The sequence below is a fragment of the Thiomicrorhabdus marina genome (assembly GCF_017571465.1).
Classification (GTDB): Bacteria; Pseudomonadota; Gammaproteobacteria; order Thiomicrospirales; family Thiomicrospiraceae; genus Thiomicrorhabdus; species Thiomicrorhabdus marina.
Genome location: NZ_JAGETV010000008.1, coordinates 57,672 through 113,709, shown reverse-complemented (window position 1 = coordinate 113,709; position 56,038 = coordinate 57,672). Strand labels below are relative to the sequence as shown.

The following is a 56,038-nucleotide window of genomic DNA, read 5'->3' as shown; positions in this document are numbered from 1 at the left end:
ACCATAGCTAAGGCTATGCTTATCAAACGCTGCCTAGAATTTATCTCTTCAAACTCCTCGCTGAAGTCAATGGGGACTTATTCTGTGTTTCCTTAGGTTGGTCTATTCCGTAACCAACTCGTTTTATATTTCTTTTACCCTACTCTTACGAGGGTGAGCAAAGTACACATTCGTACTTATACGCAATAGGATACAGATTGAAATTTACAGCAAATTATCTGAGGTTAATTTATGGATAAAACCATTTGTAAAACTTTATTTACATGCCGTGCATAAATTTACTCTTTTAGCTATTCCTGATAGCAATCACACTACAAAAATAGGACAGCCTTATCACCAATAAAACCAGCCACTTGCCTAAGAAAACGAAGAATAAGCTCATTGACTTCAAGTAGTTACGACTGACTAAGAGTAAAAGTTTTTAGCGGTTACCAATTAACATCTAGGGTCACTGAACACTCTTGAGTAAATCCGCTAATCCGGATATAGTAATAAAAATAGAATTCTTGACGAAGTGAGTCAGCATGTTTGAGCAAACCGGTAATTGGATCGCTTTTGAGTTATTGCACCTAAGCCCAGCAAACGCGCTAGGCACCGCTGTGCAGTTTTTCATCATGGACACTTTGAAGATTTTCTTCTTGTTGGTGCTGATTATCTATTTAATGGGATTGCTTAGAGCCTTTGTTTCAACCGAAAAAGTTCGCCAACTTGTCGCTCAACGGCCTAAATGGCAAGCGCGCTCTCTTGCCGTTATTTTGGGTAGTGTCACCCCTTTCTGCTCCTGCTCTTCCGTGCCACTGTTTATCGGTTTTGTTGAAGCCCGAATTCCGGTCGGCGTCACCTTTGCTTTTTTGATTGCTAGCCCAATGATTAATGAAGTTGCCGTTGTGCTTCTATTCACGATATTAGGGTGGCAAGTAGCGTTGTTGTATGTTCTAGCCGGCATCACCGTTGCTTATCTCGGATCAGTCATTATCGAATGGTTCAAACCGGATCGCTGGGTAGAGTCTTATGTTTGGGATATCAAAATTCGACAGCAACAAGAACAGGCCGCTTTTAAAGGGCATTTTAAAGAACGTCACAACTTTGCTTGGAACGAAGTCAAAGTCATCGTTACACGAATTTGGCACTGGATATTTATCGGCATTGCTCTCGGCGCGGGTTTTCATGGTTATGTGCCGGAAGCTTGGGTCAGCACTTACCTCAGCGGCACGGAAAACTGGTGGAGCGTGCCCGCGGCAGTGTTAGTCGGAGTTCCTTTGTATTCAAATGCTACCGGCGTTATCCCGTTGATTGAAGCCATGCTCAATAAAGGCGTGCCGATTGGTACCAGCTTGGCGCTAATGATGAGTATCGCCGCCTTGTCACTGCCGGAACTATTGATTCTTCGCAAGGTAATCCGTTGGCCGGCGCTAGCCATATTCATAGCGGTATTAGTGGTCGCCTTTATTCTGGTCGGCTATGGTTTTAACTTTTTATTCGTTTAATCGCACAAAGGAGTGGTTATGAAAGGCAATTTAATGATTCGATTAATGACACTGCTAATTCTGATTGGCATTACACTGGCGCATTTTAGCGGGCAGACCGATTTATGGTCGGCCAACTGGCTATGGTTAGCCATCCTGCCGGCTTTTATGGGCTTGCAAGCAACCTTTACCGGCTGGTGCCCGGCAGAGTTAGTCGGCAAACTTTCCAAAACCGGCGAATGCTGTCCCGGCGGGAGCTGTGCAAGTCGACCTGCTCCGGCAAAACCGGTAAAAGAATCATCTTGCTGTTCGGAAGCCGAAAAAACCAGTTGTTGCGGCTCTCAACCAGAAGAGAAAAAAACCAACTGCTGTGGCAACGAGCTCGAAATCAAAGTTCTCGGCACCGGCTGTGCAAGTTGCAACAACACCGTCAAATTAATTCAAACCACCGCGGATGAGCTAGGCGTTAAGATCACAATCAGCAAAGTTGAAGATGTCGCCGAAATTGCCGCTTATGGTGTGATGAGCACGCCAGCGGTGGTGATTAACGAACAAGTACTTCATTCCGGTGGCATTCCAAGTAAAGACATGATTCAAAGCTGGTTATAAAACGAAGACCTTAGTTATTAAAGTCCTATATCCCCTTGTTTTTTATCCGATTTTTTATTGTTCAAGTTCTTTAATCACTTCTCGCACTGGATCATAGAGGCGATTATTGAAAGGATAAAATGTGCCTTCTGGGGCAAACAAAGTAATGGCCTCTTGCCCTTCAAAGTCTGGATTTAATAGCATTTGTTTTAAATGCTGTACCGTTGCGGCATCCATTTTAGGTGAAGCAGCGATAACAATCGGGGGCAACTCTTCAGTCGTGAAGATAGTTTTTATCGGGTAGTTAAGGTTTTCAACTCGACGAGCAATTCCCGCTGAAGACGCAGCAGCGTCAAATTCACCATAAGCGACCGACATAACAGCCCTCTCATGGCGTCCCATAAAGCGATAGAGCTTTAAGTCAAACAAACTCACATTTTGTTTTTTTAGCTCTTCGCGAATTTTAAAATGACCGGCATAAGATTGATAGGCGCCAAACGCAAAGGTATGGTTTTTTAACTCTTTAATTTGGGTAATTTGGCTGTCTTTATGCACGACTACGGCCCCTTCATACGGAGCTTCTGTAGCAATCGGCTGTATTTTTAAACCGTTTTCGTCCGCAAAACGATCGTAGGTCCTTACAAAACTACTGGGGCCTAAGTACGCTAAATCGACTTTATTCTGTGCAATTTTCAAAATTTGATCTTCGTAGCTACTAGCAACATAGAGTGTGACTGGGCGTTGTAATTCACGGCTGAGATACGTTAGGAGCGGAGTAAAATGTTGTTGTAACTTTGTCGGTACATCATAAGGGAGCACAGTTAGAACAAACGGCGGTTCTGAAGGTGTGGCACTCTTAGAGGTGATCTGTTCGGACTCTGAGATATCACAAGCACTTAAATAAACAGTGCTGCTGAACAGTAAAAAAATCAAAAATTGCTTCAAATTTTATCTCCGATTGAATTTTTAAGGTTTGTGCTGCACTAGAGATGCCCACGCCCCCAATTTCATTCTCTATTTCTCAGTTAAACACAAGAAACACTTTCAGCTTTTTTTCGTCTCCTTTTTTCAGAGGCTTCTTGTATTGACTAACTCTTAAGTATTAAAACAGAAGCTTAATTCGAGAACAAAGTCATTATTTCATTGACTGGTATTAAGCACATTATGACCTCCTTATTTATCTTGCATAATGCAAGAGTAGTTGCAGTTCGCAAATACGACACCTGAACAATAACCATATTTTTCAACAAGTTACGGTTGGCACATTTTTTCCTCTATGGTGACGGCTATTTATAAAAAATTACAAATAATTTAGCTCTAATCTAATTTGAGGAAAAAATATGAATTCAAAGTTTACTTATCCATTTTTAGTGGCCGCAATGTCAAGCGCTTTATGTTCAACACCGGTTATGGCCGAGGATGTGATGAAGTTTTATGGTCAGGCAAATATTTCTTTGGATAATTCCGATGCGAAAGGACCTGGAAGAACAGAAGGCACTGAGCTTAAAAGTAATGCCTCTCGATTTGGCTTGAAGGGTAGTTTAGATACGACTTTAGCGAATACATCACTAATTTATCAACTTGAAGCAGAGTATAAAACCGTTGGTGAAAATGGCGATGCCGCGACTGACCCTAATCAGATTTATGTCCGAGAAGCTTATACCGGTTTAAATAATAAACAGTTTGGTAAATTCCGTATGGGGCGTTTAACAACTGGTTATAAATCGAGCTACACCAAAATTGATCCTTGGACTGACCACGTTTTACAAGCACGTCAAAGTGGTCAGCAAGGAGCTTCTAATCTAAACTCAAATTACTTCAACTACGCGGTTGAGTATGTCACACCTAAATTCAACGGTATCCAGTTAAATGCTCACTATTCTTTCTTAAGTGATGCTAATACTTCAGCATTACATAACTCCGGTAAGCTGGCTGCAATGGAAGGTGGTTCTGCCTCGGGGTTTGGAGTTAAATACTCAAAAGACGGGTTAAGATTAACCGCAGATTATATGAACCTTGAAAGTGATAATAATCCTGGAGCCACCTCAGCAACAGCGGCTAGAAACGGAAGCTCTATGCAATTCACTGTCCAATACAAATTGGGTTCGGGAACGACTCTTGCCGGTTTATATGAAGACGCAACTGATATTAATCTCGGCGAAAACATTTTTGCAATTGTTTCGCAAAAAATCGGTAAAAACGGTCTTTTAACAGCAAGTTATGGTGTTAACAAAGCGAGTTCTGACAATGCTTACAGCCAAACAGAGGATGCCTCCACGATTGGCCTAGGCGGTAAGTATATGTTGACTAAAAAGTCTGCGTTTGTTCTTGGATGGTCTCGTTATGAACGAGGGGTTGAAGAAGTCAGTACATTCACTGTAGGGATTGATGCTAAATTTGGTTATTAAGCCCGAATCCCATGGTAAAAGATGCCATTTTTGCCATTGAGGCTGATTACTCCTTTCTCACTGTTGTTTTTTTGTAAAGAGCAATCGTTGCCGGCTATATGCCGGCCTTTTTGCTTTTATTTTCTCTGCCTTGATTTGTGTGATAATTAGATCCTACAACCAAAAAGATATAGATGGGTTTTTATGAATAGCTGGCAACCAAAAACGCTGACCGGCCTGCTAAATTTTTATTTGGGAATTGGGTTAATTGGTATTATCTTTTTGCTAGGTGCCGCTGGATATTACTTAATCTCCCATATTTTAGAAAATAGTTTGGAGCGCAAGGCACAGGCGTTAGGTAAACAAGTCGCCACGATCTCATTGGATGCAGTCATGTTGCAGGAATACACTGTCATTGAGCGCATGGCCAGTGATCTTATTGAGAATGACCGCGATCTGGTGGCACTTCGTATCGAAAATGCCCGAAACCAAGTGTTAACAGAAGTGAATAACGGCTCTCATTCAGCAGAGAAAACCCTACAAGTCCAACACCCTCTGTCTTTTTTCAATCACTCAGTCGGAATGATTACCCTGACATTTACAAAAGACTCCATAGAAAAAACACTCTCTCAGCTATTTCTACTATTGGTGGTCGGTTTGATTGTAATTTTGGTGAGTTTACTCTATGCCGTCAAAAAACTGCTTTTGCGGCATTTGGTTAACCCAATTAAACAATTATCTGAAGATTTGAACTCCACACAAAAAATATTTTATGAGACTCTTGAGTTTAAATCCGATCTGCCTGCGGAGCTAGGGGTGTTGAATCATGCAATACGCGAACTGCAAAAAGCGTTACGGCACCATATAAAATCGTTAGAACAAGCGCATCAATTTGCCACTCAAGCGACTCAGAATTTATGCCAAAGTCAGCGTTTAGCCACAGTGGGACAAATGGCTGCCGGATTAGCGCATAATTTAAATACACCCTTGGCAAATATTATCGGCTATACCCAAATGGCATTATTGCAGACCGAAGATTCCGGACTGCAACAGCGTTTACATACGATAGAAAGACAAGCAAAAAGCTGCGCCGATTCTGTCAAAAGTCTACTGACGGCTGCAAAACCACCTATCCTAGAGCCCACAAAATTGGAATTGGTGGAGTTTTGCCAAAACATCATCGACCTAATGCGTCCGGTAACAAAGCGTAAGTCTAATATCGAATTACAACTTTCCGCGCCCCAAAAAGCGTTTGCTATCGTTGATCAGAGCGCTTTGGAGCAAATTTTATTCAACCTTATTAGCAATAGTATGGAAGCCGAGGCGAAAAATATCTGGCTGTCGATTACGCCATCAAATTCAGAAGAAACCTATTGGAAAATTCATGTCTGTGATGATGGTCATGGCATTCCAAAAGAAAAACAACAGCAAATTTTCGAACCTTTTTTCACCACAAAATTAATACAAGAGCAAGACAGTAATGGCGGCTCCGGTTTAGGACTGTATTTGACGAGAAACATGATGCAGCAGATGAATGGTTCGGTTGAATTGGTGAAAAGTGACCATCTCGGTAGTGAATTCATTTTAAAGGTACCTAAGTTATGACCCAGTTTTCCCTTCTCGTTATTGAAGATGATGCAGATATGGCGCAGCTACTGTGTGAACTTGCTTCAAGTCAGGGGTTTCAAGCCAGTTACTGTTTGAGTATCCAAGAAGGGTTTCATGCAATCAAACAATCTCCACCCGATGTTTTGTTTACCGATTTGCGCCTGCCGGACGGGAGTGGCCTGCAAATGGTTGAGTCCGTTAAAGCAATCAATCAAGACACTGAGGTCGTTATGGTGACCGGTTACGCGAGTTTACAAGATGCGATTGAAGGGTTTAAGTTCGGATTATTTGATCTGGTAACCAAGCCGTTTGAAACTCAACTAGTGAAAAATTTGTTGACCCGTCTGCAAGAGCTCATCTCTCAGCGCCTGCGCATGCAGCAGATGCAAACGCGAATTGAGCAGCTAGAAAGCAAAACTCAAATCCCGGTCGCTAGGTCTGCGGCAATGCAGCAGGTTTTGCAACAAGTTGAACAAGTTGCGCCACTTGATGTTTCTGTACTTATCTATGGAGAAACCGGGGTAGGAAAAGGAGTGATGGCACGTTCAATTCACACTCTTGGTACCAATCCGACAGGTCCTTACTTTGAACTTAATTGCGCAGCAGTACCGGAAAATCTGGTTGAATCGGAACTTTTCGGCTATGAGAAAGGGGCTTTTACAGGCGCAGCTACACGCAAAATAGGACTTTTAGAGCTGGCTAACGGAGGAACCCTCTTGCTTGATGAAATTAATAGTACAAGGTTGGATGTGCAGGCCAAATTACTGCATTTTTTGCAAAATCAAACCCTGGTCCGTGTTGGCGGAAATAAGACGATAAAGGTCAATGTCAGATTACTCTTTGCAACGAATCAGCCGTTAAAATCGTTGGTTGAGCAAGGTCTGTTCCGTGAAGATTTGTACTATCGAATTAATGTTTTTCCAATTCAGCTGCCACCTCTGCGGGAGCGTTTAGAAGATATATCGGCATTAGCTGAATATTTCGTCTCGAATTATGCCCGCCGGTTTAATAAACGCATTTATAGTATTTCCCCAAAAGTCATCGAAGCACTCAAAAATTATCTCTGGCCTGGAAATATTCGAGAGTTGGAGAACATCATTCAACGAGCAGTCGTACTAGCAGGCGGCGACACGATTGAAATTTCTCACCTACCCAGTGAATTACATGGAAGTAAAATTCCGGGATTGCAAACTTCACAAGCTAAATTACCGGAAGATGCGACTTTAGCAGAGGTGGAAATGCTTTGGATTAAACACGCCCTAGATGCTTGCCGCGGAAATAAAAGTTTAGCCGCCAAAAAACTAGGGATTGACCCATCGACACTTTACCGAAAATTACAAAAAGACGCATAATATTACCCACAAAAGTTATTAATTGTTTTGCCGTTTACGAGCACTTCAAGCGATTGGTGCCGACAAAAACTTGCGATTAGGAAGCGTGCCAAACAGCCCTCCCCTGTATTATTAGCCAATTCCAATTTGCCTTGCAATTTGCACGACTGTTTGCAAAACCACGCATTATAAAAACACACCCACCCCATTATTCCCTAAAAATATCAATAAGTTATCGCCCATCGCATTTGGCATGATATTTTCTCTATATTTTCCATATCTGATTTAAAGATTAGATATGCAGATAGAAAAATAAAAGATAGAGGTATTCAAATGAAGCAACTAACAAAGCTCTTATTAATGGGAGTGATCGGTACAGGTTTGAGTTTTTCTGCGCTGGCTGAAGAGGCGAGTGTAAAAGATTACCGTGCTATGCTGGAAGATAGTCCAGGAGACTTCTGGGTGGATGACGGTAAAGATTTATTTTATGCCAAAGCCGGCCCTAAAAACGTCAGTTTAGAAAAATGTGATCTTGGAAAAGGCTCAGGGGTCGTCGAAGGAGTGTATGCAGAATTACCTAAATATTTTGCCGACATCAATCAGGTAATGGATCTAGAAGCCCGATTAATGCATTGCATGATTACTTTGCAAGGTAAGAATAAAGATAGCATTATCAAAAATGCTTTCTCAAATCCCAAAAAAGGCAAAGATTCCGAAATGGAAAAAATCGTTGCTTTTGTTGCGGCGCAATCAAACGGTCAAAAATTTCAATTAAGCTTGGCTCATCCTAAAGAAATGGAGTCTTATAAAACTGGTGAAGCGCTTTTCTGGCGTCGTTCGGGTACGATGGATTTTTCTTGTGCAACCTGCCATGCTGCTGACGGCAAACGGATTCGTTTGCAGACGCTTTACAACGCATACAACGATAAAGAAACAATTCCTTCTTGGCCAACATACCGCGTATCCAAATCTACGGTAAGAACCATGCAGAATCGTATGTGGGACTGCCACTGGCAGATGAGGTTACCTGATGTGGATTTCGGTTCTAAAGCTACGGTGGACTTGATTACGTTTATGACCAAACAGTCCGAGGGCGGAGTCATTCAAGTGCCTTCTATCAAACGCTAATTTCTCATTGTGATTAACTGAGTAAGGAATACGAGATGAAAAAATCAATTATTAATTTTATTAGATACAGTACCTTGTCACTTGCAGGGGTGGGAGCCTTAACGAGTGTAAATGCACATGCTGGAGAATTTAAAGGCGCAAATTTTGACTCGCAAACATTACAATCAGCAGAACAAGCGGTCAAAGAAAGTTGGACCCGCTCAACACCAGAAGAACGGAAACGCTTGGTGCAAGACTATAGCATGAAAGTTTGCACAGCCTATAAAGACAAGCCTACAGAAGCGTTAGCAAAACGAATTAAAGAGCTAAACAGAGCGCTCATTGAATACCCGAAAGAAGGCATTAAACTTGGTGATTGGAAACAAGGTGAAGACCTTGCCAAAAGCGGCTACGGTATGCGAATAGGGACAATTAAACCGGATAACCCAAAAAAGAAACCAAACGGCGGCAACTGCTATGCATGCCATGCACTGTCACCATCTGAACCGGCTGCGGGCAATTTAGGCCCGAAACTCACTGGTTACGGCAAACGCGGTACAAATGATGCCATGATGAAATACACCTACGAAAAAATATATAACGCACATGCTTTTTATGCATGTTCTGGCATGCCTAGATTTGGCGTACATAATGTATTAAGCAGTAAACAAATTGCCGATATCATGGCTTTTTTAATGGATCCGAAATCTCCTGTTAATCAAAAATAAACAGGGGTTTCAGATAATGGGGCACGTTTCATTGCCCCATTTTATTTTTACTCCTCCTAAAGCTTTGCCGGTAAACCTCCGGCATTTTTCATTTTCAGTATTTCAAGTAGCAAAAATGATCTAATTTTTCGGAATTGCAAAATGCAATGGTTTTGCATTTTGCATGACCTAGCATTATTTGAATATAATTTTTTCACTTAAAATCAATAACTTAGAATTTATGTTTTTTGGCATGTTATTTGGTTTAATTGATCATAGGTAAAATGAATTTTAAAGCCTATTTAAACTTTTCTGAATTTAGGAGAACTTTATGAACAAACTATATCGCTACCTGTTGGTAGCAGGATTGGCGGTTATCTCTTTTGCTAGTCAAGCAATGGAATTCAGCGCTCAGAAAGTAGCAGATGGTGTTTACGCCTATGTCGGACCAATCACCGACCGCACACCAGAGAATTTGGGCTTAAACAATAATATCGGTTTTATCGATACGGCCGACGGTTGGGTTTTAGTTGACTCTGGAGCAGGCGACGCGGCGGCAAAAAAACTGGAGGCGATTGCCAAAGGCATTAAAAATCAACCGATTGTTGCGGTTATCAATATCGGCAGCCAAGATCACCGTTGGTTGGGGAATGATTATTTCTCTAAACAAGGCGCGAAAATTTATGCCTTTAAAAAGAGCGTAAAAACCCAAGCGAAGATGTTTAACCAGCAGCTTGACCGTTTATTACCTAAAGTACCTGCTTTGAAAGGCGTGCAGATGAAAACGGCTGATGTGGTACTGGAAGAAGCTTCAAACAGCTTAACCATTGGTGGGGTTGAAATGCAGTTAAATTATTACGGTGATGCTCATTTTCCCGGCGATTCAGTCTTGTGGTTGCCACAACAAAAGGTGTTATTTACCGGAGATATTGTCTATCTTGACCGCATGCTTGGCGTGCATCCTTGGTCTAATCCTGTGACTTGGAACGAAGCTTACCAACAGATGCGTCAACTTCCTTCCGAATATATTGTTCCGGGGCATGGCAAGGTGTCTGACTGGAAACAAGCCGATGCAGAAACCGGTGATTATCTGAAAAAGTTAGTTGAAAAAATGACTGCTCAAGCAGAAGATTTTGCTGGCGTTAATTCAGCGGTTTCAGAAAACTCAGACTGGCCGGAGTTCAAGCACCTAGAACACTACGATTCATGGCACAAACAAAACCTGAATCGTACTTACCTGAAGCTGGAAGCTTCAATGTAAATTTAGAGATTACACTGCCTTGGCGATTGTTGATATTTCTCCAAGGCGCTCAAATCTTCTTTGATTAAATCTAACTGGCTCAGCCCCCGCATCGATTCCGCCACCACCGCTTGAAACGGATGCTCATTCAACAGCGCATAGTGCATCCAGTTCCCTTCTCGCCATGACTCGACAATTCCATGATTCTTTAAATATGAAAGATGCCGAGAAACGGTACTCTGCGACAACTGAAGTACCGACACCAAATCACAAACACAAAGCGATTTCTGTTGGCTTAACAGTGCCAAGATTCTTAAACGCACCGGTTCCGCCATCGCTTTATGAAAATGCGCATATTGCTCAAGTTGTTGGGAATTTGTCATAAAAGTTTCTATTTTAATAAAGGGCTTTTTGCTATATTACATCAATCCGCATAAACGGATATAGATTCAATTCGTTTAGATGAAATTATTATATAGAAGATTTTTAGGAGCCTTTATGATTCGTGTCGCAATTAACGGTTTTGGACGCATGGGACGTCTTGGCTTACGCCAAGCATTTGACTGGGAAGGCATCGAATTCGTGCATATTAATGAAATCGCGACCGATGCAATCGGCTCCGCACATCTACTGAACTTCGATTCGGCACATGGTCGTTGGAAGCACCGTGCCGAAGCAGATGGCAATAATATCGTAATCGGTGATAAGACCATTAGTTACTCTTCGCACAAGAATCTTGAAGACTTTGATTGGGGAGCGTTAGACGTCGATATCGTTTTGGAATGTACCGGTGTTTTCCGTAACTGCCAACAAGTACAACCCTACTTCGACCAAGGCGTTAAACAAGTCATCGTTGCCGCACCGTTTAAAGAAGGTATCAAGAATATCGTTATGGGCATTAATGACGATATTTTCGTTGCCGGCGAAGACAAACTGATTACCGCGGCCTCTTGCACCACCAACTGTATCGCGCCGGTGATTAAAGTTTTGCATGAAAAAATTGGCATCAAACACGGTACTATCACCACCATGCACGACCGCACCAATACCCAAAAAGTGGTCGACCACGGTCATAAAGATTTGCGTCGCGCGCGTTCCAGTTTTGAATCATTAATTCCAACCTCAACCGGTTCTGCTTCTGCAATCGGTACGATTTTCTCTGAATTGAATGGCTGCTTAGATGGTTTGGCTGTGCGTGTTCCGTTTATGAACGCTTCTCTTACCGATCTGGTGATGGAGATGCAAAAACCAACTTCAGTCGAAGAAGTGAATAGCCTATTTAAAGAAGCTTCAGAGAGCTATCTTAAAGACATTCTTGGTTATGAAGAACTGCCACTGGTTTCGGTCGACTACGAAGGCGAAACCTGCTCGTCTGTGATTGATGCGCCATCGACTCGTGTGGTCAACGGCACGCACGTTAAAGTGCTGGCTTGGTATGACAATGAAATCGGTTATATGCAGCGTATGATGGAACTGGCAATGAAAGTCGGTAAGGCAAATCAATCACTATAGAATAGGAAATAGCCATGAACCAAACCCAACAATACGCTCTGGTAACAGGCAACTACTGGGCGTTTACCTTAACTGATGGCGCTTTACGCATGTTGGTCTTGCTTTATTTCTATCAGCTCGGTTATAGCCCTTTAGAGTTGGCGTTATTGTTCCTGTTTTACGAGTTCTTCGGCATTGTCACCAACCTTTTCGGTGGTTGGCTTGGCGCGCGTGCCGGCTTGAATGTCACCATGAATATCGGTTTGTCGATTCAGATTCTCGCCCTAGTGATGCTCACGGTGCCGACCGAATGGCTCAGCGTTTTGTATGTCATGGTCGCGCAAGCCCTGTCCGGCATCGCCAAAGACCTTAATAAAATGAGCGCCAAAAGTTCGGTCAAAGCCTTAGCCAGTGACGGTGAAGGCAAGCTGTATCGTTGGGTTGCAGCATTGACCGGCTCTAAAAATGCGCTGAAAGGCGTCGGCTTCTTTATGGGTGCTCTGCTTTTAGAACTATTCGGGTTTGCCAATGCAATGTGGATTATGGCCGGCATGCTTGCTATCGCTCTGGCTATTTCCTTATTCAAACTCGATGGTTCACTTGGTAAGTCGAAAAACAAACCGAAATTCGCTCAGATGTTCTCGCATTCGGAAGCAATTAACTGGTTATCCGCGGCACGCTTCTTCCTGTTTGGTGCGCGTGATGTCTGGTTTGTGGTGGCGCTGCCGGTCTTCGCCGCCAGCGTTCTCGGCTGGTCACATCTACAAATCGGCACCTTTATGGCAATCTGGATTATCGGTTACGGTTTTGTGCAAGCCGCTTCGCCAAAGCTGGTTGGTAAAAAGACCAATCCAACTGCGCGCACTGCTTTCTGGTTGGCACTGGTTTTAGCCGCCGTACCACTGTTGATGGCTTATTCATTAAATATGAATCCAGAAACCATTTTGGTTATCGGTCTGCTGATTTTCGGAGTACTGTTCGCATTGAATTCAGCGGTTCATTCTTATTTGATTGTCGCCTATGCCGATGAAGACGGTACTTCAAAACAGGTCGGTTTTTACTATATGGCGAATGCCGGCGGACGTTTAGCTGGCACGGTTCTTTCCGGCTATATCTACCAAAGTGCCGGTATGGAAGCGTGTTTAATGGCTTCGGCAATTATGATTATTATAGCCAGTGCTTTAACACTGAGAATCCGACATCCGCAAAGCATCTAATGTGCAAACAACATGCATCTCACTTGGTTTTACAGCGAATTTGCCAACAATATGGTAAAACTGCTGCAAAACTTTTTGAGATTGTTCGCAATGCATCACTTCAAACTTTTTGCCCTTTTCATCGCATTTTCCATCGCCACCTTTCTCGGCTGTGCGCAGGCGGAAAGCTTCAACCTTGAAACCGAAAGCGGCGAAGAAGTCACCGTTCATGACTATCCTGCGACCTTTGCCGATGCTAAAAAACCTTTGCTAATCTGGTTTACCGAAGGCTATGCGGAACGCAAATCCTTTAAACACCTAGTTAGCCGCTTTAACGACGAAGGCTATGACATCTGGCAAATCGACCTGCTGGAATCCTACTTTATCGAACGCTCCCCGACCAATATCCGCAAGTTAAACGGCAACGGTATTGCCGCTGTTCTAGCGCATGCGCAAACCCAAGCAAAAACTTTTATCCCCATCAGCACAGGCCGTATGAGTTTGGTGTTATTGCGCGGTTTACGCCTTTGGCAACTGGCTGAACAGCCAACAAACGGCTACGGCAAAATGCAACAAAGCGTGTTGTTCTTTCCAAACCTTTATAACGCCCCAGAAAAAGCCGGTGATGCGCCGCAACTCTTCCCGATTGTTGCCGCCAGCAGTCTACCGATCACCATTGTGCAACCAACTGAAGGAACTTTTAAATGGAAACTCGCAGAGTTGGTTACGGCATTGGAAAACAACAATAGCCAAGTAACCTTAGCGTCAGTACCGAATGTCCGTGACTGGTATTTTTTGCGCCGTAGCGCCAATGAAGTGGAAAAGCAGGCTAGTGAAAAACTGGTGACTGATTTAGGTCGCTGGCTAAGTATTTCCAAACCGACAAATGAAACCGCATTCATCGCAACAGCAGAACTAAATCCAGTCGAAGTGACCAAACGCAAAAAAGGTCTGGTACCGATTGAAGCTCGGCCAGCAGTTGATTTTGAGTTATCTGATACTTTCGGGGAATCGCTCAATTTCTCTGACAAACGTGGCAAAGTGGTGTTACTGAATTTCTGGGCCAGTTGGTGCCCACCTTGCGTCAAAGAAATCCCATCGATGAACCGCTTAGCGGAATCATATGATAGCAATCAGTTTGAAATCGTCTCGGTTAATTTCAAAGAATCGCCACAAACCATCCGCGACTTCCTTAAACAAGTTCAGGTCGATTTTCCTGTGCTGATAGACCAAGACGGCAAGGTTTCCGCCGATTACGAAATTTTCTCCTTCCCGAGTTCATTCCTAATCGACACCAACGGGCAAATCCGCTACTCAGTCAATGCCGCCATCGAATGGGACGACTCCGAAATCAAACAACAGATTCAGAGACTTATTAATCTTAAAACCAACGAAATAAAGGAACACTAAGCCTGTTTTCGGTAAGCATAAAAGTCATCATGGCTTAACTCATATAAAGAACGAATTTTTTCATCCTTCAATACGTCCAGAGGACAGCCATCACTAAGCAGATGTCCATCTTTCATGGTAATAGCCCTCGACGAACATTGCAGGGCATGCTCGGGATGATGGGTCGTCATCAGGACTGTTTTTCCCGTTTCCATTAATGCGTTAATTTTTTGTAGCAGTTTGATTTGATTCCCATAATCTAATCCATTAGTTGGTTCATCCATCATAATCAAAGGTGTATTTTGAGCGTATGCACGCGCAATTAGAACCATCTGCCTTTGTCCACCTGAAAGTTCAGTATAAGGACGATGCGCCAACTCGGCGATCCCCATCCATTCTAATGCACTCATGGCGTGAGCAATTTCATCTTGACTAGCATGTAACCACGGTGCTTTATCTCCATAGATTGCCATCAAAACCATCTCTAATACAGGATAGGCAAATGCCATCTTATGATACTGCGGTACATAACTAACCATCCGAGCACGCTGTTTTACCGATAAGTCATCAATCGATTTTCCAGCGAACCATATTTCTCCCTCGGTTTTTGGATGCAAAGCCAGTAAAGTTCGCAACAGAGTGGTTTTACCACATCCATTAGGCCCTAGAAGCGCAACGACTTCCCCTTTTTGCAAGCGGAAGTTGATTCCACTGAAAACGTGTTTTCTTCCATAAGCCGCACATAAATTAGAAACTTTAAACTCAGTCATTGGAGCTAATTTGTTATTCACTTTATCTCTTCTTTTAAACTAAGGAAACGCAGAATAAGTCCCCATTGACTTCATCGTGGAGTTTGAAGAGATATTCTAGGCGGCGTTTGAGAAGCATAGCCTGAGCTATGGTTGAGAACGCCAACAACGAAGTGACTCTTCAAGGCCTCGCTAGAGGCGAGCTTTGCAAAATTTGTCTAAGCGGTGTTGTCTGTTTTTGCCAGGTCGAGACATGACGGCAAACAGACGCCTTGCTTAACCTAAATTTGACTTTGCCTGAAGCCATTGGGATTTATTCTGCGTTTCCTTAAACATTGAACTTTTTAATTTTGCCAACCTTTTTTAGCATTCTTTAACGCCCAAGCAAAAACCGGTAAGCCGATTAACGCAGTCAAAATACCAAGCGGAATTTCAATGCTTATTGCCATTCGTGCGAGGTTATCAACCCAAAGTAAATAGATAGCGCCTAGCAAAGCTGAAACAGGTAAAAGAATACGATTATCGGCACCTAACACTAAACGAACAATGTGCGGAATAACTAATCCAACCCAACCAATCATACCGCCAAGCGTAACGGTTAAAGCGCTTAACAAAGTGGCAATAACGATAATCAACATTCTTTTCTGTTCAACAGCAATCCCCAAAGTTCGAGCCTCATCATCACCAAGGCTAAGTACATTCAAAACATGGCCGTGTAGCAGCAAAATCAAAATACCAACCAATACAATCGGTAACAGCCAAAATAACAAGTCACCATTTACATTCGCTAAGGATCCCATTAGCCAATAAGTGATTGCCGGCAATTTACTGTATGGGTCTGCAACGTATTTAATAATCGACAGAAAAGCGCTAAACAAGGCACCGGTAATCATTCCACCGAGAACCAAAATAATCATATTTTGCTTGAGCTCACCCTTTGCCAGTAGCAAAGCAATCCCCACAGCAAGGAGACCAAACAGAAAAGTAAGCAGCTGCATGACCCAAATTTCTTCGGAAATCAAAATCCCCAAAGAAGCCCCAAAAGCCGCGCCGGATAGAACACCTAAAATACCTGGCGAAACTAAAGGGTTCATAAACAAAGCCTGAAAGGCAGCGCCGCTAATTGCTAAAGCAGCCCCAATCGTCATGGCGGCCAATACTCTGGGAAGACGAACATCCATCAGAATACTGACAATCATCGGATCTTCCTTACCAGAAAGCCAGCCGAAATGCCTCAACAATTCCGCTAAACTGCCAAGCGGTGCGAAATCATAGCGCCCCATACTTAATGAAATGAAACCACTCGCCACCAACACTAAAATAAGTAGGATCACAATTCGCCACCGCGCGGCTTCTTTTACAAAAGTCCTTATCAATTGCACACTGCGCACCTAGCCAGCTGCCGACTTCGCTGGCAAACAACCGGAAAGCCCTTGCCAAATTTCATTGTAGAACCAATGCAACTGCTCAGTTCTCACTCGATGATTTTGAGTCAATGGATTAAGAACCAAATCAGTAACACCATTTTGTAAGAGATCTGCAACCTTATCCAAAACCTCATCCGGAGAGCCATATAACATTCGGTTCAGAATTTCTTCTGGTTGCAATTTTGCCATTGGCCCGGGAGCTTTACCCCAATGCTTGGCTTTCTGCTCACGAAACATACGGATATGCTCCAAAGCGCGTTGCTTTGCCACGGCCGAGTTTTGGTCGATAAACAAACCTCTAGCCGCCATCATGCGCGGCTTAACCGTTTCTCTAAAATAGTGATTTGCATGGTGTTTGTAGAGTGCAATTTGCTGCTGAATCTTGTCCACTCCCCAGAATTGCGCAGCCATTAAACCTAAACCGTTTTCCACCGCCATAGCAATGGTTTGAGCATCACCGGTAGCGACAAATAACTGCTTAGGAACAATACCTGCATTTGGCTGTAGATTAAGTTGCTGCCATTGAAAATGTTCGCCATGATGGGAGCACTCTCCTTGTTCTTGCCATAATTCAAGCAGCGCCGGTAACGCCTCAATCATTCGCGCACGGCTCAAATCTTTATCGGCTTTAAAAGCACTGTTTTGTGATTCGAACGGTCCACCTTTGGCGAAACCACACAATAGCCGATTCGGATAAAGAGTCTCTAAAACGGCCAACTGTTCCGCAACCGCAATCGGGTTATGAAAGCCAATCAATAAGGCCGCTGCGCCTATTTGAATCTGTTCAGTTTTTGCCAACAAATGCCCCATTATTTGGGTTGGTGCTGGTGTCAGACTCATGTCGTTAAAATGGTGTTCAGTGACCCAAGCGTGATCAAAGCCAAGCTGATCAAGATCCTGAACTAGATCGGTAAAGCTCTGATAAGTCTCCGTTGGCGACTGTCCAAGTTCAGGAGTCACGTGCAACATCGCACCTAATTGAATCGGTTTGTTTCTCATGATAGCTGTCCTCCTTCAAGTAGGATTTGCGCTTGTTCGCGGCTTAATTCAACTCGAAAAAATAATGAAAAAAAATCTTGCGCGGTTTTAATGATGTCTATTTCGGCAATTTCAGAGACATGTGGATACAGTTTCTGCATCAACCACTGCGCTGCTAAAATCCGCATAAATGATGGTGGACGATCCAACCAACGAAATGGCGCTTGCGGTGCAAAAAACACCTGCCCGTTCTGTACCGCTTGCAAACTCTGCCAATTCGGCAATTGATACACTTGCTCATAAAAAGCGCGTTCTTGAGTCACAATTGCATCTGGGTTGTAACGCAGAAGCTGTTCAATATTGACCGCAACCTTTCCATAACGGGAATTTTTACCTTGATCGGCAGGACATAGATGGGGATTGAGACCGCCCGCCCATGGAATAACTTCCGCATGAATCGAGCCTCTACATTCAGATGCCAATCCATTTGGATCTTGCGCATAATAAACCGTCTTTATTGGAAGGTTCCGTTCTGCGAGCAAGCCTTTTAAATGACTTTGTTGCTGGAGTAGATTCTCCATTGCCAAGGCCAGTTTTTCGCCTCTAGTAGGATTCTGTAACCATTTTCCAAGCTTGCGGAAGCTATCCGGAAAATCGCTCAGGCGATCAAGATTGAGATGACAAACTGGCACCCCCATTTTCTGTAAGACTTGCTGACGCTTCGGATTAACCATCGCTCCAGACATCACAATGAGCTCAGGACGGCTACCTAATAATTCTTCCATATTCGGCGTACGTCCCTGTCCGAACCAGCCGCCAATAACGGGTTTTTCAAAGACTTGATCAGGAAAAATACCACGCGCTTGCTGCGAAACGGGAAAGTTCCAGCCAACCAGTTTTCTTGGAGCCATCGCAACTAACATATAAGTGACAATCGGATTCGCACCATAGACCTTTTCAACAACACCATCTATCTTGCAAGACGAAGTACTCGCCTTGGCAAACGTAGAGACAGAAAGCAAAAAAACAACAGACAAGACAACAGTCAGCCAAAACAAAACCGGCATTTTTACGACCGTTAAATAGGACAACTTGGACAGCGTAAAACGTTTAGAAACGAACATAGTAGTCAACTCCTAAATTCAGACCTTCACTTGGAAAGCCGTACACAGTTTCATACTTCTGATCGGTTAAATTCTTTGCTGAAAAAACCAAATGATGTGATAGCCCGGAGCGTTTAAAACGATAACCAAGCGAAGCGTCGTAACTAGTAAAACCGCCTGCCGAGCCCATTCCAGCTTTATTTGCAGAGATGAATTCATCCATATTGCGTGCGCCTAAATTAAACTGCCATGGTTCAGTTTGATAACCGATTCGAGCACGAACCAGAGATTCTGGAACATTAACCACACCGGTCGGCGTATCGCCTGGCGATACGCGACTATAAGCCACGCCGTAACTAAACTGTCCCCACCCGCCTTCAACTTCTATTTCAAAGCCTCTGTTCGTCCAGCTGGCATTATCATAAACATTGATCTTGCTCTCTGTATCTTGCGGGTCATCAACCTGACCAGCCACATAAGCGCCGTTTTTTAGACGCTCATGAAAACCAGTCAGCGTGGTTTTTAGGCTGTAATACGGCGAAACAAGCCATTTACGACTCCACCCCAGCTCTGTGCGTAAACGGTTCTCTTGCTCAAGTTGATCGTTATTTAATGTATAAACACTGACCGGTTGCTGTTCGGTATACAAAATGCGCAGTGTCAATAGATCCTGTTGAGTTAACTGATAACTTGCACCAAGCGCTCCAGTTAACAAAGTGTCCAACTCAACATCTTCAATCAATCGGCGTTGACTGCCAATTTGCTCATAACCTTTATCGATGGTGCGTTTATCAGCACGCAGCCCCATATCGATCGACCATCTTTGTTGACGAAATTCATTTTGTAAATACAGCGCTTGAATCTGTTCTTTTCGCTCCCAACCCGGGTAATACAACATTCCGGTTGGATTGTGATACCACATAGAATTGTAACCAAAGCGAAGTGAATTCTGACCGCCAGCCAATTCCTGGTTAAGGGCATGGCTTAGGTCAAAATTAATAAACTCTTCTTCGGTTTTTTCTTCTGCATAGGCATCTGGATTAGAATGGCTGTATTTCTGTAACAGCGCATCACTTTGGGTATGCGACAGACGAACTGCAGTCGTACTATGCTGATTCCAGTAATAACCCGCCTGGGCATTAATCATGCGCATTTTCAATGGATCATAACGCCACTTAGCGTCGCTAACTCCTGACGTATCTAGCCCTTGTTGCAAGCCTTTCTCGCCATCCGCATGGAAAAAATTGACCTGCCAATCATAATTTTCACCCAAACCCTCTAACTTCCATAAGCCTACGTCTCGGCGATAATCATTGTAATAATCGCTTGGTCCCTGCTTTTGCTGATGGGCAAAAACAACTCTTCCAGCCACTTCATCAGAGAATTTTCCAGACAGACTCGTATCGACTTCAAACTGCCGATAAGAACCAACCTTGGCATGCAACTCACGATTCGGTTTTTTGAAACCGCTCTGAGTTTTAATGACAATAAAACCTTCCGTACGTGAACTGGTCATCGGGCCGATAATCGATGTAAGCGGACCAAGATTCAAAGCACTGGCATCACGCACAATGGTCATTGAATCAATTGCCGTCACCGGTAATTGCATCAGCACCTTCGAAGCGGCCGGTGGCGGTAAATAAGCGCCATCGATAATAATGCCGAGATTCGAGCCGGCACGAATACTGGCAAAATACGGGGATTTTCGTCCTTGAGTCTGAATAAAAGCACCGGTTGCGTAATCCAGCATTTCATACGCATTTGCAACCGGTAAATCACGCATCGACTCTTGAGTAAAAGTCTGCGTATTATGCGTAAAACTTTTCGGTTCCGAATACACATCATCGGTCTGAATGCCTTTGGCCGGATTGACTTGTACCACATCAAGTTGTTCCGCCGCAGACACTTCGGCCATAGCAAGTAGCACCGAAACAGATAAAATTGATCTGTTTAATTTAAACCCATTCAACCTCATGCCTATCTCCTAAAAACGGTATTGAAGATTGGCATAAAGGGTTCTGCCCGGCATAGGATCGCCTTCAGCAATTTGGTAATCTTTGTCAAAAAGATTCTTTAAGACAATATTACTTTTCCACTGTGAATTAATTCGGTAGTGTGCACGCAAATTCCATAAGCTAAAACGGTCGGTAGGACGGGTTCCATCAAATCGGGTTTCGCTGTCCGACTGGTAGTGCCCGTCCAAGCCGAAATGCCATGCCTGGTTTGGATACCAATCCAATTTCAAATTAAGCGTATTTTTAGGTGAATAGGTCGCAACGATATTTTTGTCCGCCAAATCACGAATCACATGACTGTAGCTCACAGCAATATCGAGAGTATCAGACAGTGCCGTCATACTCTGTAACTCAATCCCTTTAGAACTTGCTGAGCCGACATTCTGGTTTTGGTCGCAAGTATCGCCACCGCAAACATCATTAATATCTGCTACAGCTATAGTTTCAATCGCATCACGAATGTCTGCGTAGAACAGATTGGCCTGATAACGTGTATTGCCTAATTGGCCGGCCATACCCACTTCATAGTGCAATGCCGTCTCGGCTTGCAAATCTAGGTTAGGAATTGCCTGACCCAGACGATAGGAAACTTGATCTTTCATCCCCGGAAAACGCGATTTGAGCGAAACGCCAGCCAATAATTCATGATTACCTAAACGATGATGTAACTTTGCCTGCCAATTACCTTGATTTTGAGCGCCTTTAGGGTCGGTATCCGAATTACCGTCATCGGTTTTGGTTAATTCATAATGATCGTAACGGTAGCCTAAAGTCAGACGTGTCTCTTGGCTCAGCTGAATTTGATCCTCTAAACCGAGAGCATAAGTTTCTGCCTGAAAAGTTCGCCAACGATTATCCAAGTCGGCATTATCACTATCGTTGTCGCGCTCTTTGTGCTCGTCATGTTTAACAAACAGCGCCGCCTTTAATAAATGATTGGCAATCGGCAAACCACCTTCTAATGAGCCGCCAATACTCTGATCGTTATATTGCGAACGGAAAGCATACCCCTTAGTTACCGTCGAATAACCTGAGTCATCATAAGAGTTCAACGCATTGTCAAATTGATCATAGAACAGCCGTGATTTTATATAGGCAGCTTGCTGACCACTTCCGAACTGAGTATAACCAACATAATAAAGACTCTGCTTATCCCATTGCGGCCAATCCCAATAACGCACCGTATCCGCAGTCCCTGCATAAGGGCTAGATTCTTTTGAGCCTTCGGTACGATAGAAACTCAACGAGTATTCATCAGTTGAATTAGGCGTATAGCCAAGTTTTAAATTGGCACTTAAATTTTCCGAGCCGGATCGCAAGCGCTCTCCTTCCCCTTGATAAACCGTCCCATTATTGGACTGCGGCTGATAGTCAGCCGACAATGGAAAATCATCTGCATCAAATGCACTAATCCCAGCCTGCAAATAGAAGAATTCATTCAAAACTGAGCCGACTTGAAAGTTTTGCGAATGTTTAAATAAACCTTCTTCACCAGCCTCCATCGAAAAATCGAGAGTGCCTTCAAATGCTTGAACCGGCTTACGAGTAACCAAGTTTATGGAACCACCCAGTGCGTTAGGCCCTTCCAATAAAGACCCTAACCCTTTAGACACTTCTACCTGACTCAGGTCTGCTAATTGAAAGCGGCTTAGGTCGATATTTCCGTCATAAGGGACATGAATCGGAATACCATCCAGATACAGCATGACCTGTCTCGAATCAAAGCCGCGGATATTGGCACGTGTCTCTGCACGACGGCCACCAACTTGCAAGGTGACTCCAGGAACTTCTGCAATAACCTCTCCGACATTGCTTGCTCCCTGCTCGGAGCTCTGTTCAACATCAATTCTTTCAGCGTCAATGCTTTGCGTCTCGGCTTGGACTTGAATTTTGCCTAAAGTAAAAACCTGCGAGTTAGCGAACGACGAAGAAGCCGTAAACGCGGATAACCAAAATAACCTCTGAACATATACCGCTAGGCGCTTTTGATTGAAATGAGCCAGGAACATAATACCCCCTTTAAAACTATATTTACTTTAGTAAATAACGATAAATAAAAAATAGCTCGCAACAGCGAGCACTTCAAAAATAGAAAGATCAGCCTAAATCACAATTTTCCCATCCTGCAAATGCCAGTTTTCGTAATCGAAGCTACGCCAATCATTTGGGTCATGACTGGCAACCACTAGACTGAATTGGCGCTCTTGCTGTTCTTGATATAGCCACTGTAAAAGTCGCTGCCGCGTATTCATATCCAGCGCGCTCAGCGGTTCGTCAAGGAACAGAATCGGTGGCGAACGCATTAAAGTGCGCGCTAAAGCCACACGTTGTTGCTGGCCACCGGAAAGTTGATGCGGATAACGATTCTGCAAACCATCTAAACCGAACACTTCAAGCAGTGTCTTAGCACGTTTGCCGCAGTTGAAGGCAAAACGCAGTTGCTTTTCTACCGTTTGATGCGGAAACAGCGAGTAGTGTTGCCACATAATTCCGACCGGTCGTTTATAGACCGGATGGTAGTGTTTTTTGGAATCCTGCCACAATGTCTTACCCCAGTGCACCGAACCGGAAATATGCTCACTTAACCCGCAAAGCGCGCGCATTAAGGTGGTTTTTCCACTGCCGGATTCACCGGTCAGTAGGATCATCTTGTTTGCTGGAATTTGTCCTTGCCAACGCACCGCTTTCAACCCCAGACCGGTATGCAGATTGCCTTGCAGGTCAAATGTCAGTGCATGCGCCGAAGCATCTCGCATCTTATTCACTCAATAGCTCAATGGTGACGCCAATATCCGCGGGCTTGGCATGATAGACCGAACTCAGCACAATGCCGTCCACACCAGATTGCGCGTAGTCGCGAACATTTTGCAGATTCACGCCACCGGCAATCACGATTTGCAGCGCCGGAAATTGGCTTTTTAACTGCTTGACCCACTCCTGCAAAATGTCAACCGGCACCTTATCAAACTGAATCAAATCACTGCCGGCTTGCGCAGCCTGAAGCGCTTGTTCCAGCGTGTCACACTCAACCGAGATTTTCTTCTCGCAAGCGGCGGACTGAATCGATGGAATTTTCTCAGCCAATGCTTTGCGTCCACCAATCAGATTCAAATGATTTTCAAATACCAGAATTGTTTCCGACAGACCTAGACGATGCGGATGCGCACCGCCGTTTAAAATCGCTTTGGTCATCGGCTTTTTCATTCCCGGAATATGTTTGCGCGTTACCAAGAGCGGAATATCGCTGACCGCTTTCACCTCGGCAACCATTTGTGCCGTGTGTGTCGCCACGCCACACAGATATTCCAACAAATTCATCGCCACTTTCCAACCACGATGCAATGCATCGGCTCGACCAACCGCCTGCAAAATCACGGCGCCTTTTTCAACATCGCAGCCGGACTCAGCTTGAAACACCACTTCCGCCCCCAAAATCTGGAAAATACGTGCCGCTTCTTCAATCATCGTCAAACGCGTCGTGTGGCGAGTGCGCACGGTCAATTCAGCAATTTGTCCTTCAACACCAAGCAAGTGACCGGTTAAATCAACCAGTGGCGCGTCTTCGTTAATCCATGCTTCGATTTCATGGGTTTGGAAAAAAATCATGGTTTATCCTATTGTGGTTATTATTTTGTAAAGTTAAAAACGGCGTTGCCCAAGTCGTCGTAACACGACAAACAGGGTCAGGGCGATGCCTGCCAAAATCCAAGTAAATTGCATGGCGCAGTCAAAATCGCCATCCAAAACCGAGTTATAAATCGCCAAGGATAAAGTATCGGTCTGACCGACTAAATTGCCGCCCAGCATCAAACTCATACCAACCTCTCCCATACCGCGCCCAACACCAAGCGTTAATCCAGCCGCCACCGCAGGCGCGATACTCGGTAAAGTGATATGCCAAAAAGTCAGCCAAGGTGTTTTACCCAAACCGTAAGACGCTTCGACTAATTGCGAAGTTTCACTCTGCCAAGCAGCCTGAATCGGTTTAATCATCAACGGCAAACCGGCAATCACACTTGCCAACACCAACGCGGTAAAAGAGAAAATCAATTCCAACTGAAAGCCCTCCGGCAGGAGATTATTAACCCAGCCGTCACGCCCCAGTATCAGCAATAGAAAAAAGCCGATGGCAATCGGCGGAAACACCAGTGGCAAAGTCACCACAACTTCAAGTAATCCTTGTCCCCACCATCTACGTCGACTCAGAAGCCATGCCAGCGGCAAGCCGATAACAATCAATAGCAGACTGCTCCAAAGCATGACTTGCAAACTAATCCATATCGGCGTTAGCCCGCACTGCACTGGCGCCCTCCTCGTCGGTGATGACTAGAGCCCATAACGCTGGAAAATCTTCTGCGCTTGCTCAGTTTTCAAAAAGTCACGGAAGGCCACTAGCTCGACATCCTGCTGATGACCATCAACGGTCGCGGCAACGATTTTGATAGGCGTATACCCCTTATCCAACACTTTGTAACCGCCGATGCGGTCGCCCAAACCAATCGCATCGGTCAAATTGATGAAACCGGCATCAATTTCACGCGCCACCAAATACGAAGAGACTTGTGGTACCGTTGACGCCTGCATCACCGTATCCATCACCTTGTCTTGCAGGTTATTGGCGGCTAACCACTCGATTGCAGCACGCCCGTAGATCGCTTTTTTAGCGTGCGGATGGGCAATACGGGTAATTTGTAAATTGGTTAAATCATTGTCTTGCTTAATTGCCGGACTGCCTGTTGCCCAAGCAATCACCAACTTGCCTTCGCCGATTGACTGATAGCCAGCGAACAACTTGTCAGTTTGGCTAAAGAACTTTTGATCACCAATTGCCAAAGCAATTTTGCTCGACGCTTGAGCTTGCGCAGTGATTTGGCGCATATTGCCGTAGCTCGCATCGACCTTTTTACCGGTCTCAGCTTGATAAGCGTTAATCACTTCCTGCATCGGTTTTTTATAACCGCCGCCGGAAACGATTACTAATTCTGCGGCATAGCTCCAAGAAGCATGGCTTAGCGCAAATAGGCTAACCGCGATAATAAAGAGTTGTTTTATCGATTTCATAGACTCTGCTTAAATTTATATTGGATTTGGAAAAAGCCGGAATAAGCGTTATCGTCAGTCAAATTAGTCTGTCCATTGGCAACCGCTTGTTTAATGCCGTCACCCGGCATAAAAACACCTAAGCCCAATTTAAAATCCAACTGCTTGCTGTAACGATAAGATGCAATCAAATCCAGCTCATCACCGTAATGATCACTTTGCGCTGACAAACCGGTTTTATAAGCCTTCCACGCATCATCCATTTCATCTGCATAAAACTGATGATATTCGGCTTGAATGTCCCAGTCGCGCAGCGGACGATAATTGGCAATCACCCCGTAATCCGCCAAGTTAGACCAAGCCATTACATTCATATGCCCGTAGTATTTGGCCGCCGCGCCGTAAGCGCCATCAAAACGCTCATTCTGAGCAGTGGATTTATCGTCACCACTGGCAAACGAGTGCGTAACCCCAAACATCCACTGTGGCGATAAGCGGTAATTGGCATCAAAGTTGTAACCGTAGGCATCGATATCGACAACTTGTCCGGCATTATTGAGCACATCACCGACCTGCTTAATTACCGTGGCATCGACTTTAAAACCGTAGTCTTGATACAGCACACGCGCCCCATAGTTCAACTGATCCTTTTCCTGATAACTCTGGCTGTAGTCATTGAACTTGGTGAACAACATCGGTTCCACTAACCACTGGCGGGATAATTGAAAATGGCCGTACAGACCGGAACCGGTAAAACCGTGACGATGTTCTAGACTGAACTGATCAGGATCGTGAGTCATGGTCTTACCGTAGAAAGCATCAAGCCAGTTTTTACCCTGTTTAACGCGTAGCTTGGCCGCATCCCAAATCCATTTGCCGGAGTTTTTCCAAGCGCCCGGTCCGAAAACACGCTGGTTACCGTAAGAGAGACTCTGCCGCCCAACTTTGGCAAGCACATGATCGTCTTTATATTGCAACCACGCCTGTCCAAGCTCCAGCGGATCGCTCTGCGGGTTATTTTCAATCCCATCAAATTCACCGTTGACCCAGTTTTCGTCTTCAAAACCCCAACCGAAAACACGGCTATCTTGCAAACTGACACGCCCACTCCAGTTCTCATCAAACTGATGATTTAAGCCGATTCGAACACGACTCAATAGATAACTATCACTCGACTCACCCACTTTTGGATGAATGCCGTAGAACTTATCGTTGAGGTTTTCTTGGTGCTCGGCGCGCTCGCGGATTTCAAAAAACAGTTCGGTATTGGCAGCTGCGCTACTTGGAAGCAATAACAATTGCCCCGAACTCAAAACGGCGAGCATAGTATAGCGATTAAATAGTGACATAATTTTACTTTATTTATTTTAATACATATCGCTTTTCAATAAAAAACGGTGTTGTTTACGCACCGTTTTTAGAAAATAGAAGCAGCGTTAACTTAATCGACGGCAATCATGACATTAGAGGCCTTGATTACCGCATATGCCTGTTGACCTACTTTTAATCCCAAAGATTTAACCGAGCTATTGGTGATAATCGAGACCATTTCGACACCTTCGGCAACTTCAAGCACGACTTCGCTATTGACGGCTCCGACATTAATCGCCTTAATCGTGCCAATGACTTGATTACGTGCACTAAATTTCATAAGTATTCTCCTTAACTCTGACTAACAAAAATCATTATTTACTTTTGTACATATAGTTTTTTGTAAAAAAACCGGGTTAACCGGCTACAACAAACTCGTTATTTCTTTTAGTATATAATGAAATTCGCGAATAATTTAACGCCGTTTTAATACCGAGTCAATCAAAATTAGGAATTAAAAGAAAACTTTTTGCAATACTCCGCCAACAAAGGCCTTACCAAAAAGTGGGAAAATACCGAATATTTTTCTGAAAAATCAAAGTATTAGAAGGAATCAATAAAAGACACCGCAAGGCCTAAATAGAAGCAAGACCTTGGGCGATAAGAAATGATTGAGAGGACTTCTACAGCCTTTCTAAAACCACAAAATCAAACGCATAAGCATGGCGTTCATCCGCAGGATGATGTTCACGAGACACTTCAAACCACTCGCCCTCTTTCGTCCAATCTGGAAAATAAGTATCGCCTTCCAGCTCAGTATCAATCAGCGTTAAATACAGGCGATCCACTTCGCTAACCATCTGCTTATACAACTGACCACCGCCCATAATCACCACTTCCTGCGGATTATCTTGTTTAAGATCTTTTAAGGCCGCTTTTACAGAAGCAAAAACCGGCACTGGGTAATCTAAATCGGTCTGGCGGCTAATCACCAAATTCGGACGCTTTGGCAGCGGACGACAACCCAAGGACTCAAAGGTTTTACGTCCCATAATCACCGGCTTGCCAAGGGTATTCTTTTTAAAGAACTGCAAGTCATCCGGCAGATGCCACGGCATATCGTTGTCTTTGCCGATAACACGGTTCTTAGTCATTGCCGCAATCATCGACAGCTTAATTTGGTTTTCGTTCATTATTTTCTCTAATACAAAACTTAATCAAAATAGTTCGCTATGACTTCCAATTCTAGCCAACTGCAAGGTTTGATTATGAATACGGTAAATTAATACTAAATCAGGTTTTACGTGACAATCTCGAAACTCATGCCAATTCCCGACTAGGGCATGATCACGATAAACCTCTGCAAGCGCTTCCTGTCTTTGCAATTGACCAACTAGATTACCAACCGCCAAAACATCTTGAACACTCTTTTTTTGAAGTTTCTTAAAATCCTTTTTGAATTGCGATGAAATCTCTATCTCTAACAAACCTAGACCCCAAGTTCATCAAGAGATTTAATTTTCTGACCTTGCCCTTGATTCAATTCATTGATCGCTGCTTGAGTATTCAAATTCGGTTGGGAAGCTTTAATTTCAAAAGGTATCCCACCATGATTAATCACAGCCTTTGCAAACAACTTAATCGCTTGCGAAGCTGTTAACCCCATATCCTGACAGACTTGATTAAACGCGATCTTGGTATCGTGATCAATTCGAGTTGTTAACACATCTACTTTCATTTCAATACCCAATTAATATCAAACGTAAAACATTGATTATACTTTTGCTAAACAAAAACGCCATAACAATTCATTCTTTGGCAGGCCTGCATTATCGGATTATCAATCAGATCCTAAGCTACTTTAAAGACGCTTCCCAATACGGATGATTAAAGTCGTTCATCATCGCATCAATGCGTTTCGAGACAATGTCATGCGCCTTATCTCGTTCAGCAAGTAAGTCCATTAAGAAATCACTATCATTGAATTTTGTTAAGTCATAACCTTTTGGCTCAAACAGCGCTTCAATTTCAGGTGGCGCATCGGACGAACCTTCTTTGCCCGTCAGTTCACTTAAACGCGGATATTGGTTAAAACGTGGGTCATTTTTTAACTGTTCAATCGCCGCTTTCATCTCTTCCGATGGAACGCCCATTGGATCACCATACTTCTCAACTAAGTATTTTTGTTGTAAATAAATGCTGTCTGTCATAGCAATCATGCGTTTATCCAAATCGGATTCGCTGTTAAAGATTTCACTCTTACCGGCACCGCGCAGGAGATTGATTTTATTAAAAACGCCCATACGCTCTTCATGATCAGACGTATTGCGCATTTTCTCTTTTAATTTATCCAATAACGCTTGGTTCTCTGGCAAAAGATCAACCTCATCCGATTCATCGCCTTGCGGAAGGCTAAAAGTGACCATCGTACTGCCACTGGCTAACCAGTCATTAAACATATCCACCGCATTTTTCGGCTTAAATTGCTCTTGACGTAAAGCTTGATGAGCTTCGGCACTTACAGAAACCTTATCCACTACACTGATTACTTTGGGCGAAGTTAACACTTGAATTTGTAAACTCGCATTTGTTTCATTAACGGATGTTGTCAGCGCCGGTGCCATTACAGAATTAATCATCCATACTCCTCAATTAACTCTTTTAGCAGATCGATTTTTATTCCAAAAAAAGATCTATCTGACTACCGTTATCATCATAAAGAAAGGTTTTGGCATAGACTTCCTCAATGGCTTGACGAATTTTTTCAATCGCTAAATCTTTACTTCCCTGATGGTTTTGCAGAACCTCGACCCGAGCCTCTTCAGCTGAATTGAGCATGTATGAATTATGACCAAATTCAGCAATCCGCTCAAAGAGTCCATGTTGTTGCAAAGCACTTTTTATTTCATCGGCTCTAGGGTGGTCGATCTGATATTCAGGCTGACCAAAACCGTTATATTGCAAATCAACTGCAATATCGTTCGGCAGTCCTAGACTTGTTAAAGTCTCATCAATAATGTCCGACATTTTATCGGCGATATCCTGATAACTTTTCGGTTCGAACAATTCAAAATTTTCGTTTTCCTCGGCATGCTTTCGAATTGCATCCATAGAAATCGTGACCGGATTTTCCAAGTCAATTTTCATTAAGTTCTGTTCAGGATTTTCAATTTGATCGATAGGTTTTTTAAGATAGCCAAATGAAGCCGAAAACCATGGCATACCGTTATGAACGTTGTGAATACTCATCACTTACCTCCCAAAATGGAAATAAGCATGGCGGTAACATTTGCCGAAGAAGTGACAGAAAGAATTGCCGATACGGCAAGAATTGAGTTAATTGACATACAGATTTGCCTCTAATTGCAGAAAGTGCAGATTAGTAATGCAAACTCTATGCCAATTTATTGCATAAACAGTAATCTAACCTATGTTAAACCGATACCGTTGCTTTAATATGAGGATGCGATTCATAGCCTACAATTTCAAAATCATCAAACTGATAATCGAAAATCGAATCAGGTTTACGTTTAATGACTAACTTAGGCAGTGGCATTGGTTCACGGGTTAGTTGTAATTGAGCCTGTTCAAGGGTGTTGTTGTATAGATGCACATCACCGCCGGTCCAGACAAATTCGCCAACATCTAGATCACACTGTTGCGCAATCATATGCACTAAAAACGCATAGCTGGCGATATTAAACGGCACGCCAAGAAAAGTATCGGCACTACGCTGATAAAGTTGGCAAGACAGTTTGCCGTCGGCAACATAGAATTGGAAGAAAGCGTGACAGGTCGCCAGAGCCATACGCCCTTGCTCAACATTGGCTTGCGGCGAAATTGACTCGTCCGGTAAATCCGCTGGATTCCATGCACTAACAATCATACGACGGCTATTTGGATTGTTTTTAATTGTGTCGATGACTTCAGCAATCTGGTTAATAGTTTCGCCATTCGGCTTTTCCCATGCCGTCCACTGCTTTCCGTATAAAGGACCAATTTGACCGTCTTCTGTCGCCCATTCATCCCAAATACGCACACTATGTTCTTTCAGGTAGCTAATATCGGTATCGCCTTTCAAGAACCATAGCAGTTCATGCAGAATTGATTTGGTATGCAGTTTTTTGGTGGTCATTAACGGAAAACCGTCTTGCAGGTTAAAACGCATTTGATACCCAAAAACCGACTTAGTTCCTGTACCGGTGCGGTCACCCTTTTCAAAACCGTTATCCAAAATGTGTTGCAATAAATCCAAATATTGGCGCATAAAAAAATCCCCAAGCGTAAAGTTGGAAACATTTTAACCGATTCACCACAGAGACAAAGCAGTGCTGAGAATTTTATAAGGAAAGTCATCCTTTAAAAGGGGACGCTACCCTTTTTTCGGACGACCAACCGGCTTAAAGGTCAAGGCTCTATCTGTGGCCTTCTCTAACTTTGAAATAAAGTCTTCATTACCACAAGGTAGTCCTTTCTCAATATTACGGCGAATAACAGCAATCAACTCAGCGTCTTCATTTTCATTAAGATAAGACAACCAATCCGGCTGCTGACTAGGTTGATATTGCGTTGGTAGCCTAGCCAGCAATTCACTCTCTTCTAAACCCGAGTGTGCTCGCGCACTAGACCACTCATAATCGACCGCACTTTTAACCATTTTCGCCCTAACAGGATTCAGTTCGACATAGCGAATCGCTTGATAGGCATACGCCTCATCCAATGCAGAAGAGAAATAACGACCTTGCCATAAATGCCCTTTCCAACCCATCTTTTTGTTGATGTATTGTGCATATCTCATATGCAAAGGTTTGAGGACTTGCTGCAAGCCTTCTTTACTGGTGGGCCTTAAAATAAGGTGGATGTGATTTGTCATTAAACAATACGCCCAAATTTCCACTTGGTGTTTTTGGGCGTATTCATTCAATAGTTCAAGATAAAACTGACGGTCTTCATCATCAAAAAACACATCCTCACGACGATTACCTCTTTGAGTAACGTGATAAGGAATATCAGGAATAACTACTCGAGCAAGTCTAGGCATGGATTTATCGTAACATTAATTCACTAAAAAAGGGTAGCGTCCCCTTTTCTAGGTTAGATTAACAATTTAATTTTACTCTGACACCTTTATTTTGACGATTATTCCCCCTTTGGATCACATGAATCGGAACGCCTACAGGTGTAATTCTTTCTAATCGTGGCATAAACCTACCCTCTCAAATCAGTGTATCTAGGTTAGATTAACAATTTAATTTTACTCTGACACCTTTATTTATGTTATACCTCATCGCGACAGTGTTACGACAAAACGAGTTAGTTGAAGTTGTTTTAACGGTAGTAAATATGACCTTTCAAGTCCGCCCGATATCATGCCCATATACCAGCCGACCGCCCAACCAGCCGCCAGCGATTAGACAGATGAGGCCCATCACATCCACACACAATAGAGCCAAATTCGGCGCAATGGGCTGGAATTGCTCCTGGCCCAAGAGCAGGCGTATAGAAAAGAGCATAAACGCAGCAAGCATTAAACTCATGTGCCAATAGGTATCACGCAATGGCGATCCTTCCGGAACCTTTGGGAGTTCCAGAAGGCCAGCCAACATGGCGAGTAGCGCCATGCCACAGCCCACCGCCAGAAGGCCTGCCGACCAACGCCAGGCCGCCTCACCGAAGTGCAGGCTTGCAAAGTCAGCCAGCACCGCCAGCGTCCAGCAGGCGATCGGAAAATGCACCAGTGCCGGGTGCAGCGGGTGCCGCATGATTTAGAGCGCCAGGCTGAGCAGGGTCAGAAACCCAGCAACAGCCACCCCAGCGTGAACGATCACCACCGCCTTGGGAGGTATTTTATGTCGCAGATGAAATGATGCCAGAAAGAAACCGCCCAGGGCGGCGACCAGCAACAGCACGAAGCCGATCAACACCTGCTGCGGTGCAGAGCCCTGCAATAGCATCGTGATCAACAGCACCAACCCGATGGCGCCCAACAGAGCGTGCACCACGGACAACGCCCAGGAGGCGAGTTTGTCGCGTAACACACTGGCGGCCAGTACTAGGCCACCCACGGCAGCGATTCCAAATGTGATCAACACATAATTCAACATATTCAGTTCCTCTTGTTAATCGGGGCTCGCGGCCCTGTGCGTGTAAATCTCATGGCCGCGTAACGCTGTGCTTAATGCAAGCTAGCCAATTTTACGTGGTTCATGCCCAACGTCTGCGCCACGTCATACATCGCCTGGTTGAGAATCTTGTGGGTTATCAGATCCGTTTCGTAACCTGCACTGTTATTGATATCCTCCATCACCTGGTTATGAATCTTGTGGGAAACCGCCTTGTCGAAGAGGTGGCCGCTCCAGAAGGTGCCATCGGGTGTAGTGCCAGCAGTGACTAGGGTTTTGGCCAGTTCCACACCGCTTAGCGGGGCGGGTTCGGGCAGGCTGACACCGGCTTGAGTAGCGTGTTTGAGGCCGAGATTGATGGCCAAATCCATTCCGCCAATGAAAGTGCTGACCTCTGCTTCACCATATTGCTGGGTCAATTTTGCAACTTCAGCGTTGACGGCTTCCTCACCAAGCATGGATACCAGCGCTGTCGCAAAGCTGAAGTTTTCACTGCCGCCACCGGCTTTTACCAACGCCGCCGTTACCGCCAGGGCTGGTTCACCCTGGTAAGACACACCGCCAAACATGTTCATGGGTGTTGAGTGTTGTGTGGTGCTGGCTTGATGGTGCTCGCCATCATGGGCGCTGGCGCAACCGCTCATCGCGGTGGACAAAGTCACGATCAGAGCAATGCCCATGGTGTCGGCCAGCGAACGGGAACGACGGGTTGAGTGTGTGGAATGCGTTTGGGTTGTCATGGTATCCCTCCTAAGGATCTGAACAGAAAGTAGTATCTCAATGCAGAGCAAGGCTCTAACCATGAGATGACACGAGCGCCTGCCGCGTTCCCGAAAGGGTGCAGACGCGTTGTGACCGGCTACTCAGGTTCGCAGGTACGGCGAATGACCTCGCCAGAGGTCGCGTACCACTGCGGTAATTGGCAGATACTGATGGGCGCTGGGGATGCCGGCCTCTCCACCCGTGGCCTGAAAGGTCACGTCGCCTTAGCCGTAGGGTGCTGTGGTGGTCGTCCGGCTTCCAACCTTGGGCAAGGGCACTATTCGCGCTTCAAGCTGGCAAAGTACGCTGCGAGATTATCGATGTCCGCATCGGTCAGGGTTTTGGCCATGCCATTCATTATCGGGTTGCTGCGTAAGCCGTCCCGAAATGCGAGTAGCTGGATTTGCAGGTACTGCTCTTTTTGTCCGGCCAGGTTGGGCCAGGCAGGGTTATTGCTGATGCCTGCGACACCATGACAACCAGCGCAGCTGGTCGCTTTCTGTCTGCCTGCATCTAGGTCAGAAGCCTGGGCGGAGAGTGCGAGGGTCAGAAATCCGGCAAAGGCAATAAATTGGCGCATGGGCGAATCCCCGGTGATTGAATTTGTGTAAGTCAGCTTGGCTCAGATTCCATTCAATCGGATCCCGCCAACCGCCCTACGCTCCCGGATCCGGGGATTCATGACCCGGCAGGGGCGTTGTTTACCTCCCCCGCCAGTCGCGCCATAACACCGGCGACGATGCGGTCGCAGCGCGTACCGGCAAAACTGAAGGCATCTTCGTGATTGAGGTCAATTTCACGCGCAATAGCCTCGCGCATCAGGCCCCGGGCGCGAAAATAACGGGATCGCACGGTGGCTTCAGCTATGCCCAGGCAGCTAGCGGTTTCTTCAACGGTCATTTCTTCGAGTGCCCGCAGTACAAACACGCAACGAAAGGCATCAGGCAGTTTGTCGATATTTCGTTCTATCAGACGACGGACTTCGGCGCGCTCAGCGTCCCGTTCCGGGCTGGCTGAGGTCACTTTTGGCATGGGGGAGTCCTCGGCAGTGGGTGAATCCACAGCGGCATCCGCATCAATGGGGATGATCGCCGCTCGGCGTCGATGTTTGCGCTGGCGCGCCAGGGCTTCATTGATGACGATCCGGGTCAGCCAGGTGGATAGTTTGGCTTGACCATGAAACTGACCGATGTTGCGATAGCCTTTCAGATAGGCGTCTTGCACGGCCTCTTCAGCATCCTGTTCGTTCTTCAGGATGCTGCGTGCGGCGCGATACAGCGATTGATTGTAGCGGCGCATCACCCGCGCCAGGGCGACGGTATCGCCAGCAGACATTCGTTGGGCCAACTCGGCATCGCTGGTGGTGTCAGTGGTCGATTGATCTGGGTACAACATCGGTTAAGAGCTCATGGTTGCGGATTCTTCCCCATTGGATGCCATTGGGAGGCGCTGCGTTCCCGGTTGCGCTTTGCCGTAATCTAAACAATTGCTCGACGCTGTAATGGGGTATAACGGGGTGGCGATAACCTGCGTGGCTTCGCGCGCGAAAAATTTTAATTTTTTGGGTGTGAAACACGTCTGGTTGATTGCATTGTTATGAGGAGCGCAAGCGAGTCATGGCAATGGAATCTATTAGCGCCACCCCGTTACGAGTGACCGCTTGCGGTCGCTCGTAACAATTAGTACAGGGCACTATTGCCTTAATACGACCTATTGAACTCAAAATCAGGCAGTTTTGCAATAGGTATTACTAAAACCTGTTATTTTGCCCTGTTACACTATATTATCTATTAAACCCTGTTGCAGCTAGAGGTTTTTTAGTTATGCCTATTACAGCAAAAAAATCGTCGATTTTGGATGAGATGCGGATGCAATTACGGCGCGAAGGCTATGCGTTTTCGACCGAGAACAGTTATTGTGATTGGGTTAAACGGTTTGTGAAGTTTTATCACTTTGAGGGCCGTGACGCGATGTTGCAAGATTCGGCGGCTAAAGTAGAGCAATTTTTGACGCATTTGGCGGTTGAGCAGAATGTTGCGCCTTCTACGCAAAATCAGGCGTTGAATGCGTTGGTGTATTGTTACAGCAAAGTATTGCAAGCGCCTTTTTCTGCGGTAAAAGCCAGTCGTTCTCATAAAGCGCCGCGTATTCCCGTGGTGTTAACCAAAGAAGAAGTGGCGCAGGTGTTGTCGGTCATGGAGGGCACGGCTGGATTGGTTACAAAGTTACTTTATGCCGGTGGTTTGCGTATTACCGAGGCAGTTCGTTTGCGGGTGCAGGATATTGATTTTGGCTTTAAACAAATTACCGTTCGCGACGGTAAGGGCAAAAAGGATCGGGTTACGCCTTTAGCAAACACTTTAATTCCCCTGTTAGAAATGCAATTAAATAAGGTTAAAACTTTGCATCAACAGGATTTAAACCAAGGCTTGGGTTCAGTGTATTTGCCTTATGCGCTGGCTAAGAAATATCCAAATGCGGATCGTGAATTAAGTTGGCAGTATGTTTTTCCTAGCCGCCATTTGGCGATTGATCCGCGCTCAAACCAGATGCGCCGCCATCATATTGACCAGTCGGTTATTAACAAGGCCATAAAACGGGCGGTCAAACAGTGCGGAATAACCAAGAAAGTCAGCGCACATACCTTTCGACACTCCTTCGCCACCCATCTGTTGCAAACAGGTACGGATATTCGCACTATTCAGGCTTTGCTAGGCCATGCAAATGTGCAAACCACGATGATTTATACCCATGTGTTAAATCAGGGTGGTCAAGGTGTCATCAGTCCTTTTGACCAACTCTAATTCTGCATTTCCTGGCTCTGCCATTTCTTGACCGGCTCTAAAATTTAGGCTGTTTTATTTCTTCGGTAAGCCCACCAAATTAACCCCAATCCAATAAGTATCATCGGTGTTGATAGAATCTGCCCCATGGTGACCCAATCAAATAGTAGGTAGCCGAGTTGTTGATCCGGTACGCGGAAGAATTCGACAAAGAAGCGGAAGGTTCCGTAACCAACTAAAAACAGTCCGGCGACACTGCCTGCCGGGCGCGGTTTGCGCGCGTACCACAGCAATATAATCAGCAGTACCAAGCCTTCCAACAGCGCTTCTAAAAGTTGGGTTGGGTATTTGGTTACCGTGGCTTGCAAATTAGGATCATACACCGCCATACCTAAAGGCGAATCGGTGACTTTACCCCATAGCTCACCATTGATGAAATTGCCGATACGTCCGGTCAATAAGCCAATTGGCACTAGAGGCGCGACAAAGTCACCGACTTGTAACAGGCTTTGATTGGTTTTTCGAGCAAACAAAATCAACGCCACCGTTACCCCAAGCAGACCGCCGTGGAACGACATGCCACCCTGCCAGACTTTAAATACATCCAGTGGCTGCTCAATGTAATGTGCCAAATCATAAAACAGGATATAGCCGATGCGCCCGCCGGCAATCACGCCGAGTGCAACATAAAACAGCAGGTCGCCGACCATTTCCGAGTTCCAAGGTTCACGGCTTTTCGCGCGATAAACACCAAGTGCCCAACCGCCGACAAAAGCGATTAAATACATTAAACCGTACCAATGAATTTGCAGAGGGCCGAGCGCCATCGCAACCGGATCAATTTCTGGGTAAGTCCACATAGATAGCTGCATCCACTAAAGCTTCAAAAAGTTATCGGGCATAATACCAAAAAAGCGCAAAAGCCTGAGCCTTTGCGCTTAACAATTCATAAAATTGTGAAACAGATTTCGCTAAATTTTAAACTGCCCAACCATCTGCTCTAAATGCTTCGCTAGATGTAATAAATTTTCACCTGCCTGCCTAGTCAGCTTAGCGCCAGACAAAGATCCTTCTGAAACCTGATGAATATCAGAGATATTACTATTAATTTCGCGAGCCAGCTCAGTCTGCGCATGTGCAGCTTTTAGCATATGATCCGACATCAGGCTAATGTCCTGCATCAGAATCGTTACCGGCTGCAAAGTATCGCGCGACTGATTAACACTTCGCATCGAACTTTGGGCTGACTTTTGACCTTTATTAACCACTCTTACCGTGGTTTCGGTAGCCTGAATAATCTTATCGATAATTCGTTCAATTTCACTGGTTGAATCTTGAGTACGTTTTGCCAAAGAACGAACTTGGTCGGCTACCACAGCGAAGCCTCTGCCGTGTTCACCGGCTCGGGCCGCTTCAATCGCCGCGTTCAACGCCAATAAATTTGTCTGCTCAGCAATTTCTTCAATGACATTAACTACCGTTGCGATGGATTTACCATCTTCTCGTAGCGCCATAACCGAGTTAATCATCTCCTGCATATTTTCCGACAGCGCCTGCATTTCTTGCGCAGTCTGCATCACCGTAGCCCCACCTTCTTGAACACGTTCAGCTACTTGCTGGGTAGCGCGGGTCGTATTGCTGGAATGATCTTCGACACTTTGCGCTTGACCAGTCATTTCTAACATCGATTGACTCAAGCCGGACGTCGCTTTCATCTGCTGTTGCACACCGCTATTCATCGACTCGGTAATCTGCTGTAGATGTTCAGAGGAGCTTTCTAGCTCGTGCAGGGTTTTGCTGATTTGCAAAAGCAGTTTCTGTACTCGGGTAATAAACTGATTGAAGTGCAATGCCAAATCACCGATTTCATCTTTGCTTTGAATCGGAAGACGCTGAGTCAAATCACCGGAGCCTTTAGCAATCGCTTCCATTGCACCGGAAATCTGCGCTACCGGTTCAACTACCGCTTCAGTAACTTGACGTGAAATGATCATACCAAAGAGCTGTCCCGTGACGGATAAGAACAACAGCAGAACAAGATTCCAAAAACTGGCATTCGCAATCGACTCACCGGATTGCAGAGAATAGTTCTGTGCCAAATCTTTCATCGACTGGAAACTATTCTGCAATTGCGCGTAAATGGGCGCAATTTGCTGATCCATAATGACCAAATCTTGACGCCACTGCTCGCCCTGATGAATCATCTTCACCGATAGATAGTTCTGCAAATAATCGGCATAGGCTTGCTCAATCTGCTCAAGCGAAATTTCTTCTTCCAGCGTCAGACTACCGGCATTCTGCTGACCATAAGCTTGCAAACGCTCTAGAACATCAGAGAATTGCTTAAGATAACCGTCAACCTGACTCGACATCGCATCACTGCGGAAAGCAAGATAACCGCGAAAATTGCTGACGACATTTAGCCATGCCGCCTCCATCTCAATGACCGAACTCAACGTCTGCGCACGACTGGCGTCAATCACTTCCATCTCGGAATTGCGCATCAACAAAATCGACTGCTGAATTTGGCGACTTAGCGGCGATAGATGTGTTTCTGCATAGGCAAAAGCGGGATACTTTGCACTCATCGAACTTTGCATTTTCTGAATCTGCAAAATCAGTGGCGGTAGCTTTTGCAACTGCTGCTCAATATTATCGACAAAAGGCTGGTACATATCTGCCCGAGGATTATGACTTAAAAGCGCTTTTAACTGCTGTAGCTTAAGACTGTTCTGCTCTGTCTGTTGCAAATACGCTTTTAGATCATTCAAACTCCCTGTCAAAACATAACTGTTTAACAAAGCGATACTATGCTCCAACTGGAGAGCAATTTCCTGCGTTGCATTTTCTACTGGCTGCGTCTCACTCACCAAATCAACGACATTAGAGCGAACAATCCATAAATTAACCGCCGCTTGGATAGTGATAACCGCTAAGGCGAACCAAATGACGCCAAAACCGAAACGCATTTTTTGACGCAGGCTACGATTTTTTAACCACTGTTTCATAGGAATTTGCCATTTTAATAAGGATTAAACGTCATTAAGCAAAACCTAGACCATTTAGAAAAAATTCATTTTATTAGAATAAATAGCTCAATTCTTTTGCTCTATCGACGTAATAAAACGGCATAAAAAAACGGCTTATTCGCCGCATTTATATTCTCTATATCTTTTACCTATATTTCTGCTTTCTGCCTGAAATCATTTGGACTTGTTCTGCGTTTCCTGAACTAACGCCTTGGATAGTTACCGCGTGCGATCAGTCCACCGTCAATGGTAATTACCTGCCCAGTCATCCATGCTGTCAAATCGGAAATCAGATAAGCGGTTGCCTCGCCCATTTCTTCAACCGTTCCATAACGTCCGGTCGGCATCGCGCTAGTCCATTTTTCGGCCATTTCCGGCTTATGCAAAATATGATTGGTGCGTTCAACCGGCACCACACCCGGTGCCAAAACATTGACATTAATACCGTGCTGTCCCCATTCAACCGCTTGCACTTTAGAAATTGCATCCAAACCGGCTTTAGATGCCGCATAGGCAGAAAACCATTCACAGGTAGCCTGACCATGAATACTGGAATTATTAACAATGCGACCACCCTGTTTAGCTGCGATGCAGTGTTTTGCAAAAGCGGTACTTAGTAGATAAGGGGCTTGTAGATTAATCGCCAAGGTTCTATTAAATTGGCGCGCACCGGAATCTTTTAAAGCAGTTGATTTGGTGACAATACCGGCATTATTGACCAGTGCATCCAAAGCGCCGAACTGTTGCCATGCTTCTTCGAAAAACACCTCTAGCGAATCCAAGTCCGCGAAATCACAACGCACCACTTTCGCTTTAGCACCAAGGTCGGTAACGGTTTGCAAAGTCTGTTCAATACCGGCTTGATTAGCATTGTAATGCAGTACTAATTTACAACCGTAACCGGCCAAGACTTTTGCCATGCCGGCACCAATTCCACTGGACGCGCCGGTAATCAGAACCCGTTTTCCCTGTAAGCCTTTCATTGAAAACTCAACCTTTTTAATTCTGTAACATCTTTAGTAGTTGCGCTGTGATTTTCTCACGCGCCTGCGTAGCGGCTTGCTGACGAATACTTTGCGATGCTTGTGCGCGACGATTGCCTTGGCACCATTTTCTTAACGCATTTGCTAAACCTTCTGCATCTAAGTCACTTTGCTGGATAATTTCACCACCGCCAATTTCGACTAGCGCTTGGGCATTCGCGGTTTGATGATCGTCTACCGCGTGCGGATAAGGCACCATTATCGCCGGACGCGCCGCTGCCATAACCTCAGAAACCGTCAAAGCGCCGGAGCGACAAATCATCATACTGGCATTCTCATAAGCTGACTGCATATCATCAATAAACGGAACAATCTGGCCTTGTACGCCAGCTTGCTGATAAGCCTGCTGGGCTTCTTGCAACGTCTTCTCGCCGGTCTGATGAACCACTTCAAAATCGAATTCATTTTGTAATATCGCCAAGGCTTTCGGCACCGTTAAATTCAGCGCTTGCGCACCACGACTGCCGCCTAAGACCAATAAGCGACAAGGCGCGTCTTCGGCAAGGGTTGCAATTTGTTCTAGCCCTTCGCGGACAGGATTACCAAACAGTTGACAGTTGGCCGTTGCCGGAAAAGTTTGCGGACTATTTTCAATAGTCGGAAATGCCTGCATTACCAAATTGGCTTTTTTTGATAACAGACGGTTGGTCAATCCCGGAATGGCATTCTGCTCATGAATCACCAGCGGAATTTTTAAGCTTTTCGCCGCCAGACCGCCCGGCCCGCAAACAAAGCCGCCCATCCCAAGCACCAAATCCGGCTGAACGTCTTGCATAATCGCTTTCGCTTGGCGATAAGCGCGCCAAACATTCAACGGCGCTTTTAACCAACCCAATAAGCCATTACCACGCAAGCCACGGATTTTGATTTCCGAAAACGGAATTTGTGCCTGCTCAACCCAGTTCTTTTCCATACCGCCGACGGTACCAAGCCAATGCGTTTGTACCGGCAGGCCATCCAACGTTTGCTTTGCCAACTCTTTAGCAATCGCTATTCCCGGAAAAACATGACCGCCGGTACCACCAGCCATAATCAAAACTTTTTTCGCGTGTTGATTCATTTTTTCTTACCAAACTTAACGCCGAACCGACCTAAACGAGAAGGCTTCTTAGCCTGTCTCCAAGCATTATTTTGTTGATTGCTGCTGACGGTTTTTGTCGCTCGTGTATTTTTACGGCGGCTATTCGTTTTGTCCGTTTTAGACACGACTTTGCGGGTTTTCTTAGGCGTTGATTTTTCAGGCTTCTCCTGTGCTTCAATTTCCATCTCGAAATCGTGCTCGCTATCGTAATCATCACTGTTTTTCGGGTTGGGATAGAAGCGAGACACATGCTCGATTTTCAACACCACCGCAAACGCCATCAGAAACAGAATCATACTGGAACCGCCGTAGCTGAACAGCGGCAAGGTTAATCCCTTAGTTGGCATCAAACCGAAATTAGAACCGACATTAATAAAAATCTGCAACACCATCCAGAAACTGACGCCATACACAAACAACGCGCCGAACTGATAATTAGCACGCTTAGCTTGATCGGCGATACGGAACAACTTATAGATAATTGCCATATAAGTGGTCAGCAGTAACAGAATGCCGATAAAACCGAACTCTTCGGCAAAAATGGAAATAATAAAATCAGTATGCGCATCCGGCAGATACAACATCTTCTGGACACTTTCGCCAAGGCCGACACCCGTCCAGCCGCCGGAGCCTTGCGCAATCAACGCTTGAATCAATTGATAACCGACCCCGAACGGATCTTGCCACGGTTCGAAGAAGTTGGTTAAGCGTTCAATTCGATAATGATCTTGAACTAAGAACGTTGCCAGAACTCCAGCTAACGGCAAAAGGACAATCACGAAAATTTTCAGCGGCGCCCCGGAGATTAACAGCATGCCTGCCAGAATCATCGCCACCACGAAGATACTGCCGAAATCCGGTTCCATATACAGCAAACCGGCCATAATTCCGAAGGGTAATGACAGACGCATGGTCGCGCCGATGCTTTGATCGACTTCGTTTTTATGAATCGTTAAAAACGCCGCCATAAAGACAATGGCAGTAAATTTCATCAGTTCCGACGGTTGGAAGTTAAAAATACCTAAAGGCAGCCAGCGCTTGGAACCATTAACTTCATTGCCGACCACTAAAACCAAAGCCAGCAACACTAAACTGAACAATAACAGATAGCCACGTTTACGAATCCATAACGACAGCGGCACTTGATAAACCACATAGGCAGCGATCAAACCGACCACGATGGCAATCGATTGGCGAATCAGATAAAAAAATTCGTTACCGAATTTCATTTCTGCATAGCTGACCGATGCAGAAAACAGCATTACCAAACCGACGAACATCACCCCGAACAGCAAGCCAATCAAGCCATAATCAAGCGTTGCTTGCGGCTGAGCTGTCGAAGTTTCCATAGTTGCTTTGATTACCGACATGCCTAAAACCTACCTATCACTTAACGATTCATTATCGTCTGTAACTGAATACTCTATTGCGCCGCCGTCGAATGACTGACAGGAGCAAACTGTTGCTGCACAATCTCTTTAAAGACTTCACCACGTTCTTCGTAGTTCTTAAATTGGTCGAAACTGGCACAAGCCGGTGAGAACAAAACACTGTCACCGCGATTAACCATGCTTGCAGCCAAAGCCACTGCTTCTGCGAGTGTTTCAACCAGACAGACTCTAGTGCTATCTCCAAGCGCTTTCGCCAACATATCGCGATCACGACCAAAGAGAATCGTTGCTGAACAAAACGCCTGCACACTTGGCAACAACGGCGAGAAATCGGCATCTTTACTGACACCACCGGCTAACAACACCACCTTGCCGTCAATTTGTGGACCAAAGGTCTGCAATGCAGTCAACGTTGCTCCAACATTGGTGCCTTTGGAATCATTAATCCACTGCACACCATTCACTTCGGTGACCAGTTGGGTGCGATGCGGTAAACCGGCGAAATTGGTCAACACTTGCGAGAAAACCTGCTTAGAAATTTCAAAAGGTTCGCATAACGCCATCATTGCCAACGCATTTAACTGATGATGCGCACCTTGCAACATCATCTGCCCGCAATTCACTAAGGGGTCAGAACCCTTTGCCAGATACACTTGACCTTCTCTTTCCATCAAACCGTAATCACTTTCGCTTTGTGGCGGTTCAATACCGAAATGAATTTGTCGATTGGCTACGATGCCCGGAATTGATAAGTCAGTCGGCAACACGGCCAATTCGGTATCATCAAATACCTTGCATTTTGCTTGAGTGTAAGCAGCCAAGTCGTCATAGCGATCCATATGGTCTTCACTGATATTCAACACCGTTGCCGAAATACTATGCAGCGAATAAGTGGTCTCCAATTGGAAACTGGATAGCTCTAAAACAAAAACTTCATACTCTTTTTCATCCAATAACGCATCTAATGCCGGCAAACCGATATTACCGGCAATCGCCACCTCATAGCCGGCGGTTTTCAAAGCTTCGCCAATCAAGGTGGTCACGGTACTTTTACCATTCGAACCGGTAATCGCCACTACCGGCACACCAACCGCACGTGCAAACAGCTCAATATCACCGATAACTTCAACCCCTTGCTTATGCAAGTCTTGCACCCAAGCTTCTCGTTGATCAATTCCCGGACTGAGGACAAGAGTTGTAATCTGCTTGAGCCACGGTTTTGGAATTTCGCCGGTCGCAAAACTAACCTGCGGGAATTGGCTCTGTAGCGCATTACAATCAAAATCGCTACGCGTATCAAAGGCGAAACAACTCTCTTGCTGAGCCTGCAAGAAACGCAAAACCGATTGTCCAGTGATACCTAAACCGGCAACTAAAACCATATTCTCTGACTTCCTATTCAATTCTTTATTAACGCAACTTCAACGACGCCAGACCGATCAATACCAAAATAATGGTGATAATCCAGAAACGCACGATCACCTGTGATTCGTGCCACCCCTTCTGTTCAAAATGATGGTGCAAAGGCGCCATCAGGAAAATACGTTTTTTACGAAGCTTATAAGAACCGACTTGCAAAATGACCGAAATGGTCTCGGCGACAAACACCCCGCCCATAATCACCAAAATCAGCTCTTGTTTAACGGCAATTGCCATTACGCCTAATGATGCCCCAATCGCCAGAGAGCCGACATCGCCCATAAAGACCTGTGCCGGATGCGCATTAAACCAGAGAAAGCCTAAGCCGGCACCGGCCAGGGCAGCAGCGAAAATCGTCACTTCACTGGCGCCCGGAATATACGGAATATTCAGATAATCAGAAAACACGGCATTACCGGAAAGATAAGCAAACACGCCGAGTGCACCGGAAATCATGACCGTCGGCATAATTGCCAGACCATCCAGACCATCGGTTAAATTAACCGCGTTAGAAGTGCCGACAATCACAAAATAACTGAGCAGAATTGTCCAAGCGCCAAGATGAATCACCGTGTCTTTCATATACGGAATCAGCAAATCAGTTTCCGCCGGAACCGTCGCTAACGCAAACAGCGAATAGGCCGCAATAAAACCGATTAACGACTGCAAAAACAGTTTCATGCGTGCGCTCATGCCATTCGGATCACGATAAACGACTTTCTTGTAGTCGTCCCAGAAACCGATTGCTCCAAAACCCAGCATCGTTAAGGTAATAATCAACAGATAGTGATTGGTTAAATCACCCCACAATATGACCGCTACCGCCACCGAGAACAGAATCATGGTTCCACCCATCGTCGGCGTTCCACGTTTAGCCAAATGCGTTTGCGGGCCGTCGCTACGAATCGCTTGCCCGCATTTTAAACGCGTCAACCAACGAATCATTGCCGGGCCAATCAAAAAGGACAACAGCAATGCGGTTAGCACACTCATAATCGTACGCATGGTGATATAGCTAAATACCGCAAACCCGGAGATGTATTGCTGCAGATATTCGGTTAAATAAATAAGCATCCTAAACTCAACTTTTTGTCATTATTATTTGGCTATTCCGCCCAATTCTCTCTCAGGAATTGTGCGACTCGCTCCATTTCGCTACTGCGTGAGCCTTTCACCAAAACATTGATTTGCTCACATTGTTGACCCGACCATTGTTGGAGAAGTTGGTCGAGCTGTTGATTTAATTGATCATGTTCGGCAAACGCCGAGCTTTGTTGTTCTCGCAAAGCTGCATTTGTCTGTAATTCGTGTTGATAAATTTTCGGCATCTGCTGCGCCGCTTCGCCATATACCAATAAGGCATCAACGCCTACTTGTGCGGCAAATTTGGCAACATCGGCGTGACCGCTTTCGGTAAATTTGCCAAGTTCGGCCATCGCACCGAGACAAGCTATCGAACAACCCGGCAAAGCCGCAACCGCCGCCAAGCCGGCTTTGACCGATTCAGGGTTGGCATTATAGCTGTCATCCAACAATAAACCGCAGCGAATTTTGCTCTGTTGCAAACGTCCCGGCACTCCGGAAAATTGCGCTAGAGCTTTGACGATTTGCGGCATTGGCAAACCGGCCGACAAAGCTACCTGACACACTGCCGCAGCATTCATCGCATTATGTTCACCGAGAATCGGCATAGTCACTTGCACCGGTTCTAATTGATTGACCTGTAAGCTAAAGTCAATACCGCCATTTTGTGTGTTTACATCAGCAAAGTAGACCATTTCATAGTCATTCTCTGGCGAGGTCTGTTCGGCCTTTTTGGCAAACAGCTTAACGCTCTGTAAACCGATTTCTTTGGAGCGCTGTAACCAGAAATCCAAACCCGGCATATCGGCATTAAAAATCGCTACACCGGTTTGCGGATTAAGTCCCTCGATAATCTCGCCTTTGGTTTCAACCACGCCTTGTAGCGACCCAAACCCTTCCAAATGCGCACCAGCGACATTTGTAATTAAAGTAATATCCGGCTCGGCAATATTGGTCAAATAACGAATTTCTTCCGGATGGTTTGCGCCCATCTCGATAATCGCGTACTCATCTTCCGGACGAATCTTCAATAATGTGCGCGGCACACCAAAATCGTTATTTAAGTTGCCTTCCGTAGCTAAAGTTTGTCCGGCTTCGGCAAACACCTGCGCCAGCATAGTTTTGGTGGTAGTCTTGCCGTTACTGCCGGTGACGGCAATCAGTTTTTTCAATGGCATCTGTTGACGATGCCAACGTGCGAAATCCGCCAGTGCAATACGAGTATCTTTAACCAAAATCACCGCCGGCTGCTGTATGAGTTCAATCGAATCAGCGATGTCCGCCCATGCCTGCTGATTAGAAATCAATAGGACAGCAACACCAGCACTAACGACTTGCTGCAAAAATTGGTGGGCATCGAATCGTTCGCCACAAATAGCAACAAACAAGCTCTGCGCATCAACTGCACGCGAGTCGGTACCGACCTTGTCAAAGGTTCTCCGCCCTGCTTCGGCATTAAGTCGTTGTCCGTGAACCGCTTGTTGCAGTTGTTGATCATTCCAGCAAAATGCTTGCAACCTAATTTCCTTTATTTCTCGTGTTGGCTAAACCAGTTTTCGACCACCTTAGCATCGCTAAATGGATAGCGTTTACCGGCTATTTCTTGATAATCTTCGTGGCCTTTGCCGGCAACCACCAAAATCGCCTGCGGATTATCCTGCAGTTTCTGTAGCGCCATTTCAATCGCCGCTTTACGGTCAATTTCGAGCAACGCTTTTTCGGGTGCGAGCAAACCGGCAACGATTTCATCAATAATTTGCTGCGGGTCTTCACTTCTGGGGTTGTCGGAAGTAATTATTAGCTGATTCGCATACCGCTCTGCAATCTGTGCCATTTTTGGCCGTTTCTGCTTGTCACGATCACCACCGCAGCCAAACAAAACCATAATCGGTTGATCTTTTTGATGTTCTGCAACCGCTTCCAACAATTTCTGTAAAGCATCGGCAGTATGCGCAAAATCGACTACCACGGTCGGTTGATGATGTACGCTCTGCATTCGTCCGGCGACCGGTTGTACGCTCTGACAGGCCGCCACAACTTTTTGCTCGTCAAAACCGTTAGCTAAAACACAGCTCACCGCACACAGTAGGTTTTCGGCATTAAAGGCTCCTAAGAGCGGCACTGCAATCGAAAAGTCTTGCTGTGCATGCCGCAAATTAAAAGCCATACCTTGTTGCGTCAACTGCAAATCGCTCGCTCGCAATAAACACAATTGCAACCATTCCTTTGGTTGCACTGGCACACTATCAGCTTTTCTGTGGAGTTGATAACCCCAAAAATCGCAGTCGTGATTATGCAAACAGTGAGGATGACATTTATTAATTAAGGCTTCGCCAATGTGGTCGTTTAGGTTCATCACTTTATGATCAGAGTCATACTGCTGAAATAGCTTGACCTTAGCGGCTTCATAAGCCTCTTGCGAGCCGTGAAAATCCAAATGATCGCTGGTCACCTGCGTTAACGCTAAGGTCGCAAAATGGACTTGCTTGATTCGCCCTAATTCAACCGCATGAGAACTGACTTCCATCACCACAAAATCAACTTTCTCAGCGACAAACTGCGCCAATAGTCGCTGCACCTGAATCACATCCGGCGTGGTGTTCATGCCTTTTTGTAAATCATTAAGCAAGCCATAGCCTAGCGTACCGATCATGGCAACCTTCTGCTCCAACACCTGTAATAACTGCGCGCAATAAAAAGCAGTTGAGGTTTTTCCGTTAGTGCCGGTAATACCGATGACTTTGAGTTTCCGGCTCGGATAACCGAAGAAATCCGCTGCCAAGGCTGCTTGGCGCTCTGCGAGATCTTCAATCACCACTGCTTGCGCAGCATGCAGTTCGACAAGCCCTTTTTCGTTCGACGTTAATTCACGGTCGGCCAAAATCAATCTACAACCCTTCCCGAGAACATTTCCAAGAAAGTCTAGCGCGTGATTCTGACCACCCTGCAAAGCAATAAAGAGCGAATTTTCAGTGATTTGGCGCGAGTCATTAGTTAAATCGCTAAAAACAAATTTCGCCATTTCAGAAGCAGAAAAGCCTGCATCTAACGAGGCAAGCTTATCTTTCGCAATCCATCGGTGCTGACCGAGAAAGTCGACAATCTGTGCAAAGGTCTTCATGGCACACTCGATGCCGGTTGGCCGTTATGAGCAATCTGTCCTTTGAAAGGCGCTGATTGCTGCAGGAATAATTCAGGATGATCAGCCGGCAACATATCCGGCGCAATATTTCTTAAACGCAACGCCTGTTGCATGACCTCCTTGAAAACCGGTGCAGCTACCTTTCCGCCGTAATAATCACCACGCGACGGTTCATCGACCGCCACGACCATAATCATATCTGGATTACTGGCCGGTACCATGCCGGCAAACATCGACATATAGGTGTTTTGTTGGTACCCGCCTTTACGCGAAGTTTTGTGCGAAGTACCGGTTTTCCCGGCCACTTGATAACCCGGAATCTGTGCCTGAAGCGCCGTACCACCACGTTGGGTAACCTTAGCCATCATCTGTCGAACTTGACGCGCCACTTCCGGTTGATAGATGCGTTTCTCCGCTTCAACCGGTTTTTTACTCTCATCAACACGTGCAAAGATACTGACTTCTTTCAAAACACCATCATTGGCAAAAACCGTATAGGCTCGTGCAAGATTTAATAAGTTAATATTAAAACCATAACCGTATGACATACTTGCCTGATCGATTTCCCGCCAAAAATCGGCGTGCTTCAAAGATTTAACCGCTTCGCCCGGAAAATAAATACCACTATCACGATCAAAACCAAGCTGCTTATAAAGTTCATACTGATCATGTTTATCCATCATCAATGCGATTTTGGCGGTGCCGACATTGCTGGATTTCTGGATAATCCCCTCCGGCGTTAATTCACCATGCCGCGAGGTATCTTTAATGCGATTGCCTTGCACATACAAAACACCTTTTTTGGTATCGATTACCGTGTTTTGATTAATCAGCCCCATATCCATCGCCTTGGCAATAATGAATGGCTTAATAGTTGATCCAGGCTCAATAAAGTCGGTAACCGCTCGGTTACGCAGTCCGGCACCTTTACGATCCGAGCCACGATTAACGTGGTAACTTGGCACATTTGCCATCGCGAGAATTTCACCGCTTTTGGCATCTAAAACAATGGCGCTAGCACTTTTCGGCTGATGTTTGTACATCACCTGCATGAGCGCTTTATAGGTGTAATATTGAATATTCTGATCAATGCTTAACTGAATATCGCCGCCATTGGCATAACCTTGATTGGCTGACTGTTCTTCGCCAGGCGTGTAACTGGCTTTAATCGTATTGATAACATTTCCACGTACATCTTTAATCACCACCTTAGCGCCATCTTGCCCTTGTAGATAGGCATCATAAGCGCGCTCCAAACCGTCTTTACCGATACCATCGATATTGGTAAAGCCAATCAAGTTAGCATTCACTTCACCATTGGTATAGAAACGCTTGTACTCATTGGTGACAAACACATACGGCAAACGCAGGCTATCAACCTTCTCTCGATAATCCGGTGTTAATTGACGTTTGATATAGAGGTGACGATCTTTATCCGCATAAACCGCGCGATAAATTTTTTGCGGCGGGATATTCAATGCCTTGCCAAGACGTTCGAAAAGATACAGATAACGCGACACAATGGATTCTTGAACCCACAGTGACGGCATTTGTTTAGTCACCGTAATACTACGACCACTGTTTTTATCGCTACCGGCTTGATAGCGGTATTCGATGTTTTTGACAAATACGCCCGGTAACTTTAAAGCTTCAATTTGATGTTGCAGTTTTTCGCTTTCAATATTGCGTACAAAACTGAGTTTTTTATCGCGGTTATCACGCACCAACTGCATAAAGCGACTACTGTTCATATCGAGTAGCTGCATCAACTGCTGATAGTTATGCAATTCTTCTTTGATTTTTTTCGGATCGACCTGTACCGCAACCATTGGCGTACTCAACGCTAGTAGGCTGCCATTACGATCATAGATTTCACCGCGCACCGCAGGAATACGATAGGTACGCTCATGGCGGTCATCCGCTTCTTCGCGCATCGTATCCGCTTCAATAATCTGATTATGGAAAGCACGACCTAACAGCACCAACATCATGGCGCTAATCAGCAGAAAAATCAGAATGTCGCGACTAAAAAACCTACTCAATTTTCTGGTCCTTTTCGACGATAAATACCGTTTGCTTATGGTCTTGGATATTGACCATACCCAATCGCTCTTTGGCGATTTTCTCGACTCTGGCAGGCGAAGTTAAATGCGAATATTCAATCATTAATTCGCCACGCTGGTCACGCGCGTCCAGAAGTTGATCGTGAGTCTTGTAATACTCTTTTTGTAAGCCTCGAATCTCATGCGACAACAAAATATTGCCGATCAGCAAGACAAACAAAAACAGGACTAAAAGCACCAATAAAAAAAGCCCACTCGACTTTGTTTGAGAAAGGTTCGTGGGCTTGTTTGAAGTATGCATCGTTTAACAACTCCAAATTTCACGCGCAGTGACAGAGAAAAATGCGCGTGAAATCAATCTGACTAATTAGTCTTTTTGGCGGCGTAGGAATGCTGGGATATCTAGCAATTCACCACTTGAGAAGCCGTTTGCCATTTCAGCGATAACAGAACGCTGTTCTTTCGCTTCATTGTCAATTTTTTGCTGCGCAACTTGATCAACTTGCGGTTGAACAACCGTGTTCATTTGCGGCTGATAATGCGGTTGTTGAACTGCTTGCTCGGCAAACGCCGGTGACGTTTCAACCACTTGTGGCTGCGCAGATTGAACTTGATAGTTCGGCGTCGCTACCGTTTGATGCTGAGCATAGTTCGGTTGTTGGTGTACGACTTGTTGTGCTGCCGGAGCCTCAGCTTGCGAACTCTGCTGCATTTGGTTAACCGCACTGTTTAAACCGACATTGCGAGCCGTTTGCTGCGGTGCAATCGTTTGTTCTTCACGCTTAGTTAGACCGGTTGCTACAACCGTTACACGAATTTCGTCGTTCATGCTTTCATCAAGCGAGTTACCGATAATGACTTTTGCATCCGGTGCGGCAACTTGGTCAATCACATCACCCACTGCATTGAATTCGCTGATGGTTAGGTTAGGCCCAGAAGTGACATTGATTAGAATGCCTTTCGCACCAGAAACTTCGATATCGTCAAGAAGTGGGTGAGCAACCGCTTTTTTAGTCGCTTTAATCGCGCGGTCTTCGCCGGTTGCGTGACCAACACCCATAAGCGCCATTCCGCGCTCAGACATTACAGTACGCAAATCTTCAAAGTCGACGTTGATCAGACCCGGACGAGTGACCAATTCAGTGATGCCTTGCACTGCTGAAAGCAGGATTTCGTTCGCATAGTTAAACGCATTGTTTAGCGTAAAGTCGTCACCCACGATTTCTTGAAGCTTGTCGTTTGGAATAGTGATCAGTGAATCAACGTGTTGAGTCAACTCTTCAATCCCTGCTTCTGCTGCACGCCCACGACGCTCGTAGCTGAATGGCTTTGAAACCACACCAACGACCAAAACGCCCATTTCACGCGCAAGTTGAGCAACAACAGGCGCTGAACCTGTACCGGTTCCACCGCCCATACCGGCTGCAAGGAACAACATGTCCGCGCCTTCGATTTCGCGTTTAAGCATTTCCAGAGAATCTTTCGTCGCCATGCGTCCCTTTTCAGGATCGGCACCGGCACCTAGGCCTTTTTCACCTAGTTGAATACGCTTCTGAACATGAGAGTGAGCAAGCGCTTGGGCATCCGTGTTCGCCACTAAGAAATCCACACCCTCAATGGTGTTTTCCATCATGTAGTTAACGGCGTTACCGCCGCCGCCGCCAAGGCCGATAACCTTGATTACAGGCATGCCTGCTTGGCGGATATCTCCCGCCGGTGCGTCTTCTGAAATAAATTTCATTGCTCTATCCTCTCTCTGTCAATTTGAAGATTCGTTAAGTCTCTCGGCAATCCGCAAAACCGCACTTCTCGATCTTGGGTTGATTTCACACTCCTCTTTGGAAGGAAAAATCGGCTTGCCTATTTTTTTCAACACCGGCTCGATCACTTCTATCTGCACCGGTGAGTCGGGGAAAAGATCCCGAATTCGTGACTGGTCGCGAATAAACACCTTGGCAATTCGATCTTCCAATGAATGGAAACTGATTACCGCCAGTCTGCCGCTTGGGGCTAACACCTCAAGTGACGCTTCTAATACATTTTTCAGCACATCCAATTCGCGGTTAACCGCAATGCGAATCGCCTGAAAAGTACGCGTCGCCGGATGTTTATTTTTTTCTTTTTTCGGTGATGCTTTATCAACCAACTCTGCCAAATCTTTGGTGGTATTGAGTTGATTGGCACCAACTGCTTCTTTAATTACTCGTGCAATGCGTCCGGAAAATCGTTCTTCGCCGTAGTTTTTCAAAACTTTCTTTAGCGTGTCCTCATCAACCTGCTGTAACCACTCTTTAGCGCTTAAGCCGGCTTCGGTGTTCATGCGCATATCCAAAGGCCCTTCGCGCATAAAGCTAAAACCGCGATCAGCATCATCCAACTGAGGGGAAGAGACGCCTAAATCCATTAACACGCCATCTACCTTGCCGAGCAAATCACGTTCTCTGCAATAATCGTTTAATTGCTCGAAACTGCCGTAGATAATCTCAAAACGAGGATCGTCAAAATGCTCTTTAGCATAAGCAATCGCTTGCGGGTCTTGATCGATGGCATATAAACGACCGTTTTCGCCTAAAGCATCGAGAATCTTGCGCGAATGACCACCGCGACCGAAAGTACAATCGAAATAGATACCGTCTGGCTTAATACGTAATGCATCAATGGATTCTTGTAAAAGAACACTAAAATGCTGATTAAATTCTTCGCTCATGTTTACTTTCTCAGCACTTTTTAGACTTAACATCTAGAAACTAAAGTCAGGCAGCAATTCACCCAATTCTTGCAACTCGGCTTCATTCAAGCTCTCATCACCATCATGATCCCAGTTGGCTTTATCCCACAACTCAAAACGTCGACCCTGTCCAACCAGAATGACTTCTTTGCCAAACTGCATCCGTTCGATATGTTGCGGCCCGACATTAATACGGCCTTGAGCATCCAATGTCTGTTCATTAACACGACCAATCAATAAACGCTGCATTTTGCGAATAGTCGGATTAGTGTTTGGTAAGCTCATCATTTTGGCTTCAAATTTAAGCCATTGTTGTTTCGGGTAAATATTTAGGCATTCATTTCCTGTGTCATAGGAGACATACAGGACAGAGTCATGCTCTTCCTGCAAATAGTCACGATACTTCTTAGGGATCGCAATTCGCCCCTTCGCATCGATATTCAATTTGTGGTCGCCTCTGAATTCCACCTAAATCCCCACAAAAAACCACTTTACCCCACTTAGTGACTGTAATCATATTCATCCACTGCTGTAGAGTCAACTCACCCACCCCGAGAAATCCTTTAGATGACAATAACTTAGCTCACAATCCACAATAGCAACAACACAAAATCAACCCATATTTTTCCTTTATTTTCAGTAGCTTATATTAAATTCCAACAATAAACCTTAAAACAGCCTAACAAACAAGCACATTCTAAAATCCCGCGCTAAAAAAAAGGAAAAACCTTATATATATGCAATCATTCCAAAACAAACACAACATATAGTATCAATCAAAAATACTTGCATTTTTTTTGATTTTTTTTCATCAAAATTATTACGTACTTTTACACTCGATTATTGATACAGGTTTCAAAGGCTTTTGAACTAGGCGTAGTGCAGAATAAACATCCCTTTAAAACGCCTAAAAGCTTGGAAAACAATCAATTACAATGCGTTATAAAATATATAAATACACACCGTGGGGAATTAACCCTAATTTCTCTAAAATCAGGTCTTATTTTGCCTTGTTACGGATCATTTCAAACCCAAATAACAAGCGACATTCTTTTGTAGGAACCAAACCTACTGAGTTCGACTAAAGGAATATGGAATCTGTTTTCATCACAAGCAGGTGAATATATGCAAAAAACGCCAAAAAAGGTCAAATAAAGCCAATGGCTATTCAGAAATTGAAAAACAGAGAAGGAAATTGAGAAAATTAGTTTTGATTCCCCACAAATGGAGAACATTGATCATCGCTACAGCAATAACAAATGGCGCGATAGGTAATTAAATATAAAACATGCCATTATTGGGAAGAAAAATAGAGTGAGTCTATAAGCCGGGTTCTGTACTCTTACGAGCGACAACCATTCATCTAGGGTGAGCATTGCTACACACCTCAAGCAACCTACCCGAAAACCCCTGCGAGCCACAAGGCGGAGGACAAGCCTCACACGTTTTCCTATTTGGTCTTGCACCGAATGGGGTTTACCATGCCACAAACTGTTACCAGTTGCGCGGTGCGCTCTTACCGCACCCTTTCACCCTTACCTGTTCGCGCGGACGCGTCATCGGCGGTTTACTCTCTGCTGCACTTTCCGTCGGCTTCCACCGCCCAGCCGTTAGCTGGCATTCTGCTCTATGGTGCCCGGACTTTCCTCGAGAATTGCTTCGCGCGGTTGTCCGACTCACTCAGAGGCGCATCTTACCCGATTACTGCAAATGCGCAAGCGCGAATTAAGGTAACTGCTCACTCAGGGATTTGGCTAGGCGATTACGAAAGCGGTACGGCACACGCTGATTGCTCAAAAATACAAACGGCATCCATTGCTGACGATGATGAAAATACCCGGCAAGCGTACTCACTCCAATTAAGGAACCAGACTTTGCGTAGACACCTTGCTCAATTTCCGGCAACAAGCCTTTCCACGGTTTAAATGCTTCTAGCACTTGATACAGTTGATAAGCATTGATGCGGTTTTCACGAGACAGGCCAGCACCATCCAGAAAATGCACATCGCCTTGCGACCAACCGAATTGTTGACTTAACTTATCGTGAAACAATCGCTGAACTTTCTCGCCCGATGCCGGCGCGCCATACACTTCAGCAGCCAGATTTAAAGCGATTTGATTGGCAATAAAATTGGTCGAATATTTCATCATCGGCTGCACCACTTCTGCCAGTGTTCGACTATTCTGATGGCGGTAAGTAAACCGTGGCTCTTCTTGGCTGGCTTGCGCAATCTGCAAAGTTGAATTTGCCGTGGTAAT

53 protein-coding genes and 1 other RNA gene (1 of these 54 running past the window's edge) are annotated in these 56,038 nt (G+C 45.2%); 12 read left to right on the top strand and 42 right to left on the bottom strand.

Annotated features, from left to right (window positions below; all coding sequences use genetic code 11):
• The first annotated feature begins 524 nt into the window (after positions 1-524).
• Positions 525-1,487, top strand: coding sequence for a permease (locus tag J3998_RS06690; protein ID WP_208148968.1), 963 nt, complete (start codon positions 525-527; stop codon positions 1,485-1,487).
• A gap of 18 nt (positions 1,488-1,505) precedes the next feature.
• Positions 1,506-2,075, top strand: coding sequence for a thioredoxin family protein (locus J3998_RS06685; RefSeq protein ID WP_208148966.1), 570 nt, complete (start codon positions 1,506-1,508; stop codon positions 2,073-2,075).
• 54 nt (positions 2,076-2,129) lie between these two features.
• Here the strand turns inward: J3998_RS06685 and J3998_RS06680 are convergent, their stop codons facing one another.
• Positions 2,130-2,999: a PhnD/SsuA/transferrin family substrate-binding protein gene (locus tag J3998_RS06680; RefSeq protein ID WP_208148964.1), complete on the bottom strand. Its 870-nt coding sequence runs from the start codon at positions 2,997-2,999 to the stop codon at positions 2,130-2,132.
• 395 nt (positions 3,000-3,394) lie between these two features.
• On the opposite strand from J3998_RS06680, the gene J3998_RS06675 reads away from it, so the two are divergent.
• The 6 genes from J3998_RS06675 (at position 3,395) to J3998_RS06650 (ending at position 10,455) form a co-directional block, all read left to right on the top strand.
• A complete protein-coding gene (locus J3998_RS06675; protein ID WP_208148962.1) occupies positions 3,395-4,462 on the top strand; it encodes a porin in 1,068 nt (355 codons plus the stop codon).
• 183 nt (positions 4,463-4,645) lie between these two features.
• Positions 4,646-6,046: a sensor histidine kinase gene (locus tag J3998_RS06670; RefSeq protein WP_208148960.1), complete on the top strand. Its 1,401-nt coding sequence runs from the start codon at positions 4,646-4,648 to the stop codon at positions 6,044-6,046.
• Positions 6,043-7,401, top strand: a complete 1,359-nt coding sequence (locus J3998_RS06665) for a sigma-54-dependent transcriptional regulator (protein ID WP_208148958.1) — start codon at positions 6,043-6,045, stop codon at positions 7,399-7,401. Before J3998_RS06670 ends, J3998_RS06665 begins: the two co-directional genes overlap by 4 nt.
• Positions 7,402-7,713: 312 nt before the next feature.
• A complete protein-coding gene (gene soxA / locus J3998_RS06660; protein ID WP_208148956.1) occupies positions 7,714-8,508 on the top strand; it encodes a sulfur oxidation c-type cytochrome SoxA in 795 nt (264 codons plus the stop codon).
• Positions 8,509-8,543: 35 nt separating this feature from the next.
• Positions 8,544-9,215: a sulfur oxidation c-type cytochrome SoxX gene (soxX, locus tag J3998_RS06655; RefSeq protein ID WP_208148954.1), complete on the top strand. Its 672-nt coding sequence runs from the start codon at positions 8,544-8,546 to the stop codon at positions 9,213-9,215.
• Positions 9,216-9,525: 310 nt separating this feature from the next.
• On the top strand, positions 9,526-10,455 hold the full coding sequence (locus J3998_RS06650; protein WP_208148951.1) for an MBL fold metallo-hydrolase: 930 nt from the start codon (positions 9,526-9,528) through the stop codon (positions 10,453-10,455).
• 2 nt (positions 10,456-10,457) lie between these two features.
• On the opposite strand, the gene J3998_RS06645 is transcribed toward J3998_RS06650, so the two are convergent.
• A complete protein-coding gene (locus tag J3998_RS06645; RefSeq protein ID WP_208148950.1) occupies positions 10,458-10,817 on the bottom strand; it encodes an ArsR/SmtB family transcription factor in 360 nt (119 codons plus the stop codon).
• Positions 10,818-10,932: 115 nt separating this feature from the next.
• Here J3998_RS06645 and J3998_RS06640 point away from each other — a divergent pair, with 115 nt between their 5' ends.
• From J3998_RS06640 to J3998_RS06630, 3 genes are all read left to right on the top strand, one after another.
• Positions 10,933-11,946: an ArsJ-associated glyceraldehyde-3-phosphate dehydrogenase gene (locus tag J3998_RS06640; protein ID WP_208148948.1), complete on the top strand. Its 1,014-nt coding sequence runs from the start codon at positions 10,933-10,935 to the stop codon at positions 11,944-11,946.
• Positions 11,947-11,960: 14 nt separating this feature from the next.
• Positions 11,961-13,142, top strand: coding sequence for an organoarsenical effux MFS transporter ArsJ (arsJ, locus tag J3998_RS06635; RefSeq protein ID WP_208148946.1), 1,182 nt, complete (start codon positions 11,961-11,963; stop codon positions 13,140-13,142).
• Positions 13,143-13,232: 90 nt separating this feature from the next.
• Complete coding sequence (locus J3998_RS06630) at positions 13,233-14,531, top strand: TlpA family protein disulfide reductase (RefSeq protein ID WP_208148944.1); 1,299 nt, start codon at positions 13,233-13,235, stop codon at positions 14,529-14,531.
• Here J3998_RS06630 and J3998_RS06625 read toward each other — a convergent pair.
• The 24 genes from J3998_RS06625 to J3998_RS06510 all read right to left on the bottom strand — a co-directional run bounded on the left by J3998_RS06625 (position 14,528) and on the right by J3998_RS06510 (position 35,412).
• Positions 14,528-15,301, bottom strand: coding sequence for an ATP-binding cassette domain-containing protein (locus tag J3998_RS06625; protein ID WP_208148942.1), 774 nt, complete (start codon positions 15,299-15,301; stop codon positions 14,528-14,530). The two genes, J3998_RS06630 and J3998_RS06625, sit on opposite strands and share 4 nt — an antisense overlap.
• Positions 15,302-15,603: 302 nt before the next feature.
• Positions 15,604-16,593 (bottom strand): iron chelate uptake ABC transporter family permease subunit, encoded by a 990-nt coding sequence (locus J3998_RS06620; protein ID WP_208148933.1) that lies wholly within the window; start codon positions 16,591-16,593, stop codon positions 15,604-15,606.
• Between the two features lie 57 nt (positions 16,594-16,650).
• Positions 16,651-17,685 carry an LLM class flavin-dependent oxidoreductase gene (locus tag J3998_RS06615; RefSeq protein ID WP_208148931.1) on the bottom strand — a complete coding sequence of 345 codons (1,035 nt, stop codon included), beginning with the start codon at positions 17,683-17,685 and terminating at the stop codon, positions 16,651-16,653.
• Complete coding sequence (locus J3998_RS06610; protein ID WP_208148928.1) at positions 17,682-18,788, bottom strand: ABC transporter substrate-binding protein; 1,107 nt, start codon at positions 18,786-18,788, stop codon at positions 17,682-17,684. The genes J3998_RS06615 and J3998_RS06610 overlap by 4 nt, the downstream gene beginning before the upstream one ends.
• Positions 18,775-20,682: a TonB-dependent receptor plug domain-containing protein gene (locus J3998_RS06605; protein WP_208148927.1), complete on the bottom strand. Its 1,908-nt coding sequence runs from the start codon at positions 20,680-20,682 to the stop codon at positions 18,775-18,777. Before J3998_RS06605 ends, J3998_RS06610 begins: the two co-directional genes overlap by 14 nt.
• Positions 20,683-20,751: 69 nt before the next feature.
• Entirely contained in the window at positions 20,752-22,791 is a 2,040-nt protein-coding gene (locus J3998_RS06600) for a TonB-dependent receptor plug domain-containing protein (protein ID WP_208148925.1), read from the bottom strand.
• A gap of 93 nt (positions 22,792-22,884) precedes the next feature.
• Positions 22,885-23,538 (bottom strand): ATP-binding cassette domain-containing protein, encoded by a 654-nt coding sequence (locus tag J3998_RS06595; RefSeq protein ID WP_243750636.1) that lies wholly within the window; start codon positions 23,536-23,538, stop codon positions 22,885-22,887.
• 1 nt (position 23,539) lies between these two features.
• Positions 23,540-24,388 (bottom strand): ModD protein, encoded by an 849-nt coding sequence (modD, locus tag J3998_RS06590; RefSeq protein ID WP_208148913.1) that lies wholly within the window; start codon positions 24,386-24,388, stop codon positions 23,540-23,542.
• Between the two features lie 33 nt (positions 24,389-24,421).
• Positions 24,422-25,084 carry an ABC transporter permease subunit gene (locus J3998_RS06585; RefSeq protein WP_208148911.1) on the bottom strand — a complete coding sequence of 221 codons (663 nt, stop codon included), beginning with the start codon at positions 25,082-25,084 and terminating at the stop codon, positions 24,422-24,424.
• Between the two features lie 24 nt (positions 25,085-25,108).
• On the bottom strand, positions 25,109-25,843 hold the full coding sequence (modA, locus tag J3998_RS06580; protein WP_208148908.1) for a molybdate ABC transporter substrate-binding protein: 735 nt from the start codon (positions 25,841-25,843) through the stop codon (positions 25,109-25,111).
• A complete protein-coding gene (locus J3998_RS06575) occupies positions 25,840-27,171 on the bottom strand; it encodes an alginate export family protein (protein WP_208148907.1) in 1,332 nt (443 codons plus the stop codon). Before J3998_RS06575 ends, modA begins: the two co-directional genes overlap by 4 nt.
• 92 nt (positions 27,172-27,263) lie before the next feature.
• Entirely contained in the window at positions 27,264-27,473 is a 210-nt protein-coding gene (locus tag J3998_RS06570; protein ID WP_208148897.1) for a TOBE domain-containing protein, read from the bottom strand.
• A 343-nt stretch (positions 27,474-27,816) separates the two neighbouring features.
• A complete protein-coding gene (gene folA, locus J3998_RS06565; protein ID WP_208148895.1) occupies positions 27,817-28,326 on the bottom strand; it encodes a type 3 dihydrofolate reductase in 510 nt (169 codons plus the stop codon).
• Positions 28,327-28,350: 24 nt separating this feature from the next.
• Positions 28,351-28,620, bottom strand: a complete 270-nt coding sequence (locus tag J3998_RS06560) for a type II toxin-antitoxin system YafQ family toxin (protein WP_208148893.1) — start codon at positions 28,618-28,620, stop codon at positions 28,351-28,353.
• A gap of 2 nt (positions 28,621-28,622) precedes the next feature.
• Positions 28,623-28,871: a type II toxin-antitoxin system RelB/DinJ family antitoxin gene (locus J3998_RS06555; protein ID WP_208148891.1), complete on the bottom strand. Its 249-nt coding sequence runs from the start codon at positions 28,869-28,871 to the stop codon at positions 28,623-28,625.
• Between the two features lie 118 nt (positions 28,872-28,989).
• Positions 28,990-29,772, bottom strand: a complete 783-nt coding sequence (locus J3998_RS06550; protein ID WP_208148889.1) for a hypothetical protein — start codon at positions 29,770-29,772, stop codon at positions 28,990-28,992.
• A gap of 37 nt (positions 29,773-29,809) precedes the next feature.
• On the bottom strand, positions 29,810-30,382 hold the full coding sequence (locus tag J3998_RS06545; RefSeq protein ID WP_208148887.1) for a hypothetical protein: 573 nt from the start codon (positions 30,380-30,382) through the stop codon (positions 29,810-29,812).
• Between the two features lie 184 nt (positions 30,383-30,566).
• Positions 30,567-31,400: a thymidylate synthase gene (thyA, locus tag J3998_RS06540; RefSeq protein WP_208148885.1), complete on the bottom strand. Its 834-nt coding sequence runs from the start codon at positions 31,398-31,400 to the stop codon at positions 30,567-30,569.
• Between the two features lie 105 nt (positions 31,401-31,505).
• Positions 31,506-32,174: a transposase gene (locus J3998_RS06535; RefSeq protein WP_208148883.1), complete on the bottom strand. Its 669-nt coding sequence runs from the start codon at positions 32,172-32,174 to the stop codon at positions 31,506-31,508.
• 310 nt (positions 32,175-32,484) lie between these two features.
• The gene (locus tag J3998_RS06530) at positions 32,485-32,895 is read right to left on the bottom strand and encodes a DUF2231 domain-containing protein (RefSeq protein WP_208148873.1); all 411 of its coding nucleotides are present in this window, start codon (positions 32,893-32,895) and stop codon (positions 32,485-32,487) included.
• Positions 32,896-32,898: 3 nt separating this feature from the next.
• Entirely contained in the window at positions 32,899-33,237 is a 339-nt protein-coding gene (locus J3998_RS06525) for a hypothetical protein (RefSeq protein WP_208148871.1), read from the bottom strand.
• A gap of 71 nt (positions 33,238-33,308) precedes the next feature.
• On the bottom strand, positions 33,309-33,995 hold the full coding sequence (locus J3998_RS06520) for a hypothetical protein (protein WP_208148868.1): 687 nt from the start codon (positions 33,993-33,995) through the stop codon (positions 33,309-33,311).
• Positions 33,996-34,294: 299 nt separating this feature from the next.
• On the bottom strand, positions 34,295-34,597 hold the full coding sequence (locus J3998_RS06515; protein ID WP_208148866.1) for a c-type cytochrome: 303 nt from the start codon (positions 34,595-34,597) through the stop codon (positions 34,295-34,297).
• Between the two features lie 98 nt (positions 34,598-34,695).
• Positions 34,696-35,412: an RNA polymerase sigma factor gene (locus tag J3998_RS06510; RefSeq protein ID WP_208148864.1), complete on the bottom strand. Its 717-nt coding sequence runs from the start codon at positions 35,410-35,412 to the stop codon at positions 34,696-34,698.
• A gap of 428 nt (positions 35,413-35,840) precedes the next feature.
• On the opposite strand from J3998_RS06510, the gene J3998_RS06505 reads away from it, so the two are divergent.
• Positions 35,841-36,821 (top strand): integron integrase, encoded by a 981-nt coding sequence (locus J3998_RS06505; protein WP_208148862.1) that lies wholly within the window; start codon positions 35,841-35,843, stop codon positions 36,819-36,821.
• Positions 36,822-36,865: 44 nt separating this feature from the next.
• On the opposite strand, the gene lgt is transcribed toward J3998_RS06505, so the two are convergent.
• From lgt to J3998_RS06425, 16 genes are all read right to left on the bottom strand, one after another.
• Positions 36,866-37,660, bottom strand: coding sequence for a prolipoprotein diacylglyceryl transferase (gene lgt, locus J3998_RS06500; RefSeq protein ID WP_208148978.1), 795 nt, complete (start codon positions 37,658-37,660; stop codon positions 36,866-36,868).
• Between the two features lie 111 nt (positions 37,661-37,771).
• The gene (locus J3998_RS06495; RefSeq protein ID WP_208148860.1) at positions 37,772-39,808 is read right to left on the bottom strand and encodes a methyl-accepting chemotaxis protein; all 2,037 of its coding nucleotides are present in this window, start codon (positions 39,806-39,808) and stop codon (positions 37,772-37,774) included.
• Between the two features lie 224 nt (positions 39,809-40,032).
• Positions 40,033-40,812: an SDR family NAD(P)-dependent oxidoreductase gene (locus J3998_RS06490; protein ID WP_208148858.1), complete on the bottom strand. Its 780-nt coding sequence runs from the start codon at positions 40,810-40,812 to the stop codon at positions 40,033-40,035.
• A 16-nt stretch (positions 40,813-40,828) separates the two neighbouring features.
• Positions 40,829-41,932, bottom strand: a complete 1,104-nt coding sequence (murG, locus tag J3998_RS06485; protein WP_208148856.1) for an undecaprenyldiphospho-muramoylpentapeptide beta-N-acetylglucosaminyltransferase — start codon at positions 41,930-41,932, stop codon at positions 40,829-40,831.
• Entirely contained in the window at positions 41,929-43,323 is a 1,395-nt protein-coding gene (gene ftsW, locus J3998_RS06480; protein ID WP_243750630.1) for a putative lipid II flippase FtsW, read from the bottom strand. The genes murG and ftsW overlap by 4 nt, the downstream gene beginning before the upstream one ends.
• Positions 43,324-43,376: 53 nt before the next feature.
• On the bottom strand, positions 43,377-44,726 hold the full coding sequence (gene murD / locus J3998_RS06475; RefSeq protein WP_208148854.1) for a UDP-N-acetylmuramoyl-L-alanine--D-glutamate ligase: 1,350 nt from the start codon (positions 44,724-44,726) through the stop codon (positions 43,377-43,379).
• A gap of 28 nt (positions 44,727-44,754) precedes the next feature.
• Positions 44,755-45,837, bottom strand: a complete 1,083-nt coding sequence (gene mraY, locus J3998_RS06470; protein ID WP_208148852.1) for a phospho-N-acetylmuramoyl-pentapeptide-transferase — start codon at positions 45,835-45,837, stop codon at positions 44,755-44,757.
• A 32-nt stretch (positions 45,838-45,869) separates the two neighbouring features.
• A complete protein-coding gene (locus tag J3998_RS06465; protein ID WP_208148850.1) occupies positions 45,870-47,363 on the bottom strand; it encodes a UDP-N-acetylmuramoyl-tripeptide--D-alanyl-D-alanine ligase in 1,494 nt (497 codons plus the stop codon).
• 11 nt (positions 47,364-47,374) lie between these two features.
• Positions 47,375-48,967 carry a UDP-N-acetylmuramoyl-L-alanyl-D-glutamate--2,6-diaminopimelate ligase gene (locus J3998_RS06460; protein WP_208148848.1) on the bottom strand — a complete coding sequence of 531 codons (1,593 nt, stop codon included), beginning with the start codon at positions 48,965-48,967 and terminating at the stop codon, positions 47,375-47,377.
• Positions 48,964-51,030 carry a peptidoglycan D,D-transpeptidase FtsI family protein gene (locus J3998_RS06455; protein WP_208148845.1) on the bottom strand — a complete coding sequence of 689 codons (2,067 nt, stop codon included), beginning with the start codon at positions 51,028-51,030 and terminating at the stop codon, positions 48,964-48,966. The genes J3998_RS06460 and J3998_RS06455 overlap by 4 nt, the downstream gene beginning before the upstream one ends.
• Positions 51,023-51,352, bottom strand: coding sequence for a cell division protein FtsL (ftsL, locus tag J3998_RS06450; RefSeq protein ID WP_208148843.1), 330 nt, complete (start codon positions 51,350-51,352; stop codon positions 51,023-51,025). Before ftsL ends, J3998_RS06455 begins: the two co-directional genes overlap by 8 nt.
• Positions 51,353-51,418: 66 nt before the next feature.
• Complete coding sequence (ftsZ, locus tag J3998_RS06445) at positions 51,419-52,792, bottom strand: cell division protein FtsZ (protein ID WP_208148832.1); 1,374 nt, start codon at positions 52,790-52,792, stop codon at positions 51,419-51,421.
• An 18-nt stretch (positions 52,793-52,810) separates the two neighbouring features.
• The gene (gene rsmH, locus J3998_RS06440; RefSeq protein ID WP_208148830.1) at positions 52,811-53,758 is read right to left on the bottom strand and encodes a 16S rRNA (cytosine(1402)-N(4))-methyltransferase RsmH; all 948 of its coding nucleotides are present in this window, start codon (positions 53,756-53,758) and stop codon (positions 52,811-52,813) included.
• Between the two features lie 33 nt (positions 53,759-53,791).
• Positions 53,792-54,247 carry a division/cell wall cluster transcriptional repressor MraZ gene (mraZ, locus tag J3998_RS06435; RefSeq protein ID WP_208148819.1) on the bottom strand — a complete coding sequence of 152 codons (456 nt, stop codon included), beginning with the start codon at positions 54,245-54,247 and terminating at the stop codon, positions 53,792-53,794.
• Positions 54,248-55,086: 839 nt separating this feature from the next.
• An RNA gene (rnpB, locus tag J3998_RS06430) (RNase P RNA component class A) lies at positions 55,087-55,462 on the bottom strand.
• A 42-nt stretch (positions 55,463-55,504) separates the two neighbouring features.
• Positions 55,505-56,038, bottom strand: the final stretch of a protein-coding gene (locus J3998_RS06425) for a D-alanyl-D-alanine carboxypeptidase (RefSeq protein WP_208148807.1). Its footprint extends 744 nt past the window's final position; only the last 534 of its 1,278 coding nucleotides appear in the window; the start codon falls outside the window, past its right edge; its stop codon occupies positions 55,505-55,507.

Coding starts and splice junctions, on each gene's coding strand:
- J3998_RS06690 (WP_208148968.1), top strand. CDS start 525: ATGTTTGAGCAAACCGGTAATTGGATCGCTTTTGAGTTATTGCACCTA.
- J3998_RS06685 (WP_208148966.1), top strand. CDS start 1,506: ATGAAAGGCAATTTAATGATTCGATTAATGACACTGCTAATTCTGATT.
- J3998_RS06675 (WP_208148962.1), top strand. CDS start 3,395: ATGAATTCAAAGTTTACTTATCCATTTTTAGTGGCCGCAATGTCAAGC.
- J3998_RS06670 (WP_208148960.1), top strand. CDS start 4,646: ATGAATAGCTGGCAACCAAAAACGCTGACCGGCCTGCTAAATTTTTAT.
- J3998_RS06665 (WP_208148958.1), top strand. CDS start 6,043: ATGACCCAGTTTTCCCTTCTCGTTATTGAAGATGATGCAGATATGGCG.
- soxA (WP_208148956.1), top strand. CDS start 7,714: ATGAAGCAACTAACAAAGCTCTTATTAATGGGAGTGATCGGTACAGGT.
- soxX (WP_208148954.1), top strand. CDS start 8,544: ATGAAAAAATCAATTATTAATTTTATTAGATACAGTACCTTGTCACTT.
- J3998_RS06650 (WP_208148951.1), top strand. CDS start 9,526: ATGAACAAACTATATCGCTACCTGTTGGTAGCAGGATTGGCGGTTATC.
- J3998_RS06645 (WP_208148950.1), bottom strand. CDS start 10,817: ATGACAAATTCCCAACAACTTGAGCAATATGCGCATTTTCATAAAGCG.
- J3998_RS06640 (WP_208148948.1), top strand. CDS start 10,933: ATGATTCGTGTCGCAATTAACGGTTTTGGACGCATGGGACGTCTTGGC.
- arsJ (WP_208148946.1), top strand. CDS start 11,961: ATGAACCAAACCCAACAATACGCTCTGGTAACAGGCAACTACTGGGCG.
- J3998_RS06630 (WP_208148944.1), top strand. CDS start 13,233: ATGCATCACTTCAAACTTTTTGCCCTTTTCATCGCATTTTCCATCGCC.
- J3998_RS06615 (WP_208148931.1), bottom strand. CDS start 17,685: ATGAGAAACAAACCGATTCAATTAGGTGCGATGTTGCACGTGACTCCT.
- J3998_RS06610 (WP_208148928.1), bottom strand. CDS start 18,788: ATGTTCGTTTCTAAACGTTTTACGCTGTCCAAGTTGTCCTATTTAACG.
- J3998_RS06605 (WP_208148927.1), bottom strand. CDS start 20,682: ATGGCCGAAGTGTCTGCGGCGGAACAACTTGATGTGGTACAAGTCAAT.
- J3998_RS06600 (WP_208148925.1), bottom strand. CDS start 22,791: ATGTTCCTGGCTCATTTCAATCAAAAGCGCCTAGCGGTATATGTTCAG.
- J3998_RS06595 (WP_243750636.1), bottom strand. CDS start 23,538: ATGCGAGATGCTTCGGCGCATGCACTGACATTTGACCTGCAAGGCAAT.
- modD (WP_208148913.1), bottom strand. CDS start 24,388: ATGATTTTTTTCCAAACCCATGAAATCGAAGCATGGATTAACGAAGAC.
- modA (WP_208148908.1), bottom strand. CDS start 25,843: ATGAAATCGATAAAACAACTCTTTATTATCGCGGTTAGCCTATTTGCG.
- J3998_RS06575 (WP_208148907.1), bottom strand. CDS start 27,171: ATGTCACTATTTAATCGCTATACTATGCTCGCCGTTTTGAGTTCGGGG.
- J3998_RS06570 (WP_208148897.1), bottom strand. CDS start 27,473: ATGAAATTTAGTGCACGTAATCAAGTCATTGGCACGATTAAGGCGATT.
- folA (WP_208148895.1), bottom strand. CDS start 28,326: ATGAACGAAAACCAAATTAAGCTGTCGATGATTGCGGCAATGACTAAG.
- J3998_RS06555 (WP_208148891.1), bottom strand. CDS start 28,871: ATGAAAGTAGATGTGTTAACAACTCGAATTGATCACGATACCAAGATC.
- J3998_RS06550 (WP_208148889.1), bottom strand. CDS start 29,772: ATGATTAATTCTGTAATGGCACCGGCGCTGACAACATCCGTTAATGAA.
- J3998_RS06545 (WP_208148887.1), bottom strand. CDS start 30,382: ATGAGTATTCACAACGTTCATAACGGTATGCCATGGTTTTCGGCTTCA.
- thyA (WP_208148885.1), bottom strand. CDS start 31,400: ATGCGCCAATATTTGGATTTATTGCAACACATTTTGGATAACGGTTTT.
- J3998_RS06535 (WP_208148883.1), bottom strand. CDS start 32,174: ATGCCTAGACTTGCTCGAGTAGTTATTCCTGATATTCCTTATCACGTT.
- J3998_RS06530 (WP_208148873.1), bottom strand. CDS start 32,895: ATGCGGCACCCGCTGCACCCGGCACTGGTGCATTTTCCGATCGCCTGC.
- J3998_RS06525 (WP_208148871.1), bottom strand. CDS start 33,237: ATGTTGAATTATGTGTTGATCACATTTGGAATCGCTGCCGTGGGTGGC.
- J3998_RS06520 (WP_208148868.1), bottom strand. CDS start 33,995: ATGACAACCCAAACGCATTCCACACACTCAACCCGTCGTTCCCGTTCG.
- J3998_RS06515 (WP_208148866.1), bottom strand. CDS start 34,597: ATGCGCCAATTTATTGCCTTTGCCGGATTTCTGACCCTCGCACTCTCC.
- J3998_RS06510 (WP_208148864.1), bottom strand. CDS start 35,412: ATGTTGTACCCAGATCAATCGACCACTGACACCACCAGCGATGCCGAG.
- J3998_RS06505 (WP_208148862.1), top strand. CDS start 35,841: ATGCCTATTACAGCAAAAAAATCGTCGATTTTGGATGAGATGCGGATG.
- lgt (WP_208148978.1), bottom strand. CDS start 37,660: ATGTGGACTTACCCAGAAATTGATCCGGTTGCGATGGCGCTCGGCCCT.
- J3998_RS06495 (WP_208148860.1), bottom strand. CDS start 39,808: ATGAAACAGTGGTTAAAAAATCGTAGCCTGCGTCAAAAAATGCGTTTC.
- J3998_RS06490 (WP_208148858.1), bottom strand. CDS start 40,812: ATGAAAGGCTTACAGGGAAAACGGGTTCTGATTACCGGCGCGTCCAGT.
- murG (WP_208148856.1), bottom strand. CDS start 41,932: ATGAATCAACACGCGAAAAAAGTTTTGATTATGGCTGGTGGTACCGGC.
- ftsW (WP_243750630.1), bottom strand. CDS start 43,323: ATGTCGGTAATCAAAGCAACTATGGAAACTTCGACAGCTCAGCCGCAA.
- murD (WP_208148854.1), bottom strand. CDS start 44,726: ATGGTTTTAGTTGCCGGTTTAGGTATCACTGGACAATCGGTTTTGCGT.
- mraY (WP_208148852.1), bottom strand. CDS start 45,837: ATGCTTATTTATTTAACCGAATATCTGCAGCAATACATCTCCGGGTTT.
- J3998_RS06460 (WP_208148848.1), bottom strand. CDS start 48,967: ATGAAGACCTTTGCACAGATTGTCGACTTTCTCGGTCAGCACCGATGG.
- ftsL (WP_208148843.1), bottom strand. CDS start 51,352: ATGCATACTTCAAACAAGCCCACGAACCTTTCTCAAACAAAGTCGAGT.
- ftsZ (WP_208148832.1), bottom strand. CDS start 52,792: ATGAAATTTATTTCAGAAGACGCACCGGCGGGAGATATCCGCCAAGCA.
- rsmH (WP_208148830.1), bottom strand. CDS start 53,758: ATGAGCGAAGAATTTAATCAGCATTTTAGTGTTCTTTTACAAGAATCC.